Origin of the sequence: Belliella filtrata (assembly GCF_022549775.1) — a bacterium.
GTDB lineage: Bacteria > Bacteroidota > Bacteroidia > Cytophagales > Cyclobacteriaceae > Belliella > Belliella filtrata.
Window position 1 is genome coordinate 1 of the sequence record NZ_JAKZGP010000038.1, and the last position, 49,150, is coordinate 49,150.

The following is a 49,150-nucleotide window of genomic DNA, read 5'->3' on the forward strand; positions in this document are numbered from 1 at the left end:
TCATAAATCTTATTAAGGATGTGTGGTAACACCTAAATAAGTGAAAAAAAACGAGCCAAAAAAGCCTGAATACAATTAATTCAGCCACTTTTTTGGCTTTTTTAATTATTCACTTGCGGATTTAAGGTATTTACTGTTTTCTGCTGGTGTACTTTCTCAGCCAAGAAGTAGAAATCAGGAAATCCGAGAGTTCCAAGATCGTATTGGGTTCATATCTGTTTTCTATCAGCTTTTGGTTGATTTTGATCTTGTTTTTAACCTTAAACTTTACATAAGCCATGTTAAGGAAAATAGTTTTGTTGTTTATAGTCGTTGGGATGCTGGGCATGTTGGGTCTTTTTGCTTGGAAGTATCAGAAGAAATCAGAAAATATAGCACAGATAAAAGAACAGATTCAAATTGTCCCTGATATTTGGCTAAAATCTTTCGATGAAGAGCCATTCTTAACCAGTGATTTTGCAGCTGGAAGTCTATTGCTTATCATTTATTTCAATTCTACCTGTGACATGTGCAAGATAGAACTCAATGCGCTTAACGAAAGGATTGACGAATTTGGGCGAATCAATGTACTTTTGGCAAGTTTTCAAGAAAGGGAAGAGTTGGAAGGGTTTATGGATGAATATCCATTTGTCTCCGAATCAAATATAAAAGTAGCATTGGATGAGGAAATGCATCTTTCCGCTTACCTCGGGGTCAAATCTGTACCAAGTGTTTTTTGCTACGATTCCAAAGGGGAACTAATTGCCAACTATCAAGGACCTGTGAAATTGGATATCCTACTGGATAAGCTTTTGAACAGAAAGGAGGGGGAGAAATGAAAGTAGCGATATCCAAACTAAAGAAGTTTCATGTAAGCCAATTGGGGGAATATGCCTGTGGTTTGGCTTGCCTGAGTACCATCTCCAAATATCATGGTGGAGAAGTCACCCAGGAAAAGCTTCGTGATGTAAGCGGGACAACCATGTCAGGAACTACACTCCTTGGTTTGATCCAAGCCGCCGCTGAGATTGGATTGGAGGCAAAAGGCTTTGAAGCAGAAATTATACACCTGAAAGAACAGGAATCTCCAGTGATTCTACATGTGGTCATGGACAAGGTAAGAGAGCATTATATAGTGTGTTTTGGCTTTGATGGAGAAAGGTTTTGGCTGAGTGATCCCGGAGTGGGGATTGTTTCGATGGATGAAGCAGAGCTGATAGACATTTGGAAATCTAGTATTTTGCTTCAGGTAAATCCTACAGAAAAGTTTCAGACCCAAAAAATCCAATCCAACTCCAAAATGGATTGGTTCAAATCCCTGATTGCAGAAGATATTCCAATTCTATTGGTTGCAACTGTTTTGGGGACTTTGATGGCGATTACGGGACTTTCTACAGCTATTTTTTCCCAAAAACTGATAGATGACTTTCTTCCCAACCAAACTTATGACAAAGCCATTTTGGGCGTAGTGGCTTTGGGGGTTCTTTTGCTGTTCAGGTCACTGTTGGGTTATTTCCAAGGTGTCTTTATGGCAAGACAGGGTAGGGATCTGAATATCCGGATTGTATCATCCTTTATCGGAAAGATTTTGCATCTGCCGATGAAGTACTTCAAGGGTTTTAGTACAGGTGATTTGATTGCAAGGATGAACGACTCGTTGCGCATCAAAAATACCGTTTCCCTGATTACAGGAACAGTAATTATCAATCTATTGGTCGTGGTGGTGTCATTGGCCTTTGTATTTTATCAATCCATCATTATTGGATGGCTTTGTGTGGCGGGTTCTTTGGCTTTTTTATTTGTGGGGTGGAGGTATCACCGTCCTATCATTGCCAAACAAAAGGAAGTCATGGCAGCCCATGCGCTGAATGAGACACAATACATCGATAGTCTGACAGGGGTTCAGGTACTTAGATCCTATGGCAGAGAAGATGTGTTTCGCCAACGAATCGATCAGGTTTATACCCATTACCAAACCAAGGGATATGATTTGGCTATTTTGGGCAATAACTTTTCCTTTTTTACACAGGTCATTGTGGCTGTGTTCATGAGTTTACTTTTTGGATTGGGTGTTTATTTGGTTTTTCAGGAAAACCTGCAATTGGGAGAGCTGATGGCATTGATTCAGGTAGGGAGTTCGATCATTCCAGCTGTAGCGGGATTGGTCGTAGCCAATATACAGTTTCAGGAAGCCAAAGTGGCATTTGACAGGATGCATGAGATTGCAGGATTGAAAGAAGAAGATCAAACGATATCGGAGAGCAATTCTAAAACTATCAATCCAGAATGTCTTTTGGCAGTCGATCAAGTGGTCTTCCGCTATCCTGGGAGAAGTCCAATCCTGAAAGGGGTGAGTTTTGAGTTGCATGCAGGTCAGGCCACAGCTCTGTTTGCCCCGGTAGGTACAGGGAAGAGTACACTGGTGGATTTGATACAGCGCTTTTATATTCCAGAGCAAGGGACTGTCCAAATGCCGTTTATGGAAGTTGGGGAAGTCAGCTTAAAGCTTTGGCGGGATCAGTTGGGGGTAGTAAACCAAAAAGAGAAACTATTCAACAGTTCTGTTTTGGATAATATAGCTTTGAGCAATACCCAGGAGGAGCTGGAAGCTACAGCAAGACTGCTTCAAGAATTGGGTTGGTGGGATATGTTTGCAGGATTGCCACAGGGAGTATTGACACTCTGTGGAGAAGACGGCAGAAATCTCTCTGGCGGGCAGCGACAACTCGTGGGTCTGGCTAGGGCTATGGTCAGAAAACCAAAGATTCTGATCCTAGACGAAGCCACAACGGCGATAGATTACGGGACAGAGCGGAAAGTTCAGGCACTTGTGCGAGATTATGTGAGTAACACGGGAGCATCCCTTTTGCTGATCACGCATCAGCCAACCTTGGCAGCGAGTATGGACAAGGTAATGATCTTGGAGCAAGGTCAAATATCTGCTTATGGCACAGCGGGTGAACTACTGCAATCGGATAATCTACTAAGTAGAGCCTATCAAAATATGTTGGAACCAAACTGGAGATAAGATGGCAGGATTGAAGTATTACGAACGGACGAAACTCCTGATAGAGTTGATCGAGAAAAAGAAGACGGGTGGACCAAAGGAGCTGGCAAAAAGCCTTGGCCTCAAAGAAAGAATGGTGTACAATATATTGGATGATTTACGGTTGGCTATGAATCGTGAAATTTGCTATAGTAAAGAGAAAAAAAGTTATGTTTTTACTGAAAAAAATGATTGACTGCAAGGAAATTGCAGTGGGTTGAGATTAAAATTGTGTTATAGTTAAATAAATTTTCAACCAAATAAATTAAATTTGTTATGAGAGAGTTAAGTATTGAACAGATGGAATCCATTAATGGTCAGGGTGTGTGTTATGGAGGTGGAATGGCACTTGCAGCTGGTGTAGCGGTGCTGAGTATAGGTATTGCTACTGGTGGTGTAGGTTTTTTAGTAGCAGGTGGTCTAGGAACTTATTTTGGTACTACTATTGGTTTAGCATGTGCAATGAATCCATATAAGTCATGAAAGTGTTAAGAAAAAATGAATTAGAGGATGTCCAAGGAGGCTTTAATAAATCTTTTTGGAATGGATTCTGTGATGGTGCAGCTATTGTTGGTTTAGGTTTAGGATTTGTTCCTATTGGAGGTAAAGTGTGGGGTGAGCTAGCAATTGGTGGTTTAGCTGTCGTGGGTTGTTTCAATGGACCAGCGTAGAACTGATTTATACCCAGCATACCACTAAGGTCAAATTAATACCTTAGTGGTATTAAATGAAAAATTATGTACAAAAACAGCTATATTAAATTCATACCTAGATTAATCGTAAGCTCTATTGGTCTAGGTCTTTTCTTCTACGACAGAACTTTAGCCTTATATTTTATTTTTCCAGCACTTATAACCATGAGCTTGGTTGAGTTAATCATGGAAAAAAGACAAAAGAAGCAAGGGTGAATTCCATTGAGAATTTTACTTTTTAGATCACATATCTCATTTCTTTTGTTTTGGCCATTTTATAAATTGCAATTCACAAATTGGGAGATTTCTAATCACTATAGACTGATTTAACCATTCCTATCTAGGCGAAACCCTTTTATCTTAAATTTCTTAGAAATAATATTCTGCTAAAGCCAATAGGCGGAATCAATATTTATATAGATGGGCTGAGGCATCATCTCAATTTAAAGAGGGTACTTTTTAGATCCCCTAAGTCTCGGCCTCAAAGAAAGAATGGTGTACTTGATGATTGATGATTTAAGATTGGCAATTAGTAGGGATATCTGCTATTGTAAAGATGAAAAAAGTTATGTTTTTATCGAAAAAAGTTGATTCGGTGAAAGATTATTTCACCAGTACCAAATTATACTTGTATTGTTAAATAAATTTTCAACCAAATAAATTAAATTTGTTATAAGAGATTTAAGTATTGAAAGGATGGAAATGGTGAGTGGGGGAAATCAATGTAGTAATTATGACAATGCTTTAGCAACTACAGGAATGATAGTCGGTGCGTTAGGTTTAGCCCTTGCAACTGGCGGTCTCGGAATGATAGCACTAGCGAGTATAGGCTTCGGAGCAAGTTATTTGAGTGTCTTATCATGTAATGGAACTAAATTGTTCTAATTTACAAAAAAACATATTGAGAATGGTAGTATTCTGGAGTGATTATACCATTCTCTTTCCAAAATGTTAGGTTTAAACTTTAACTAACTTTCAAATATGAATCTTGTTACAAAAATTAAAATAATACTATTATTTGTGGCATTTGTTTTAATGTTAACGAGTTGGATTTTTTATACAAAAGAAAAGGTGCTGTTATCAACTGCAATTCTGATTTCAATAGGAATGATATTTTCTTCTACATCACTGATTTTAAGTTTTAAGAAAGATAAGACTTGATAAACTTAGGTTTTTACCACAGTGTTAAGTGTTTAACTACTGGACTTTCGTCAGGTGGTAGAGTTTTAGCCAGGACAGGAGGGGCTGGAGACTTGGTCAAGAGGCATCAAGTACACAAGCGAACGGTCTATAGAATTATTGATGATCTTCGTCTTTCATCAAGTACTGAGATTGTGTACTGCAAAGATTCAGAAAGCTATATTTTTTTGAAAAATAATTGATTGGGTGAAAGATTATTTCACTCGTCTTAAATTATACTTGAACTATTAAACACATTATCAACTAAATAGATTTGTTATGAGAGAGTTAAGTATTGAAAGGATGTAGATGGTCAGTGGGGAAAGAACGCAGTTGGCTGTGCAGCTGGAATAATTACAATGGCTGCGATTGCAGGATTTGCGCTTTCAAATCCTGTAGGTTTTGGTGCAGCATTTTTGTATGGTGCAGGTAGTAGCCTTCTTGCATCGACTACAGGTGCAGCTGCACTGGCTATAATGGAAGCTTGTTAAACAATTAATTTAGAGACCTGTAATTTGAATTTACGGGTCTTTAATGATTTGAATATGATTATGAAAAAAAAGTATTTCGCGATATTTCATATACTTTAGTCAATTGGTATAGTTGTCCTTGTTTGTCTTAGCTTGGAAGAGTTTAAATTGTTACTTATCCTAGCTGTAGTTTCTATGGCATTAGCAATTAATTATGCTATATATGCAAACTACAAAAATGATTTATCAGAAAGTAGAAGCGGAATGAAAAAGACAAAGCAATTGGAAAGAAATAAGAAATTGAAAATAATATTTAGTGTGATTGCACTTGTGTTATTTTCCATTCAGTTGTTAATCTCTTATGGTTTGGTTAGTTTTAAATACGAATCCTATTTTGGGGCTATTGTTTTGTTCATTTTAGTTGTCTTAATGTCAATAATCATTTTTAAGCAAAAGAAGTCTGAGTCTTTAGAATAATGAGTTTTTAATATTTGTGATCAGAACTGGCTAAATGTACTAACCCAATTAATGGAATAGCACCATTCTCTAAAGGCTTTTTCTATTCTAGGGTCTTGATTTGGCCTTAGCTGTTTATGAAGGGGTTATAGTTGAAATGAATAATTATCGAAACTTGTTAATAATGCAAGTTTCGATAATTTGTTTAAGCCTTTTCCTTCTGAAAAAAATAATCAAAAGTTATGAATCCATTCAATCAATTCGAGAAAACTGTTAAAATAGCCAAGCCTTTAGGAATGATTGATTTAGTTTTTTTTATGTTTCAGATGATTTTGTGGCTAGACATTATAGAGTTTGAATATGACAGGTACGTTTTTCTCTTGGTAATTATTCCCTTACTTTCCTATATTTTAGCTATTCAATTTCATAATAGCAGACAGAAATCTGAGGATTGAAATTAGTAGCTCATATACCTATACCGTTTAGATAAGACTACTAGTTGAATTTAAACTTTTCCAAAGTTGGATTAAAAGTAAAAACAAATATTGTATACAAATCTTAACTTTGGAAAAGTTACCCTGAACTAAACGACATGGGGTCATATAATCATACATTTAATTTCCTATATTCTAACCATAACTCAAATTCCTCGAAGGAGATTTTATTAGGATATGAACATTTGTGTGTAAAAAATTTTATATTTTTGTGTATAAAAAAGTTTAAGGATGAGAACCAATATAGAGATAGACCAAAAAGTCATTGATGAAATTCTTGAAAAAACAAGTATCAAAACAAAACGTGAGGCAGTCGATTTGGCATTAAAGGAATTTCTCCGAATGATCAAGTTGAAAGAACTGTCCGAATTAGCTGGTAAAGTCAAATGGTCTGGAGATTTAGATGCCATGAGGATTGATTGAAATGGACAATGTATTGATAGATACAAGTGTATGGATTAATTTTTTTGGAGGAAAAGACCAAAAGATTATCAGGGCCGTTCAGGAATTACTCAGTAGAGATCAAGTGGTGATTTGTCCTCCTATTTTCCAGGAGATTTTACAAGGGCTTAAATATCCAAAAGAATTTTTAGAGATAAAGGATAAGTTGAAAGCATTGAAGCAAATTCACGTCGATCCTTTTGAGGCTGCTGAAGGTGCCGCTCACATTTATTCTGTCTTAAGGTCACAAGGTATTACTATAAGAAAGAGCTATGATTGTCTGATCGTTTGGTATGCCATTAATACTAATGCTACACTTTTTCATTTAGACAGGGATTTTATTCCGATTTCAAAGAATTTTAAACTAAGATGCTTTCAGTATGGATAGTAATTGTATTGATGTTTTTCAATAAATACTGGAAATTAAGCTTGCTTTCTAGATTTGTATGAGTTGTGAAAGTGTTTTTGTAAATTAAGAAAAACATAAACTATGAAAACATACCTTATTATTTTCTTAAGTCTATTTTTCAATCACTTTGACCAAGTAGTTGACCGAGATAATGAGTTTTCGGTCAGTATTTAGATCACAGAGTTGATGAATATGAAAGGTAATGCTGATTTGATGGATTCGGCAGGTGAGCTTATTCAGGTTATCGAACTAGGTGATGATGGCATCATCATCGGAGATATCACAATAGGAAAGGAGTGAGGGATTTATAAGACTTTGTGGAATCAAAATCATGCCCTAACGTTTAATGCATCATTGACCAAGTTGGAAAGTAATGCTCCAGAGAAGCTGATTTTTAAAAGGAAACTTATGCCTAAAAATAGCATAGTATGGAAAGGCAAAGGTGCTGAAGATATATTGGTAAAAACTAAAATAGACCGAGGAAAAGTGGTTATTACAATGGATAAGTTGGATGATGAAGCCCTATTTGCAATGATTCTCATGGAAAGAACTCATCATGCAAGATCATTGCTTATAGCGAGTACATCTTTCTGATAGGCTATTATGAAAAAGACTTGGATAGAAAAATTTCATGTAAGTAAGGAACCTACAGTGAAGCGACTGGAAAAGGCTTTTACTGATATGCCAGAGCAATCCCTTATGCTGATTGCTACACCTACATTGATAGCGGATTACTTGAGACAAGTGCCTATTGGTAAAGTTGTAGATATCAAGACACTTCGTAAGGATCTGGCATTGGAGTATGGGGCTGATCATACTTGTCCTGTCACCACTGGGATATTTTTGCGGATAGTAGCTGAAGCTGCTTATGAAGCACTTCAAGCTGGTGATACTGTTGAGTCGATCGCCCCTTTTTGGCGTGCAATAGCACCTGATTCGCCAGCTGCCAAGAAGCTATCTTTCGGTCAAGAATTTTTGCTGCAAATGAGGCAGAGAGAAGAGATCTAAGCTATGTAGTTTGCGTAGGGTAGGTAGAAAACCAGTTGTTGTGAGATTTTCAAATTTTTGATGCTTTTATAGTTGCTTCAGCTTTTGAAAATAATTGTGATGTTTTATATACAGAGGATTTACAGCACTTAATGGTTGTAGAAGATAAATTGAAAATAATTAATCCATATATAACCTAAGTATCATCCCAAATCAGCAAACCAAAATTTCTTCTCGACTTCTTCGCCTTGAGCTGTCTTGAAGTGATAGGACTTACTGACAACCCCTTTCATGGTGATGGTGATGGGTTTTTTGAATATTGGACCATCGTAGCAAAAGGTGTGAAATTCACCATTTTCTCCACAAGGATCAACTTGATCTGTTAAGCTGTCTAAAAAATCGTGATCAAATGTTTTTCCTACCCATTTTTCAGCTATTTTATCCGCATCAGCTGCACAGATCAAAGTTCTGAATCCTTCGGATATGAAATTGTAAGCAGTTTGTTTTGTGTTATTTTTCCACAAAGGAAATAGCGCTTTGAAGCTCCTTTTTGCGAGCTGATCTTCCCTGTAGGTTTTCAAGTCTTCTAGGAAAATGTCTCCATAAGCAATGCTGCTTATGCCTGACTCCTGCAATTCATCCAAGTACTTGTTGATGGCTTTTTCATAAGCGACATTATCACCACTAGCAGGGTAGTAGAGCTTATCAAGGGGTAAGCCTATAGCATCTGCTTGGGCTTCTATCAATGATTCATGGATGCCATGCATGCCTACTCTACGGCTTTCTTCGCCAAAAGTAGTATGCAATCTAGCGATTTCAATATTTGGGTCATTCATCAGTTTCCAGAGGGCAAAAGCACTGTCTTTGCCTCCTGACCAACTCATGGATATTTTTATCTTACTCATTTCGATGATTTCTTGACACCAAAGGTAAGGAATATTTAGGGTAGTAGGTTTCTAGAAGAACCGTTGAATTTGGTGATACTGATAGCGGTGCAGTTTTCTGGTATCGCTATATTTCTGCTGTTTTGTGATAGATAGCCGCTTCCATAAGGTAGCTCAAGAACTTTGTCTACCTCATTATCCATGCGAAAAATCACTTTGAAATCATCACCCTCTAGTTTTAGATGATTTATTCTATCCTTTTTCTCTTTCCTCCTAAAAACCTTTAATTCACCTTGATGCTGTTTGGCAATAAGTAAAGTCTCTCCATTTTTTCTTGTAAGACCTACCAAAGCCCTACCTTCACCAGAAACTTCAAACCCACTGTTATTTTGAGGTGAAAGATTTTTCCCTTCCAAACTTACATCCAATACATTGCCATAGGAGGCATCATGCCTTCCACTTACTGATTCATTGCCATAGAAATTTCCTGTCATGAAGATTTGGTCATGTATGTGGTCAAAATAAGTTCCAAAACTAGGAGCAAGTTGAGTTTCTACAGGAAGAGGGGCAAGTTGGTATTTTCCATTTTCGTCTTTTTTCAAAATACTACTTTCAAATTGATGTGCCTTTAGTACTTGGGCTTTATCCAATTGCTCTTTGTCGAAGAAGTTTTCTAAGTTATACTTTGCAAATTCTGAATACTTCAAAAACCTGTTTTTCCAAGAAGGAACTTGGCTTACAAGCTTATCCCTGCCATCCACTGGATAGTGTCCATCAATTAGATAAGAGAACATGATGGGATCAATACTTCCATTATTATCAAAATCATCAGCAATAAGCACCAATGGCCTTTCAGTATTCACTTCCCAGCGTGTATTTTTCCCTGCATTACCGAGTAGGTATCTCGGATAGCCATTAGAGTCTGTTCCATAGGTCTGAATGCTGTTCCACCAGCCTTCTGAGTGACTCGGGGCATAAGTTGTAGATACATTTTCGAAGATCACTTTATCCTCGTGCTTTGCTTGTTTGAAAAAGGTAATGGGCATCCATTCACCTAGGATAATCAAGTCTATTAATCCATCTTGATCGAAATCGGTCCAAAGCGCCGAACTGATCATTCCTAATTCCGACATATCAGGAATCAGTTGGCTGGTTTTATCGATGAACTTCCCATCTTGAAATGAAAGTAAGACAGCTGGTGGCGCTAGGGGATACTTTCCTGGTATCACCCTTCCTCCAATAAAAATCTCGAAATTCCCATCGCCATCAATGTCGGCTGCCGTAGCGATAGACCCGCTGAAGTTGGTGCTTGGAATGTCTGCTTCATACTTACTGAAATTACCCTTGCCATCATTGAGATAGAGTCTGTCAGCGTAGTTGTCATCATCTTCGGGGAAGCGACTGCCACCACTCACTACATAGAGGTCTAAGTCACCATCTTGGTCGATATCTATGAGCAGGCAACCCATATCATCGGCTGATTCCTCACTAAGAATTTCCTTTTTTGTGAAATTTCCTTTTTGATCTTGGATAAAAACAAACCTGGGTTCACCAGAAGATCCACCTACAAATAGGTCATCCAGACCATCACCATTGATATCACCTACAGCCATACCTGGCCCATTTTCAGAATGCTTGTGTGGTAGCAGTCGCTGCCTATTAAAGTCATTGTAAATGCGATGCGCATGTGTATGAACAATTCCAACCTCACCTGAAATCTCCTCAAAGGTATAAGAATGGTTCAGTCGATCTGGATTTTTAGCATCATTAGCATTCTTGTAATCAAGTTTTATGGTTTGATTTGGTTCTATGTTGCTTAGCTGTTGTATTTTGCCATCAGGCCAAACTACATCAAGCTTGATGTCCTGAGCCGCTTTGTCAATTCCAAAATGTGCTATAGGTTCGACAAAGGACTTGTATCCTCGGGTAGGGTAGTGTTCGTAGTATTGGGTCTTGGTTTTGCCAAGGTGTTGATAGCTCAAGGAAAGCTTGGAACCAAGTCCCATGGTGTTTAATGAGGAGCCAGTAATTTGAAATTTCAGGAAATTACCGGAATCGGATTTTTTTTCCTGATGGAGGTTTTGGTAAATGTAGGCCTCTTCATTGAGGTTGTTGATCACCAAGTCTAAGTCCCCATCATTGTCAAGGTCTACATATACCGCCCCGTTAGAGATAGAAGCATGATTCATTCCCCAATCTTGACTCTTATCGGTAAAGGTTAGGTCTCCTTTGTTTTGATAGAAGTAATTATTCAAACTAACTTCTTTAAGACTTGCCATTCCTTCTAGGAGATAGGCTCTTCTCTCTTCAGGAGTAGAAAATGTACTTAAGGTTTGCTTAAAGTTGATATGATCCATATCTGTCACATCTTTACCATAGCCATTGCTAACAAAGAGGTCTTTTAATCCGTCATTATCAAAGTCAGCAAACAAGGGACTCCAGCTCCAATCAGTCATCGCCACACCTGCCAAAAAACCGATTTCACTAAATTTTCCATTGCCTTGATTGAGCTGTAGGGTGTTGCGCACATATTGTGGCTCGTATCCTCGAGAGAGGTTGCTTATGAACAAGTCATAGTTTGCAGTAGGGGCAAACATGGTTTTTTGCCTATAATTATCTGGTGGAAACATGTCCAGAACCATGATATCAACCAATCCATCATTGTTGAAATCTGCAATATCAACACCCATGGCATTGAAGCTTTGGTGTTTTAGCATTCGGTCTATTTGGTTTGTGAATGTGCCATCTCCGTTGTTGATATACAGGAGGTCATTGGTAATAAAGTCATTGGCTACATAGATGTCTGGGAAGCCATCCTGATTGATGTCACTGATAGCCAGACCAAGTCCATAGCCTTCTATCATAATCCCAGCTTCTTGCGTCACATTCGTAAAGCTTCCGTCTCCATTATTTCTGTACAGCTTATCATTACTCTTGCCTCTTCCTGATTTTTCTCTTGGTCTAGAGGTATTCCTTTGAAAGGATTCCATGGCATTGGAAAGGATGTAGAGGTCAAGGTGACCATCCAGATCATAATCAAAGAATGCAGCTTGGGTATTGTATCCTCTGTCATCTATGCCATATTCAGCCGCTGACTCTTTGAATATTGGGATACCATCATCATCAGTGCCTTGGTTGACAAATAACAAGTTTGGGTTTGGGTTGCTTTCATCTCGGTTGGAAATGCTCAGGTAAATGTCTAATAGCCCATCATTGTTTATATCTACTATTGTGACACCTTCTGCCCAAGTAGAAGTACTGATGTTAGCAATTTCACTGATATCTTTGAATTGGAAGTTTCCTTGATTGAGGTAGAGCTTGCTAGAAACTTGATTGCCTGCGAAAAATAAGTCTGGGAGCCCATCATTGTTGAAATCTCCCACAGCAACACCACCACCATTGTAGATATAGTCAAAATCTAAGATATTGAAATCGTCGTTGATATCTATGATGTTATTGAAATCTACACCAGTTTCACTTGATTTGAGTAGCTTGAACATAGGTGCTTCGTGCTCTGACTCTACTTTACATGAGGTAAAAAAATGAAAGGACAAAAAAAAGATCATACAGTAGTATGTACTAGAAGCTACCGATTGTATTATTTCATTACTGGAGATTTTCACGAGCTTTGGGTCTTAGCGTCTTGGTATTATAATTAATAGCGGGGTAAGATATGGATTTTTATAAAAAGGGAAGGTTTTGAGTGTAAATTCAGCAAGGAAATTACTTTTAACATTCCCTTAGCAAAAGGACTTTTCAAGGTTTAACCTTTTTCTAAATCTATAAATCAACTTGGTCAAAAGATATTAATTCCATTTTTTACCCTTGAAGGGTTTTTATGAAACGATTTCCCTAATAAAATCTGAAATAGCTAAAGTGTATAGAACTGCAAAAACCCGAAATACAAACTTCGGGTTTTTACAATTTCATTTTAGATATTAATATTTTGATGAATTAATACCCTGGATTTTGATCATCATTGGACAATGCAGCATTGTTGTCAATTTCTGCAAATGGCAATGGCATCAAATCATGGTGAGGGCGAAAGTTGGGAACAGGCTCATTCTGAAGGAAACCTTGTCTTCTCCATCTTCTGATATCCCTGTTTCTGATTTGCTCACCAGGGAATTCCACTTGTCTTTCATGCTGTATCGCAATCCTCATTTGCGCTTGTGTACCAGTTGGATACTGAGCAGTAGGGTAGAGTGGCATATCCACATCCGCTCTCTGTCTGGTAGCATTGAGGAATGGCAAAGCAGCCGCGGTATTTCCTGTTTCATTCTCTACCTCAGCCATCATCAAAAGTACATCAGCGTATCTAATTACCCTAAAGTTGATGCCAGAGGCCATATTTTCAGCTGCTTGTTTGTAGATCATGGTATATTTTCTCCAAGCAGGTCTAGAAGAGTCTCCCGAAAAACTTTCTTCATTCAACACATTATTTCCATTGTTATAGGTATCACCTAGCTGATAGAAGTTATAAGAAAACCTTGGATCATCTTTGGTTGCACCATTTGAGATTCTTTCAAATGCATTGATCAGTGAAGTGCCAGGGACTAAGTTTTTCCAAGCTGTAGGACTATATTCCTGGCCTCTAAATGTAGAGAAAGAAATACCGGATCCATCTCCGTCCCATACGTTAGCATCACCAAAATCTCTTGTCATGATTACTTCAAAGACAGATTCTTGATTGTGTTCATTTTCCTCTTCAAAGTTAGAAAGGTATCTGGGCATCAAGCTGTATTCTCCAGAGCTGATTACAGCTTGTAAAGCTGGTCTAGCAGCTGCATAATCTCCTCTGAATAAATGTACTTTTGCAAGCATCGCTAATGCGGCAGCATTGGTCGCCCTACCTAGGTCAGCGCTACCATAAGAGGCTTTGTTTGGAAGAAGGTTTGCTGCTTCTGTCAAGTCACTGATGGCTTGTTGAAAGGTCTCTTCTTCAGTTGATCTTGGTGTGGCGCTATCGATAGAGGTGGCCATAGTAGTCATCAATGGCACTCCGCCCCAGAGTGATCCAAGCTCATAGTATGCCCATCCTCTTAGGAAATATGCTTCTCCTTTGATTCTATTTCTCAAACTTTCAGTGATTTCTTCAGCTACATTGTCAGCATTGTCCAATACAATGTTTGCTCGGTGAATCACCCTGTACCAGCCTCTCCAGTTCGAGATGATCAATGGGTTTGAAGGGTCAATGGCCCCTGCGATGATCTGATTTCTATGTGCTTCTAATTGACCACCTCCAGATGCAACATCATCTGAGAGCATGTCTTGCAAGAAGAAGTATTCTCTTATATAAAGATCTAACCCTTGCAATGCTGCATATGCTGAGTTGATACCAGCTGTAAGCTGTGGACCTGAAACGAAAAACGTTTCTACTGATAGTTGATTTGGGTTGATGGGATTCAGTTTATCCTCATCACATGAAACAACCCCAATCAAAAGCAATAATCCTGTAATTATTAACCTGATTTTCATTATTTTATTCTTTAGTATTTTGGGTTAAAACGTAAGTTGTAGACCACCTATAAAGGTTCTTGCAGCTGGATACTGACCAAAGTCAATACCTTGACCAAGTGTTGTGTTGATACCTGTTCTTGCAGCAATCTCTGGATCATATCCTGTATAGTTGGTGAAGGTTAGTAGGTTTTGTCCAGATACGTAAACTCTCACTCTTGAGATTGACCCCTTGCTGATTTGTTCTACAAAAGTACTTGGAACAGTATAACCAAAGCTTAGGTTTTTCAACCTTAAGAATGATCCGTCCTCAATCCATCGTGAACTAGCTCTTGCATTTCTGTTTGGATCACTATTTATGGCTCTTGGGAAATCAGTATTCCTATTGTTTGGTGTCCATCTGTCATTTACAACTGAACTTGCATTGAATAGTCTTGTCATCCCTTCAGTATGGAACCTAAGTAGGTTGAAGATTTCATTTCCCTGAACCCCTTGCCAGAACATAGAGAAATCGAAGTTTTTGTAATTGGCAGAGAAATTCAAACCATAAGTGAAGTCAGGCATGTAGTGACCTAAATAGGTTCTGTCATTGGCATTGATTTCACCATCATCATTTAAATCTGCAAACCTGATGTCACCAGCAGCTGTATGGATTTGTGGATTATATGGGTCATCACCTTCTGGTAGATTTTGTCTCGGAGCAGAAAGCGCTTCCTCATTGCTTTGGAAAATAGATTCAGTTAACCAACCATAGAAGTAGCCAATTGGCCTACCAGCTTCTGTGAAAGTCAAAGGGTCTCCTTGGAAATCAGGACCAAATATGGTGTTTCCAGAGCCTAAAGAAACCAATTCGTTTCTTACAAAACCGATGTTTCCGTCCACTGCAAACTGGAAGTCTCCAGTGTATTTTCTATATCCCAAAGTAAGCTCTATACCTCTATTTGAAACAGTTCCTACGTTAGCCACTGGAGCTCCATCATATCCTAATGAAGGAGGGATTGGAACACCCAAGATCATGCCCTCAGTGGTATTGTCAAACCACTCAAAAGAGAAGTTCAACCTGTCATCGAACAGGCCTAAATCAAAACCTATGTTTTTCATGATCGTAGTTTCCCATCTTAAATTTGGGTTGGCGAGTGTAGATATTGTACTACCAGCAGCTGTAGTTCCACCAAATGGGTAGAAGAAATTACTGTTGATCGTAGCTTGATACACGTAGTTACCGATCTGGTCATTTCCTGTTTCACCATAACTTGCTCTCAATTTCAAATCACTGAGCTGCGTCAAATTCTGCATGAATCCTTCTTCGCTCAGTCTCCAACCAGCAGAAATTGACGGGAAAGTACCCCATTTGGAGTTTGGCCCAAATCTAGATCCACCATCTCTACGAATAGATGCACTGAATAGATATTTCTGGTCATAATCATAGGTGACCCTTGCCAAATAGGAGATCAAAGCATATTCAAGTTTATCACTTGTTGCTGTCATGTTCTGAACACCTTGCAGCTCGCGGATTTCATTGGTTAGGAAATTTTGACCAGATCCACCGAGTGATGTGCTAAGGAATGTTTGCTGCTCTACAACACCTAATATGTTAAATGAATGCTTGTCTATCGTTTTTGAATAAGAAAGCTGATTGGATATCAACGGCGAGAAAAAGCTGAACCTATTCTGCCCAATTACTGCAAATGGCTGCTCATGGAAATCACCAGCTCTGTATCTTGGGACATAATCATTGTTTGTTCCAAGGGCTAGATCTGTACCTACCAAAAATTTGTATTTCAGACCATCTATGATGTCTACATCCAGGTAAGCCGTTCCAAGAACTTTGTATTCTTGCAGTCTGTTGGTCCTCAGCTCTGCATTCAAAACTGGGTTCTCTGCATCAGATCCATCTACTCTGTCAGGACCTCTAAATCCACCTAGTCTATTCTCATCTCTCACCGGCAGGTAAGGAACGGACTTCACCATGTGTTCAAGCTGCGTTCTACCTCCGACAAAAGGCTCTTCATTTCTACTGGAGTAAGCAATGGTCAATGTTTGACCAACCTTGACTCTATTACTTAATTTGATTTCAGTATTTGCTCTGAAAGAGAATCGTTCGAAATCCGTTCCTCTCATGATACCTTCTTGACCAAAATATCCTGCTGATACATTGTAAGTAACGGATTCATTACCACCCGAAATTCCAACATTGTGATCTTGGATAGTTGCTTGACGGAACATTTCACCTTGCCAATCTGTGTTTACATCGGCTAAATCTCCTAAGTTATCAAATCGGGCAGGAGCTGGCTCTCCAGCATTTCCTAATAATTCTCTACCAAAGGCAATGTATTGATCTCTATCCAGCAGATCGAGTGTTCTCCAAGCTCTTTGAGTACCTACATAGGAGTCTACAGTTACTTTTGCTTTTCCTGGCTTACCTTTTTTGGTAGTCACCAAGATAACACCATTGGCCGCTCTTGAACCATAGATCGCAGCAGCTGATGCATCTTTCAATACTTCGATGGACTCAATATCTGCTGTGTTGATGGAGTTTAATCCACCTGCAGGTACACCATCGATTACGTATAGCGGATCATTATTTCCAACTGTACCGATACCTCTGATTCTTACTACTGGATTGGTGCCTGGTGCTCCAGCATTGGTGACATTGACACCAGCTGCTCTACCTTGGATCGCTGATGCTAAGTTAGGTACAGGGAGTTCGGTAATTTGATCCGAAGAAATAGAGGTAATGGCACTGGTGACCGTGGCTCTTTTTTGTGTACCATAACCCACCACAACTACCTCAGAAAGTGATTCTTGTGTTGGTTCTAGTGAGATGTTGAATGTTGTAGTGTTTCCTACTACTCTCTCGATTTGGGTGTAGCCAATAAAGGAAAACACTAAAACGGAATTGGAGGAAGGTACACTTAGGTTAAATGTACCATCAATGTCTGTAGCTGTACCTGTAGTACTGCCTTTGACAAATACGTTTACACCAGGAAGTGATTCTCCAGTATCACCATCCTTGACAGTCCCTGTAACTTGGATTTGTTGATTTCCCGCTTGAGCAAAGGATTCATTTGGTTGGTAGAAAAACCACAATGAGAGCAAGCCTAATAGAGCAATGCTTTTGCCCAATCCGCTGGGGGTTTTTGGGTAAATTGTTTTTTGCATAGGTTAATTTGGTTTTGAATAATGAAAATTTTTTACATCAATCTTTTGGGTAATTATTTAAGTATTTGATTTGATTTACAACTTTGAATTTATGTAAAAGGATTTGATATCTGATCGTATCCTTGTCTTGAAAACAGGAAAAAATGAGTAAATATTTCGGTTAAGAGAATAAAAAGAAATCGATTGCATTTTGTTGCAACATTGTTCATATGAGCAAATTTGGCCATTTATAAAGAAAATTACTGCCGAAATCCTTTTATAAAATTTGTAATAAAATTGCGCTTAGAAGAAAAAGTGTTAAAATCTTTTTTTATTTACTTAATTTATAAAAATATTACAATAAATGATTTTTTCTATCTTTAAGAAAAGTAAATCTTAATCTTCTTAAAACAGTAAGTCAAAAATGATGAGAGGTCTATATTGAATGCTTTTCTTTGCATAGATCATATAGATGGTGAAATTTCAGAAAAGCTTGAAACTAAATCTTAGAAGCTTTTAATAAATCGTAGACCAAAAATAAATATCTTTGGTCTACGATCAACAGCAAGTCTTCTGTTTTATCTCCTAAAATAGAAACCAGAAGGTCCCACACCTGTTGGAATGGTTTTTACTTGTTCACCATTTTGATCGAGCACTATGGCAGTACCTGATCCTTGAAGCCCATTGTCATCTGATACATAAATGTACTTATCAGTGGCATCATAACCTATTCCGTACATCCTTCTTCCTTCATAGAATTCTGAATCAAGTATTTGACCAGAAGTAATAGATATTTTGCTAATCATATCGAAATAGTCAGGGTAGCCAGAACTTGACACAATGTAGGCTTCTCCAGCTTCAGCCAAAGCAAGTCTTGCTGTAGCATTTTGAATGGCTATCTCGGTGGTATTTGATATGCTATAATTGGTTCTGTTGATTTCGTGGAAATATATGGCAGTGGAAGTTCTTGCAAATAATAGTAGTTTACCATCCAATTCGATAAAACTAGCTGGTGTACCTGCGATTTCTATACTCCTTTCTACTTCATCTCCACCTATAGGCAATACATCAATGGTTCTAGCCGCTCTACACACGATTAAGATGTCATTGTTGATTTTGTATAATTTTTCCGGACTACTGGATGTTGGGATTCTTTTAGAAACCTGACCACCTGAAAGGTTGTCCACTACAGCGATGTAGGAGTCATTGAGTTGCCAGTTGCTGTCATATGGACCATGATCCGAGATATACAATTTGTTGTCTGCTACGATGAGAGATCTTGGCTGGATCAATTCTGGATTTTCCTCACTTCCTTCTACAGACCCAATACTTTGAAAGGTGTTCTTATTCACAATCTCCACCTTTCCAGTATTAGAGACTAAGTAGAAGAAATCATTATGAAGGACAAGATCTTGAAGTACCCCAGCGAATGGTCTGTTGTTTACCTGCTCAAAAATATTTTGCTGCACCTGTCCAGTTGTGAAATTGTAATGGCTCACATCGCCATCTCTGGAACTGAAATTCCCCTCATTAATGATCAAAAGACCTCTTTCAAATTCTCCTAAAGGGGTTTCGTCTCTACTGCTATCACAAGAGTAAATGAATAATGATAAGGCTAAGAGATAGCCAAGTAGTCTAAAGTTTCTCATAAGTTTACATTTATATTAATTTGATAATTTCTTCCAGGCATAGCTCTCAGCCGAAGCACTTGATAATCGCTATTTGTCAGGTTGTTGACTTGAAGACCAAGCGTGGCGTTAATCGTAGAAAAGAGCTTCAATTTGTGATTGATACCCAAATCCAAAAGTCCATAGGGTGCTACTGCTGAGATGTTGTCTGTATTCACATATCGCTCACCTACCCAATGGCCGTTGATCATGGCTTCAGTTGATTGGTAGGCTATTCGAATATTGCCTTGAGCTTTGTGCTTAGGTGTTAGTGGTAATTGATTGCCCTGTGAGCGATCATTGGAGGAGATGTTGTTTAAAATTGTGGCAAGTGTATAGTTGTAGGTCGCACTTAAGCTGACTTTGACATTTCCATAAGTCTTAGATGCAGCCCCAAAGTACTCAATGCCTTGGTTTCTAACTTCACGGATATTTTCAGGACTCCAAAAGCTTCCCCTTGGTAGCCAAATGATCCAATTGTCTACCCACATGCTGTAAATGTTGATTTGATTACTTAGCTGAAATCCATTTTTTTCCAGTTCTTGTTTCAAGCCAATTTCAGAACTGATGCTTTTCTCGGGTTCGATATCTGGGTTGCCACCAGGTACCCAAAACCTATCATTAAGTGTGGGAATCTTGAAACTTCTAGAAACAGCGGTATGGGTACTAATTTTATTGTGTTCCCCTTTTCTAAAAGTCCATTCTGCTCCAGCACTAGGGGTGAAAGGTGCCAAAGTGCCATCGTAGATCATTTGCCTAAGGTTGATTGAAATGGCTAGATCTGAAATTGGGCGAATATTTATAGCTTGGTAAAGCTCTGTCCGATCATCAGTTGCCTGATAGCTGCTTAAGTTTCCTCTTACATGATTGTGGCGAATGCCAGATTTTGATTGGAGCTTTTCTGATACAGTCCAGTCTACATCTGTGGATAACAAATACTGCACTGTTTGACTCAAACTGCCATTGAAATCGATTTCATCCAATACTACACCTGACTTTATATTCCAGATCAAATTGCTAGAGAACTGATTGTAATCGACCACTGCACGAAAATTCCTATCTACCTGTTGATCCCGATCATTGGAACCCATTACCGGTTGGATTTGCCTATCGCTGAAGTTATACCAAATAGAAGTGCTGAGTTGTTGCTTTTTGCTTAGGTTCCAAGCCAAATCTTGCATGGCACCAAATTGCTCAACAGCTGCATGTCTTTGTCTTTCCTCAGGGCTACCAGCTCTCGCTAGGTTATTGAATTTGAAGTTGTTTTTTGTATAGTTCCTATAAGCTCGTGTTCTTGTAGAGAAATTTTTATTAGAAAATTCATACGCTACCAGTTGATTCCATCTTCCGAAGCTACCTAGGGTTGTATTTATTCTTGTTTGATGTCCTTGATTGAATTGATTTCGGCTGTTGAGGTGCACTGCTCCACCTATCGCATCTGTGCCATAAAGTGCTCCAGCACTACCGTAGTGAATGGTAGCTTGATCAAATCCACCTACAGGGATAATCGAAAAATCAGCTTGTCCCAAAGAGGGACTATTTACCGGTAGGCCATTCCAGAAAACAGCATTATGTCCAGCAGAAGTACCTCTCATGGTCAAAGAAGCGAGCATGCCTGGTCCATATTGTCTAAGAAAAAGCCCTGTTCGCTGTTGTAAAACTTCTGCAAAAGCTTGCCCTTGAAAATCAGCTAAATCTCTTGAATCTATTGTATGTAGTGTCTGGCCATGGCTGAATTTCTCAAGAGGAGAGGCATAGACATCTATAGCATGAAGTTCTACAGTATCTTGTAGGCTATGCTGGTAAGTAGCTGTATCCAAATTCAAGGATACAAAGCATAATAAACTGATGAGCAACAATTGTTTTGAAGTTAAATAATGGCAACTGATTATTTAAACTCATTGCAAGTGCGAAATTTGTTGTGAGAGAAATGAGGGTGATACAAGCAAATGGCTTTCTAGAATACTAAAAGGATGTGGTCCTTAATCTGCTTACTCCAAGAGCTGTACCAAGTTCTTTTCATCTCCGCCTTTCACCCGAAAGCTTTGAATTTGAGTAGAAAAGGCAGGTCTCCTGGCTTCCTTGGATTTACCGGCCTTCTCATCCTCTCCCGATTGTGATCGGGATGAACAATGGCATTGTGGAGGCAAATCACTTTCTCAGCATTTTCTGAGAAAAGGTTACAGTTGCGGGGACAGCTTCGGTATTACACCGAATTCCCTTTTAATCTCGAGGGCCTGATTTAGGATCGAGAACCAATTCAGGCTGCAAACATAAGGATTCAAATTGAAAGTTTTCAAACAAACTTTGGAAAAATGATTTGAAATCCTTCTGGATTGAAATTATCTTTTGAAAAATAAATTGGAGTAGCTTTATATCTGCTTTTGAGTGAAAACTCAATCCCATTTGTATCTTTGAGGTGATTTTGGCTTTATTTAACCCATTATGAAATCCTTTCAAAAAACACTAAAAACAATCCCTTTATTATTTTTAATCATCTTTTTGCTTCCCTCATGTGAGCAAAAGACAAATTCATTCCAGCCTGATGTAGAAGAAATAGAAAACCTCTATGCTAAAGGTTTTCAGGTGTTTAAAGGAAAAGGTTATTGGGTCTTGGAAGTGACAAAAGCTTTTTCAGGATCACATGACCCCTTCAAATATTTGATTTTGGAAAACAAAGATATTACCCGACCAGATGGGGATTTTGATGCCGTAGTTACGTTACCTGTTGAGCAGGTGATTTTGACATCGACTACTCAAATTCCGCACTTGGATTTACTTTCATGTACCGAAAGACTTATTGGTTTTCCCAACTTAGATTTAATATCAAGCACTGATACGAGAAAACGCATCGAGCGTGGTCAGGTGCGAGATTTGGGATCAGGTGCTCAAGCAAACGTGGAAATGATGGTAGACTTAGAACCTGATTGGGTGATGATCTCTACGATGGGTGAAGATTTGAAGCATTTGGATTTATTAAAAACTGCAGGCATTCCAGCGGTGATCAATGGTGAATATGTAGAGCAGCATCCACTTGGAAGGGCAGAGTGGATAAAGTTTACAGGAGTATTGTTGGGGAAATTTGAAGCATCTTGCAATGTCTTCGATGAAATAGCCAAAAATTATCAAGAGGCAAATAAGCTCGTGGAGCATAAATCTTCAGGAAGGAAACCTAGCGTAATGGCAGGAGTAATGTATAAAGATATCTGGTATGTGCCCGGGAATGATTCTTGGGGTGCACAACTACTGAAAGCCGCAGGTGGTAAATATGTCTTTGAAAATCAATCTGGTACTGGAAGTGCTCAGCTCAGTTATGAGCATGTCTTAGATCAAGCTCAAGATGCTGATTATTGGCTTGGTGCTTCTGATTATACTTCTTTAGAAGCATTGAGATTATCAGACAATAGGTATGGAAATTTTGAGGCATTTAGACAAGGGAAAGTTTATTCTTACACATCGAAAAAAGGGGCGACAGGAGGTATAGAATACTTTGAGCTTGGCTATATGCGCCCTGATCTTATACTTAAGGACCTTATTAAAATCTTGCATCCGGAGTTATTGCCAGATTATACAATGTATTTTTATGCCAAGTTGAATGAGAATTAAGGGAAAGCATAATATCCTTTTTGCAATGATGCTACTGATGCTCATATTGACTTTTTTTATCAATATGAGCATAGGATCAGTATCTATTCCTTTCAATGAGATTGTTAGCAGGCTTTTAGGGAATGAATTCCCTAGAAAATCATGGGAAATCATCATCTTTGAATACAGGTTGCCAAAGGCATTTACGGCTGTTTTAGCAGGTATAGCGCTTTCAGTTAGTGGCTTACAGATGCAGACATTTTTCAGAAACCCACTGGCAGGGCCTTATGTATTAGGTATTAGCTCAGGAGCAGGTTTAGGAGTTGCCTTGTTGGTGATGGCGGGTTCTGCTTTTGGAATAAGTTTTTTTTCAGGCGGAGTAGGCATATGGGTTGTAGTAATTGCAGCAGCTTTGGGAGCTATTTTAGTTTTGTTATTGATGAGTTTTACTGCATGGAGGGTTAAGGATAGCATGACGCTTTTGATCGTAGGACTGATGTTTGGTAGTTTGGCAGGAGCGATAGTGTCAGTATTGTCTTATTTCAGCGATGCAAATCAGCTCAAAGTATATACAGTTTGGTCTATGGGCAGCTTAGGGAGTACTTTTGCTGGTCAATTAGAGTTGTTTTTTGCTGCATGTTTGGTTGGCTTGTTGCCAGTTTTGGTATTTATCAAGTCATATAATGCAATGCTTTTGGGAGAGTCTTATGCTAAAAGTATGGGGGTAAATATCCAAAGGTTGAGATGGGGAATGATTATCAGTACGGGGATTTTGGCAGGCTCAGCAACCGCATTTTGTGGCCCTATTGCATTTATTGGCATTGCTGTCCCACACATGGCACGTTTGATTTTCAAGACTGGAGATCACAGGGTGTTGTTTCCTGCATCAGCTTTGCTGGGAGCGATCGTTTTGTTAGTATGTGATGGTATCAGTCAGCTTCCAGGTTCGGCTCAAACCCTTCCCATCAATGCTGTCACATCTCTGGTAGGGGCTCCGATGGTGATATGGCTGATTTTGAAAAGGAATTTTAGCAAAGAGTTTTAATCAAAATGGCAAATGGAAAATAGAAAAGTTGTTTTGAGATCAAAAAACCTCAAGCTTGGCTATAGGAAGAATGGGGCGAAAATTGTTGTGGCTGAGGATCTTGACTTAGAGCTGTATGCGGGGAAGCTTACCTGTTTGTTAGGTCCCAATGGAGTGGGGAAGTCTACGTTAGTGAAGACAATCATGGGGCAATTGCCCAAGCTGTCAGGTGATATTTTGCTTCATGAAAAATCAATTGAAAAAATATCAAATGTTGAACTGTCAAAGAAGGTTGCTGTAGTATTGACAGATAAGGTGAGCTTGGGAAATGTGACAGTATACCAGATGATTGCTTTGGGTAGAATTCCACACACTTCTTGGCATGGAAGTATGTCAAAGCTAGATCATCAAAAGGTTGAAAACGCAATTCAAATCACCAAAATCAACTATTTACGAAATTCCGTGTTGAGTGAATTGAGTGATGGCCAGCTTCAAAAAGTGATGATAGCTAGGGCTTTGGCTCAAGATGGAGAGTTATTGATCTTGGATGAGCCTACAGCCCATTTAGACATGATCAATAGGTTTGAAGTTATGCATCTTTTGAGAAGGATTGCCAAAGAAGAGCATAAAGCAATTTTGGTAGTCACTCATGATCTGGATATTGCAATTGATACGGCAGATGAGTTTTGGATCATGCAGTGTGGTCAGCCTATGGTATGTGGTACACCAGAAGACCTGATCATCAGTGGTCGAATCAATCTGCTACTTCCTGATGAAAAACTTCAATTTGATCTTTTCTCGGGCAAAGTTCAGGATGCTAGTCCATTTAAGTACCCAGCTATCTTTGGAAATGAAACATTGGCACGTTGGCTGAAATCGATTATTAGAAAAAATGCCCAATCATTTTCTGAACTTGATATTGAAATAAGCATTGAGAATGCACCATTTCTATTGACAGTGAAAGATGGAGACAAATTAGAGCATTTTTATTCGTTTCAGCAGTTTATAGCTGATTTTACTATTCGTTGAATTGCGTCATTGTTATATTGATTCCTATGGTACAGAAAGATAAAGTCATCTCAATGGCTTTGTCCATATACATAGGCAGTTCATCAATTTCTTGCTGTGTCCACCTTCCCAAGACATATTCCACTTGTCTACCTTTTGGGTAGTCATCACCGATACCAAATTTCAGTCGAGGATAGTCTTGACCTCCAGTAAGTTCTTCAATATTCTTAAGTCCATTGTGTCCAGCTGCTGATCCTTTGCCACGCATTCTCAATTTGCCAAATGGGAGTGCTACATCATCTACGATTACCAATACATTTTCTTTGGAAATATTAAGCTCTTTCATCCAATAGTTGACCGCTTTTCCACTTAGGTTCATGTAAGTAGTGGGCTTGATCATGTGAACCTGCCGACCTTTATACTTAAACTCAGCTGTAAAAGCTAACCTTCCACTTTTCCATGAGGCTTCATGCTTGTCAGCAAGTCTATCTAATGTTAAAAATCCTACATTATGCCTGGTCAATTCATATTCAGGTCCTATGTTGCCCAAGCCAACGATTAAGTATTTCATATGTCAATTTTCTTTCTAAGCTTATATCTAGTTTTTTTCACCTCAATCGAAAAAAAAATGATTGAACATGTTTTAAATGTAAAAATAAAAAATCCTGCTCGCGAACAAGCAGGATTTTTAAATATTGCATAAAGCTGTGATTATTCAGCTTTTTTACCTCTAAGTGCTCTTGGTATACCGATCGTAGCGATAGATACGTTAGGGCTTGTAAGGATTTCAAAACCTTCTACTGACAACTCACTTACTTTTACAGATTTACCTAAGTCTAGGTGAGAGATGTTTACTGGAATTCTATCAGGAAGATTAGCAGCAAGACCTTTTACTTGAAGCGTTCTAGCTTTCATTTCCAACTTACCACCTTTTTGGATACCTGGGGAAGTTCCTTGGATATCTACTGGGATGTCCATTTTGATAGGTCTGTCTTCCGTATATGCCAAGAAGTCAGCATGAAGCAATACCTCAGATACTGGGTGGAATTGAGCTTCTCTCAAGATAGCTTTCACCTTTGTACCTTCGATGTTCAACTCTACCATGTGAACATCTGGCGTGTAGATCAAGTCTCTGAAAAGGATAGCAGGAGAGTGGAAGTGAATCTGCTCTTTGATACCTGGGCCGTAAACTACACAAGGAACGCTTCCTTCTTCTCTGATTTCTTTCAGTGCAGCTCCGTCGAGATTTGCTCTTTTAAACCCTATAATCTCTAAAGATTTCATAAATTTTAAAATTGATTTGTTATAAATAATTAAATGTAATTCTTAAATAAATAATGCAGAGATTGATGTATTTCCTGTCACTGCATGTATTGCTTTTGCGAATAGGTCTGAAACTGATATTACCCTAATTTTTTCAGACTTTTGTCTTACGGGGATAGTGTCAGTGACTACCAATTCAAGTAGCACAGAGTTTTCAATGTTTTCATAAGCTTTTCCAGAAAGTACACCATGAGTAGCTATTGCTCTTACAGATTTAGCACCTTTGTCCATGATAATCTGTGCAGCTTTGCATAGCGTACCCGCTGTATCTACCAAGTCATCTACGAGGACTACGTCTTTTCCCTCTACATCACCGATTACCTGCATAGAAGCTACTTCATTGGCTCTTTTTCTGTGCTTATCACAGACTACCATTTCTACTTCAAAATGCTTAGCATAAGACCTTGCTCTTGCAACTCCACCCACATCAGGTGCAGCAAAAATCAAGTTACTTGTATCCAAGCGCTCCAAATAGGGCACAAAGATAGCTGAACCATTTAAATGATCCAAAGGTAAATCAAAAAAACCTTGAATTTGCCCTGCATGAAGATCACAAGTCATGATTCTGTCAGCTCCAGCAGAGGTTAAGATGTTTGCTACAAGTTTTGCAGCTATAGAAACCCTTGGCCTGTCTTTTCTATCTTGCCTAGCATAGCCATAATAAGGAATTACTGCACAGACTTTATAGGCAGATGCCCTTTTTGCAGCATCTATCATCAGACATAGCTCTAGTAAATTGTCAGCGGATGGGTTGGTAGACTGTATCAAAAAAACAGTACAACCACGTACTGATTCATTGAAGCTTGGAGACATTTCTCCATCGCTAAACTTGGATAGGGTAAGGTCTCCTAGTTTTTTGCCATAGTGCTTGGCGATTTTTTCTGCTAATTGGATACTGTTGGTTCCGGCGAAGAGTTTGACCTCAGTCATTTTTGTGAAGGGTTTTGGATAAGAATCTATTTGATTTCGAATGCTTACAAATGTATGGATTTTTCATAAGCATACAGCATGTAAATTTTTAGCTTTGAATTATTATTCGATTTTAATCGGTTGTGCCACAAGTTCTTGGCCTTTTAGTTTGCCAATAATCATATATTGATCAAGCTGTAAGCAAAAGTCAATATCTGCTTCTATGTTGTGGTTTTGTAGTCTCTTGGCGTGTGAAGCTTGAGAAAGAAAGCCTTGCAAGTCACTTTCATTTGTTTCGTAGAGTGATTTCATCGCTATGGCTCCATCACAAGCAATTGAAAAATCTTCTGCTAAGGCACTTACCAACGCTCCTGCGTATAAGGAATCTTCTAAGTTGAATTTTCCTTTCCAGCCGGCACAGTGGATTAGAATGTCAGCATTTTGTGTTTTGAGGTATTGAGCAGTTGCCGAAAGGTTGATGAACGCACCTATCAAGATTTCTCTAGCTCCTGATTTTGATTTCTCTATAGCAAGTGTCCCATTGGTGGTAGTCATGGCGATTTTTTGACCTGCAAATGCATTATCTAAATAAGTCAAAGGAGAATTGCCAAGCAAAAAGCCATCTGCAGGTTGACCATTTCTTTCACCGGCTATCAGGTAGCCTTCAGCTTTCATAGACCTGCATGTTTCCAAGTCTGCTACTGGTGTGATACTGCTCACACCATTGCTCAGGGCTGTTATCATTGTGGAGGTAGCACGAAATATATCTACCACTACAACGATTTTGTCATTGATGTCATGTAAGTGAATCAGCGCTGGACTAAAGCAAACTTCTATGTTTTTTTTCATGATAGGTAAAAGAAAAACCCGCAGTGCTCAAGGAAGGCAATGCGGGTTCTATTTAATGTTTTTTGTAAAGTGGCAGTTTTTCCACCTTAGCTGGGATGTTTTTATTTCTAATTTGTATATAAATGTCTGTGCCCACGGATGCATATGCTGTTTGTACATAGCCAAGTCCTATCCCTACGGACATAGATGGTGATTGGGTGCCAGAAGTCACTTCCCCAATCGTTTCACCATCCATATTCAGGATAGGGTAGTGAGCTCTTGGAATGCCTCTCTCATGCAGCACAAAGCCAACAAGCTTTTTATCTACTCCAGCTTCCTTTTGTTTTTTGAGCTTGTCACTATTGATGAAATCTTTTGTGAATTTTGTAATCCATCCAAGTCCAGCTTCTATAGGTGAAGTCTCATCATTGATGTCATTTCCATAAAGACAGTATCCCATTTCCATTCTTAGGGTATCTCTAGCTCCAAGGCCAATAGGCTTGATGTCAAAATCTTTTCCAGCTTCAAAAATTGCCTTCCAGACCTTTTCTGCATCTTGATTTTCAACATAAATCTCAAAGCCTCCAGCACCTGTGTAACCTGTTCCAGAAATGATCACGTCTTGCACTCCTGCAAACTCACCAACAGTAAAATGATAAAATTTTACTTCCGAAAGATTTACTGGTGTCAGGGACTGTACGGCTTCTATCGCTTTAGGACCTTGGATTGCAAATAGGGAGATTTTCTCCGAAATATTTTCCAATGTAGCTCCTTCAATATTATGCTTATTGATCCAAGCCCAATCTTTTTCTATATTAGAAGCATTGACCACAAGCATGTATTTTTCATCCTCAAACTTGTATACAATTAAATCGTCCACAATTCCTCCCTGCTCATTTGGAAAGCAAGAGTATTGCGCTTGACCATTGATGAGCTTAGAAGCATCATTGGATGTTACTTTTTGAATCAGGTCCAATGCCTTCGGTCCAGTCACCATGAATTCTCCCATGTGTGAAACATCAAATACACCTACTCCTTCGCGCACAGTCTTGTGTTCCTCTATATCAGAGGTGTACCTTACAGGCATATTGTAGCCAGCAAATGGTACCATTTTTCCTCCTAATACCACGTGGAGGTCGTTGAGTTGTATCTTTTTGATGTTTTCTTCCATGATCGGGTTTATTTCTTGAGGAGGCAAAGGTAAATAAACATGTTTAAGAAAGCGAAACTGAATTTTAAATATTATACTAATGGCTTGCGGTCAGCCTATTTTTTAGGTTACTTTAGCAAAAATTCTAAAATTGAATATGTTCAAAAAAGTATCGTTTGTTGTCATTGGAATGCTGATATTGGGGATCTCTCCAGATACCCAAGCTCAAAAGGATCGCTATCAGCAGAAGGTTAAGTATGAAATGGATGTGACCATGGATGTTGAAAAAAATCAATATACAGGTACTCAGAAGCTTCATTACACAAATAATTCTTCAGATACGCTCAATAGAGCATTTTACCATTTGTATTACAATGCCTTTCAGCCCAATAGCATGATGGATGTGAGGTCAAGAACTATAGCAGATCCAGATCGTAGGGTGATGGATCGTATTCAAAACTTGAGTCCTGAAGAGTATGGGATATTAGAAGTGAAAAAGCTTTCCATGAATGGAAAACCTGTGAAGTTTGAACATGAAGAGACTATTCTAGAGGTAGATCTAGGCGAACCTATTCTTCCTGGTCAGACAGTAGTATTTGATATGGAGTTCTTTGGTCAAGTACCACTTCAAGTTCGTAGAGCTGGAAGAGACAATGCTGAAGGTATTCGGTATTCAATGTCTCAGTGGTATCCTAAGATGGCTGCATATGATACGAGAGGTTGGCATGCTAATCCATATATAGGAAGAGAGTTCTATGGCAACTTTGGAGATTTTGATGTGAAAATCACCATTGACAAGGGTTATACTTTGGGGGGTACTGGCTATCTACAGAATGCCAATGAAATCGGTAAAGGATATGAAGATGAAGGAGTAAAAGTGCCTAGTGCGAGAGGAAAAAACCTTACATGGCATTTTAAGGCTCCAAATGTGCATGATTTCATGTGGGCAGCTGATCCAAAGTATACCCACGAAAAAGTTCAAATGGAAAATGGCCCGATGGTTCATTTGCTTTATGTGAAAAATGAGAAGACGGAGGAAAATTGGGGTAAGTTGATGCAATACACTATTGATGCAATTGAATATTGTAGCGAGAATTTTGGCAAATATCCTTACGATCAGTACTCGGTAATCCAAGGTGGTGATGGCGGAATGGAGTACCCAATGGCCACTTTGATCACAGGTCACAGAAACTTACGCAGTCTTGTTGGAGTCACTGTACACGAGCTGATACATAGTTGGTATTATGGGGTTTTAGGATTCAATGAGTCTTCAGAACCATGGCTGGATGAAGGTTTCACCACTTGGGGGACTTCAGTAGTGATGGATGCAGTATTTGAAAAAGATTCAAATTTTATACATGAAGGAAGTTACCGTTCTTATTTTAGACTAGAAAATGCTGGGTATGAAGAGCCGCTCACTACTCATGGAGATCATTATAATTTGAATTCAGCTTATGGTCCAGGAACTTATAACAAAGGGGCAGTTTTTGTGGAGCAAATGGCTTATGTAGTAGGTAAGCAGAATTTTGATAAAGCTTTGCTCAAGTTATGGAATGAATGGCAGTTCAAGCATCCAAATGGGCATGATGTGATTAGGGTTTTTGAGCAAGTCAGCGGCTTAGAGCTAGATTGGTACTATGATTACTTTATAGCTTCTACAAAGTCCATTGACTATGGTGTGAAATCGGTGGAAGCCGCAGGGAATGATACTAAAATTTCCCTAGAGCGAGTAGGCATGATGCCAATGCCGGTAGACTTGGTTGTGACATATCAAGATGGTTCACAAGAAATGATCTATCTTCCACTTGTCATCCAAAGGGGAAACAAGCCAGAGGAGGAAGGAATGCCTAAGCGTGTCAAAACTCAAAAATGGCCTTGGACTAACTACAATACTGAAGTGATTCTTGAAAGACCATTAGCAGATATTAAGTCTGTCGAAATAGACCCTAGCAAAAGAATGGCTGACGTCAACAGAGAGAATAATAAGCTAGATGTGACTACAAATCTTGAAAAAAAGTGATTTTGGTAAATCCTCATGTAGGAAACCAAATGATGCGAGAGAGATTGGCGGCTTTTTGATTGAATCCTTTCGGATACAATTTGAAGTTTGTTGAATTTGATCAAATGTAAATTGCAATACTAAACTTGAGTTATTTATAAAGGAGGTTATAAGTGTAAAATAGTCTACCAACAGGTAGCTTCTCTTATTCCCTTAAATCCGCAAGACAATGTTGTATTTGATTAATTTATCATGACAATAGATCTTTCAGGTTTCATTCGATCATTTCTAACAACTGATTGGAAGTCAATGAAAACCTGAAAGGTCTGCGGATTTCAGGTATTTTTATTGTTAAAAAAAGAAAAGGTCAAAAACTGCGTAAAGTTGTTGACCTTTTTTGTAAAAAAAGGAGATCAATTGATCTCCTTTTATAAACTATGGTATCGTTTTAATTAACCAGCGTTTTTCTTGTCTTGAACTTCCTTACGGATGTCCTGCGCTAGATTCTTAAGATCTTGCATTCCTTTTCTAACCCTAGTTCCGGCTGCTTGATTGCCTTTGTCATAGAATTTTTCGAAGTCACCTTCTAGACCTAGTACAAGATCTTTAATTTCGCTAAATCTGCTCATAGTAAAAGTTAATTTTAAGGTTGATGATAAGTTTAATTTGACGTTCAATATATGCAAAATGTTTCTAAAACAACAATTAGAAGGCTTTTTTGTCTGTTTTTTTTTATTCTCCGAAGGAAATTGCTAGCTCTGAGGTTTTATAGTAACCACTAGCAAGCTTGTCTTTTACTGCTTCAAAGGCAGCAATGGTCTCTTCTACATCATCTAATGTATGTACAGCTGTAGGTATTAACCTCAAGATAATCATGCCTTTAGGTACTACAGGGTAGATTACAACAGAGCAGAAAATGTTATGATTCTCTCTTAAATCTTTGCTTAAAGTTGCTGCCTCGCCTACAGTTCCATTAAGTACTACTGGGGTAACAGGAGAATTGGAGTTGCCAATGCTGAAACCTTTTTCAGTAAGTCCATTTTTCAATGCGTTAACAATTTTCCACAAGTTATCCTTTAGTTCAGGTTGTGTTCTTAGCAATTCTAATCTTTTCAGCGCTCCTTCTACGAGTAGCATTGGGAGAGATTTTGCAAAGATTTGAGAACGCATGTTGTACTTGAGGTAATGGATCACTTTGGCGTCACCTGCGATAAATGCACCGATGGAAGCCATAGATTTTGCAAAAGTGGAGAAATAAAGGTCTACTTGATCCTGTACTCCTTGTTCTTCACCAGTTCCCGCGCCAGTTTTGCCCATGGTACCAAATCCATGCGCATCATCTACCAAAAGTCTGAAGTTAAATTTCTCTTTCAACTTGACGATCTCGGCAAGTTTGCCTTGATCCCCAGTCATACCAAATACACCTTCAGTAATCAGTAGAATACCACCACCTTGCTCATTTGCGAGTTTGGTAGCTCTTTCTAATTGCTTTTCACAATTTTCTATGTCGTTGTGAGGAAATACATAACGCTTGCCTAGGTGCATCCTTAAGGCATCTATGATACATGCGTGACATTCACTGTCATATACCACTACATCTTTTCGATCCAAAACTGAATCGATCACAGAAAGGATGCCTTGATAGCCGAAGTTCAGTAAGTATGCACTTTCTTTTCCAACAAATTCTGCAAGTTCTCTTTCCAGCTGCTCATGTAAGTCTGTCTGACCAGACATCATTCTAGCACCCATAGGGTAAGCTGCTCCCCATTTTTGAGCGGCTTCTGCGTCAGCTTTTCTTACTTCAGGATGGTTGCCCAGTCCGAGGTAATTGTTGAGGCTCCAAGTAAGGACATCTTTGCCTTTGAATTTCATTCTTGGAGCGATCTCGCCTTCCAGTTTTGGGAACGTAAAATATCCTTCTGATAACTCAGAATGCTTGCCCAAAGGGCCCAAGTTCGTATTTAATTTATCAAATAAATCCAATGCTTTGAAAGGTTTTGTTGTACAATTTTTCAACAACGGTAGAAACCGCTAAACTCGCCAAAAGTAATACATTTTACTATTCCTACAAAATTTGAGGGGTCATTTCAAATATTCTTTCAAATCCTCACATAAATTTATTTACTTCGTGGGTTAAGCTTTTTTGAATAAATGAAAAAACCCAAATATGAAAAAAATACATAAACTTCTGGTAGCCAATAGAGGAGAAATAAGTCTTAGAATCATGAGGACTGCCAGAGAAATGGGCATAAAAACTGTTGCAGTATACAGTGAAGCTGATCGCCATGCTCCGCATGTCAAGTATGCTGATGAAGCGGTGTGTCTTGGACCTGCTCCTTCTAATCAATCCTATTTGGTGATAGACAAGATTATACAAGCGTGCAAAGACCTCAAGGTGGATGCGATACATCCAGGCTATGGGTTTTTGTCTGAAAACGCAAAATTTGCTCAAAGGGTTATTGAGGCTGGGATCATCTTTGTAGGCCCTTCACCCCAGGCGATAGAGGTAATGGGGTCAAAATTGGCAGCAAAGCAAGCTGTATCTAAATATGGAATTCCTATGGTGCCAGGTACGGAAGAGGCTATAGCTGACATAGACGAAGCCAAGTCTACAGCTGCATCGATTGGCTATCCAATCTTGATCAAAGCCAGTGCTGGTGGTGGAGGTAAAGGAATGCGTATCGTGGAAAAGGAGGAGGAGTTTGAAGAACAAATGCAGCGCGCTATATCAGAGGCGCAGTCAGCCTTTGGTGATGGTGCAGTTTTTATAGAGAAATACATTACCTCACCTAGACATATTGAAATTCAGGTTTTGGGAGATCATCATGGAAATGTGGTTCACCTTTTCGAAAGGGAGTGCTCTGTCCAGAGGAGGCATCAAAAAGTGGTGGAAGAAGCTCCCTCTGCTGTAGTGTCAGATGACATGAGGCATAGCATGGGTGAGGCAGCCATAAAAGTAGCCAAAGCCTGTGATTATTATGGCGCAGGAACAGTCGAGTTTATTGTAGACGAAGCCTTGAACTTCTACTTTTTGGAAATGAACACCAGGCTTCAAGTAGAACATCCTGTCACCGAGATGATCACTGGAGTAGATTTGGTAAAAGAACAAATCTTAGTAGCTGAGGGGCTCCCGCTATCTTTTGATCAAAAAGACCTTAAAATTCATGGGCATGCCGTAGAAATCCGAGTGTATGCAGAAGATCCTAAAAACAATTTCCTTCCTGATATTGGAAAGCTACAAACCTACATCAGGCCACAAGGCTCGGGAGTCAGGGTAGATGATGGCTTTGAGCAAGGCATGGATATTCCTATCTATTATGATCCGATGATTGCAAAGTTGATCACTCATGCAGATACTAGGGAAAAGGCAATGGACAGGATGATCCGGGCGATAGAAGAATATCAAATCACTGGTATAGAGACAACTTTAGGTTTTTGCAAATTTGTTATGAAGCATGAGGCCTTTAGGAGTGGTGATTTTGATACCAAGTTTGTAGAGCGATATTTTACCCCAGAAAGCCTTGATGAGCAGTGGACAGATGATGAACTCTCCCTACTTGCTGCTTCTGCAGTTGAGATTTTTGAATCTTCAAAGAAGGATTTGCGAAAAGTAAAATCTTTGCATGGAGATCAATTCCCAAGGACAAAATGGAAAAATAGGCTTCTGTAATGGCTGAAATACTACCAATCAAAGCCTTCCGATATCACGAAAAGTATAAAAATCAAATGGAGGAGTTGACATCTCCTTTGTTTGATGTAGTGTCTACTAAGCAGAGAGAGGCACTGTATGCTAATCCTATCAATAGCATTCACTTATCTGTACCTCAAGGTTCACAACCAGCTCAGAGGGCCAAGCAATTGATGGATAAGTGGAAGCGAGAAAAGGTCTTGGTACAAGATCTTGAGCCAGGGATCTATGTGTATTATCAATATTTTCGCATGCCTGGTCAAGAAGGAGAAACATGCAGGAAAGGCTTCATCGCTCAGATCAAAGCATATGATTGGGAAGAAAATGTGGTCTTGAGACATGAAAATACCATAGCCAAATCAGTGAATGATCGTGTCGAGCTCCTAAAACATACCAAGTTCCAGTCAAGTGCAACTCATGGACTGTATGAAGATGATGCTCATACACTCGAATCTTATATGGATCAAGCAATCACAAATCCATTGTATGATATCGAAGATTATCAAGGAGTAAGAGAAGTCCTAGCTGTAATCCGAGACAAAGAGACGATCTGTGAATTTGTAAAGCTTCTTAGCGAAAAGCAAGTGATCTTGGCAGATGGTCACCATAGGTATGAAGGTGCCATAGCATTCAGAAAGGAAATGATGGCGTCAAACCCGAGTCATACAGGAGATGAGGCGTATAATTTCCACATGATGTATCTGACCAATGCTTCAGACAAAAACCTAAAGATTTTGCCTACGCACAGGGTTTTTACTGGAATAGATTTGTCTTCTAAAGAATTGCTGGAGAAAATAGAAGCGTACTTCATCATCCGTCAACTCAATGATGTGGATGAGATAGAAGAGCTGATTTTACACAAAAAATGGGCTTTTGGTCTGATGATGGGTGAAGAAGCTTATAAGATCAGGCTCAAGCCTGAATGCATACAAGAGTTACCAACTAGTATTCCAGCGGTATTGCATGATGTAGACCTCATTGTACTTCACTATTATTTGATAGAGAAAGTGCTGGGTATACCTATGGCCAAGCAACGTTTCTCTGATGAGATCAATTATGAACGTAATTTGAGAAAGTGTCTTGCCAAAGTGGTCTCTAAAGAAGCGTCTTTTGCGGTCATTACCAAAGATATAGCCATGAGACAAGTTCTTGAAGTTTGTAAATCAGGTCATACAATGCCACAAAAATCAACCTATTTTTACCCAAAAACACTTTCAGGTTTATTGTTTGCCTCGATAGAGGAAGATGAGTTTAAGTTTTCATATGATATGTTCAAAAAATGATCGATCTAAAAAATAAGCAGCTGATATTGGGCTCCAAGTCACCTCGTAGGAAAGAACTGCTCGATGGCTTGGGAGTCGATTTTATAATAAAGACCAAAGATACGGATGAGAGTTTTCCAGAAGATATGGATCCTTTTGAAGTTGCAGGCTATCTTTCCAAAAAGAAAGGAGATGCCTTCGCTCAAGAATTGAGTCAGGATGAGGTCTTTTTGACAGCTGATACGGTGGTGATTCTGAATGGAAAAATCCTTAACAAACCTAAAGATAAGGAAGAAGCTGTAGCCATGATAACTGCACTTTCAGGCAAAACTCATCATGTTGTCACAGGTATTTCTTTGACACATGCCACAGGTCAAATTACACTGCAGGATAAGGTTAAAGTTGATTTTGCGGATCTATCAGCGGAAGAAATATCTTATTATGTAAATAAATTTTCTCCGCTAGACAAAGCTGGTGCTTATGGTATCCAAGAGTGGATAGGATATGTAGCTGTAGGTAGGATAGAAGGGTCTTTCTACACTGTTATGGGACTTCCTGTTCATTTGGTTTACCAAGCTTTGAAAGCACTGATCGAAGGAGGTAAATAGTCTATTTGTATAGGGGTAATTATTACAATCAGGTAAAAGTATTTAGGGAAAATCCTTCAAGGGCTCAAGATGGGATGAATATCATTTTGCCAAATTTGACCTATGGACTTTGAAAAAGATTTACCCTAGAGGGGTTCTTATGCTAGGGATTGTTAAAAGCGATTTTCCCCTTATCCCTATGAACTAAAATACTTTCAGGCTACAAATAAAAAATGCCTTTGAATCTAGTTGATACAAGTCTTCTATTTTCAAAGGCATTTTAGTTTTATGATGAATAATAGCTATTATTCTGTCTTTTTGGTTACTTTCAGGAGGTCACCTTCTTTGATTTGTTTACTCACAGTGAAATATGGGCCAGAGATAATTTCATCCCCTTCTTCAATGCCTTCTATCACTTCAATATGATCAAAGTCCGAAATTCCTGACTTGATCTCTCGTTTTGAAGCTTTTCCGTCTTTTACTACAAAGACCAATTCTTTTGATTTTTTGCTACCGTCAGCTGTGGTAGTTACGTCATCTTCTCTGGTAGTGACAGCTGCCAATGGTACTGCTAGGATGTTTTCTTTCTTTTGCGTGATGATGTCCACACTAGCGGTCATTCCAGGTCTGAAAGGGAACCTGTTTTTCTCAGTCACCAGTTCTGCATAAGAATCATTCAAAATCCTGATCTTCACTTCAAATTCAGTGACTGCATCTATACTAGCTTTGGTATTTGCTGAATTTGCAATGGAAGTTACTACGCCCTTGAATTTTTTGGAAATAGAAGCATAAGAATCTACATCTATCAAAGTGGTGTCGCCTAAGCTGATTCTAATAATGTCATTTTCATTGACATTGACCCTTACTTCCATTTTGCTCAAATCCGCTAATCTTAGCATTTCTGTACCAGCCATTTGCTGAGTTCCTACCACTCTTTCCCCTTTTTCGACGAGTAGTTGTGATACTGTACCATTTACAGGAGAGTAGACATTGGTAAGTCTTAGGTTTTCATTGGCTTCATCTACTGTGGCTTGTGAACTTTTGATGATGTATTCTGCTCCTAGTACAGTTTGCTTAGCTGCTTCTAAATCATTTTTTGCAGTTAAAAAATTCGATTGAGCAAGTTCCCAGTCAGAATCAGAAATAACTTTGTCTTTATGAAGCTTTTCATTTCTATTATAATCAAGCTCAGCTCTTGTATATTGAGCTTCTGCTCTTTTTAGGTTAGCTTGAGCTTGTGCCAAATTTGCCATTTGTTGGTTAAGGTTTGCCTTGGCACGGTCTAGGGCTGAGATAAAATTGTCAGGGCGAATTTTTACCAGTAAATCACCTACTTTTACTGAATCACCTTCCATCACATTGAGCTCAATGATTTCACCCGCCACATCTGGGCTAAGTTTTACTTCAATCTCTGGCTCGATTACTCCTGAGGCAGATACTTTTTCAGTGATTGTTACTTTCTTAGCAAGTGTTGTCTCTACGGGAATTTCTTTTTCTCCGCCAATCCACCCAGCAGACCTACCAATAAATGCGAATACTACCAATACACCTACAGCTATAAGTAAGATGTATAATACTTTGTTTGATTGTTTTTTTGCCATGATTCTAATTATAAATTAAGCGGATTGCCTAGGTAAAAATCTAATACTTTGACTCTAAAGATGTAAGTGTACTTTGCAGTGACAAGATCAGCTTGCGCATTGAAAAGGTTGTTTTGGGCCAGTTGGTAATCTGCAAAGTTGATTGCTCCTGCATCGAATCGCTGCTTGGCGATACGGAAGGATTCATCCAAAGCTGACACCCTTACCAAAGATGATCTATAGGCTTGATCAGCTGCGATCGCATTGGTGAAGGCAACTTCGATATCTTGCCTCAACTCATTTTTAACTTCAAATGCTGTAATCTCACTTAAGTTTCTTTGTAGTCTAGCCCGTTGCACACCAGCGGTGTTTCTGAAGTTTGAGAAAATAGGGATGCTCAATCTTACATTAGCTGCTTGAGAGAGGTTGTTTTCTAATTGCATTACGAAGGGATCACGATCTCTAAGTAGTGGAATTACGTCTACATAGTTGGTAAATACATCCGCACCTATACCAAGTGTAGGATAGAATGCGCCTTTGGCTGCTCTAATGCCATACTCTGCACTTTCTACTCCCAATTGAGCTGCTTTGATCTGAGGCAAGATTTCTTTAGAAAGTTCATAAATCTCCTCAACGCTTTCCCCAGACATAGTTACGTTTTCCACTGAAAGATCAGGTGCTAGCACTTTTAAGTTAGGATCAAAAGGAAGTTGCATCGCCTGCAATAAGTTAAGTTTAGCACCTCTGAGGGAGTTTTCAGCATTTAATACTTCCAGTTCGTTTGTTGCATTTTGTGCTTGAAGATCAAGCTTATTGGCAAGAGGAAGAGAACCCGCATCCACTAATTTGGTGGTGTTCTCCAGTTGCTCTTTCGTTGAAGCCATTTGATTTCTAGCGATCTTCAACTGTTCTTCTGAGAAAATTACATTGATAAACAAATTGATCACGTTCAAGGTGATGTTGTTCTCTGTAGTTTTTACATTCAGTCGACTAACTTCAATGTCTGTTTTGGCTTGTTTGATGGAGTTAGTGATTTGCTGTCCAGCAAATAAAGTCACATTGGTACTTGCTGAAAAATTCACGTTACCAATTCGGTTGTTCTCAAAGAGGTTGGTTACAGGGTTGATCGAACGACCCCATCTGTAGCCTGTACTACCACCAGCTGAGAGAGAGGGAAGTCTTTGCCCTTGATTTTGAAGCAAGGTGGCTTCATTTAAAGCGAGATTAACCTCGCTTCTTTTGAGCGTAAGGTTGTTTTCTAATGCTATTTCGATGCAAGTCTGAAGGTCTAGTGCATCATAGTTACTTTCTTGAGCCTGTATGCTTTGGCTAAGTAAAAAGAAAGAAAGCAGCAATTTTAAAGTGTACTTGTTTCTCATGCTATATTTATAAATCTATGTCTGGTATATATATTAGTTCTTGAATCCAAGGAATGCTTTTTAAATATTCTATAGTAATCGGCTGCATTCCAGAGTCCATCTCTATCACATGGCAAGCTAGATCATTTTTCCCTTTTCTGGATACTGACATGGTAGCAATATTGGCTTTTTCTTGTGCTATAACACTAGAAATAAAAGCTATAGCCCCAGAAATATCTTGAGCTTTGATGATCAGTGTGTGGGATTGTGCTGTGAAGTCAGCATTGAAACCATCCACATAAGCAATATTGATAAGTCCTCCACCTAGGCTTTCACCAATTACTTCTACACTTTTATCGCCCTTAAAAAGGTTTAGTTTTATGGTGTTGGGATGGTAGATAGAAGCATTTCCTATTGACTTAAATTTGTAAACGAGTCCTTTTTTTTCTGCTTCCTCAAATGCACTTCGAATTTTAGGGTCATCAGTTTTGAAATCCATTAACCCACCTATGATGGCTTTATCACTTCCATGTCCTTCGTAGGTTCTCGCAAATGAATTGTAGAAAGTAATTTCTGCTCGGTCGGGAGTACCCCCAAGAACTCTTATTGCTGCTCTGGCGATTCGCACTACTCCGGCAGTATGCGAAGAAGATGGTCCTATCATTACTGGTCCTATCATATCAAATACACTGCTTTTTCCACTCATCTTGTTCTTGGTTTTCCAATTTTTATGCTAAAATAGGATTAAATTTTAAGTCATTGTCAAAACATTACTTTAATACGGGTGAATGGCTGTTTTTTAACAATATTTATTTTCTTTGTACTTACTTATAACTATACGAAATAATATTTTGTACGATAATGAACGGTTTTATGAACGTTAGTGATACAGTTGTGCTGACTAAGCTTAAGGCAGGCAATTGGGAATCCACAGCTGGTCAGGTTGCCAACAGGGGGCTTTTGTATGCGGACGGTATATTTGAAACCATGATTTTTTTGAGGGGGAAAATTAGATTCAGTGAATTTCACGAGCAGCGTGTATTAGAAGGTTGTGAAGTTTTGAGTTTGAATCAAGCTTCTCTGAGTACCTTTGATCAGATTGCATCTATAATGGCGCAAAAGTGGCCTTGGCTTGAGGCTTGCAGAGTAAGATGGACCATTTATCGAAAAAGTGGAGGCAAGTATGCTCCACAAAATGATGAGGTAGAGGAACTCCTTCAACTAGAGCCATTTCACCCTACAAGTAAAACAAAAGAAAAAGCATATGTGCACCCAAAGATCACATTGTCCAAATCAATCTATAGTAGCTGCAAAACCCTCAATGCACTTTCTTATGTGATAGCTAATAGGGATAGGGTGCATCAAGGGTATGATGAAGTTTTACTCCTTGATCATAGAGGATTTCTTTCAGAAGCGGGTGCTGCAAACTTGTTTTGGCAAAAAGACGGCAAATTCTACACTCCTTCACTTTCCAATGGATGTATCAATGGCATAGGGAGAAGGGTTATTTTAACTTATTTGGATTCAAAACATATACCCTATGAAGAGGTAGAAGAGCGTGTAGCTTCTCTTACCAATGCAGATACTGTTTTTGTAAGCAACGTGACAGGAATCAGCTACCTCCTTCAGTTAGGAGACAAAAAGCTAAAGCAATCTAGAATTGATTACTTAGAAGAGTTGTTTGCATTCTGAAAATGTAATACATTTTCGATTAGCAGCTAAATTCGTTAGCTTCACTAGTTGACTTCTATACTGCGACTGGAGCTTTGATATGAGGGTGTGGATCATACCCAATCAGCTCAAAATCCTCAAACTTGAACTCGAAAATATCTTTGACTTCTGGGTTGATTTTCATAATAGGTAGAGGTCTACAATCTCTGCTCAATTGCAGATGTGCTTGCTCCATGTGATTGCTGTATAAATGTGCATCACCAAAGGTATGAATAAATTCACCAGCCTGAAGCCCACATACTTGAGCAATCATCATCGTAAAAAGTGCATAGGATGCGATATTGAATGGTACTCCCAAAAAAACATCGGCACTTCTTTGATATAGCTGACAGGAAAGTTTCCCGTTAGCCACATAGAACTGGAACATCGTGTGGCATGGAGGAAGCGCCATATGATCTACGTCAGCTACATTCCATGCTGAAACGATAAGCCTTCTACTGTCTGGCTTATTTTTGATCTGATCGATGAGGTTTTTGATTTGATCGATTTCTCCTCCTTTTCCATCAGGCCAATGTCTCCACTGATACCCATACACTGGGCCTAAGTCACCATTTTCATCAGCCCATTCATCCCAAATACTCACTTTATTGTCTTTGAGGTATGTGATGTTAGCGTCACCTTTAAGAAACCAAAGTAGTTCAATGATGATTGACCTGAGATGACATTTTTTTGTAGTGACCAATGGGAATCCATCCTCTAAATTGAATCTCATTTGGTAACCGAATACACTTTTGGTACCTGTTCCGGTACGGTCTCCTTTTTCGACACCGTTGTCCAAAATATGTCTCATCAAGTCGTGGTATTGCTTCATTGCTTACGCTGTTTTTTAGGATGCGGCAATTTATGAAGATTAATATCAATCAAAAAATGGAATCATGTTTATCTATTATTCAGAAAGAAAAATCTTACACTTTGTTTTTCATATTATCTGATGCTTGGAACCCTAGTTGTTCCTCTGTTGCTTTAGTGATTTTCCTGATTTTTTGATCTAGTTTTTCTGCTTCATTTAGAATATTGTTAAAAAAGGATTGGATTTCGGCCTCATCCATACTTTGCCTATCTGTTTTAAGCATTTCTACAAGCCCCATGATGTTAGCAAGAGGGCTTCTTACTTCGTGAGATTGGATCCAAGCTATTTCTTTGAATTTCTCATACTGAGCTCGGATTTTGGCGATTTGTTCTTTTGATTTTGTGATATCTTTCATGAGTTGGGTGACTCCAATCATCTGTTCGTTCGAATCATAGACTGGATAAAACATAAACTCAATCCACTGAAGTTTATTGTCATTTCCAGGGAGTTCTTTTTCGAATATTTTAATTTCTCCTTGTAGTGCTGCAATGAAATTTGGGTAAAATTCCTGCTCTATCTCTTTGAGGATAAAATCTCTATAATCAGCACCAATTGTTAATTTTTTGTTAGACATGCTATGGCAATGTTTAATAGCCACTTTGTTGAAAGCCATTACTTTGAACTCCTGATTGATAAGGATAATGCAGTCTGTGGTGCTATTTAAAATAGCCTTTAGCTTATTTTCAGATTCTAATAATAAAAATTTTGCTTGTATCTCTCTGGTATTATCTCTGATGATAACCAGCGTTTCATTTTCTTGTGGAATTGCAATACCATAAAAGTACAAGTCTAATTCTTCATGATAGTCTTGGAAGTCTGTGATCTTGTTTTTTAACTTACATTCTTCAATAGCATGTGAGAAAGGTGATTTTTTGTGACTTCTTGAGAATTCAAAACTATTTATATGTTCACTATCTGCCCCAAGCCCAAAAATCTTTGCCGCTGAAAGATTGTATTTTAATGTTTTATAGTCTTCATTTAGAGATATTTGTGAATCAGAAAGGAAATCGAATATGGTGTCAAGCTTAAGGTTTTTGATTGGGGATTTTTCACTATGCCTTTCCTTGAAGCTTATATCATAACCTATCATCAATATACCGACTGGTGTATTGTTTTTACCTGAAATAAGGGTAAAGGCCCAACGCGTGTGGACGTTTTGGCCTGCATTACCTAATCTGTTTCTAAGGTCTACTTGGAAGCTTTTTCCTGGGTTTTTAGTGCATTCTGAAGCAGTATGAATGGCTAGCTCTATATCTTCATTTGCAATAGATTCGAAAAAGGACTTTTTTTCAAAATTTACCTTTATGTTATAGAATCTTTTGCTAAAATAATCATTGATGTACAAAAATCTTCCCTCCATGTCCAAAATCAGGGCATAAAAAAGACCCGACCTATAAATCCAGTCGGGTAGGTGATAGCCGTACTCATTATGAGTTTGATTTTCCTTTGGAGACAATGAAATAATTGGTTTAGGTGATTAACTTCTTGAATTGGAGTACAAAAGTTACGATAAAAATTTTTCATCTAAGGATTATTCTCTAAATCTTTCTTCTAAAAACATTAAATTACATTTAAGTATTTTTGAAATACAAAATATTTATTTTGAAAAATGGCATTAACTTAAAATAGAATTTTGTATTGAAAAATTAGTTCAAAACCAAAACTTCTAGTGTCTTTTGCTTATTTTATTATTTGAAATACTTCTTTGTCTCGAACTTTTGAATCTTGTCAATACTTTTGTGTTTTTGGAGGCATGTTTTGTCTTACGACCTTGGACTCTCTCACGCCACATCTTGAAGGAGGATTGTTTCATGGTTTTTCTCATGATTGCTATCACTTCTTTTTCAGAAATTCCAAACTGAACCCTAATAGCATCAAAGCTTGTACGGTCTTCCCATGCCATTTCTACAACCCTGTCAATGTCTTCTGCTGATAATGTTTTTCTATTTTTCATTCTAAATACCATTTCTAGGTCAAACTTTGTCGAGTTCTAAATGTTTATTCATTATGCAAAGATTGAATGTGGTATGGTTCAAGAGAGATCTTAGATTGAGTGATCATGAACCTTTGAAATTGGCCATAGCATCAGGAGAACCGCTGATTTTGGTGTATTTTTTTGAGCCTGACTTGTTGAATTCGTCAGTCAGTGATGAGAGACACTGGAGATTTGTATATCAGAGCTTGCTAGATATGAATTCTCTACTATTAGAGTTTGGAACTCAGGTATATTGTTTGTACGCTGATCCAGAAGTTTTTTTTGAAGCTTTGCATAAAAAATATGCAATAGGCAAGGTGTTTTCTCATTTGGAAACGGGCATTCGGATTACTTTTGATCGAGACTTGAGAGTTGGAGATTTTTTTGAGAAAAATGATATCAAATGGTTCGAATACACCCAGCAAGGTGTACAGCGAGGAAGGAAGCACCGGAAAAACTGGTCTTCAGCATGGTATGAGCAGATGAACAAGCCCTTACAAGTTCCTGATTTGAGAAAAGGAGTGTTTGAGAAGCTTGATGAAGTAATGTGTTCTAAATATTGCGTGAAAGATATTCCCGAATCTTGGCGAATATCACATCCTAAAATGCAGGCAGGTGGGGAACGCATGGCTTCCAAATATCTGCATTCCTTTTTGCATGATAGGGTGAGAAATTACAGTCTATGTATTTCAAAACCCGAAGCGAGTAGGCGAGGTTGTAGCAGGTTATCACCTTATTTGGCATGGGGAAATCTATCTGTTAGACAAGTTTATCAAGCTTCGGAAGTAATGAGGAAAAGTGGAAAGCAGAAGAGAAATATCCTGAATTTTCAATCTAGGTTACGTTGGCATTGCCATTTTATTCAGAAGTTTGAAATGGAATGCCGCATGGAAGATGAGCATGTCAATAGGGGATTTGAACTTATACAAAAGCCTTACGAAGCTGACAAAGTTAAAGCTTGGGAATTAGGGAATACGGGCTATCCTTTAGTCGATGCCTGTATTCGATGTCTGAAAGAGACGGGTTACTTAAATTTTAGAATGAGAGCAATGATTGTATCATTCCTTACGCATCACTTATATCAAGATTGGAGAGTAGGAAAGGATTTTTTGGCACGTCAGTTTTTGGATTATGAGCCTGGAATACATTATCCTCAGCTTCAGATGCAAGCGGGAGTAACTGGTATCAATACAGTCCGGATATACAATCCCATCAAGCAATCCTATGACCATGATCCTGATGGTGAATTTATTAAAAAATGGTTGCCTGAACTTGAGAAAGTTCCTGTATCATTGATTCACGAACCTTGGAAAATCACCCAGATCGAGCAAGAGATGTTAGGTTTCAGGCTTGGGATAGATTATCCATTCCCAATAGTAGATTTCGAAACAGCCTCCAAGCATGCTAGAGAAAAGTTATGGGCTGCACAGCGACTTCCTGCAGTGGTGGAGGAAGCTAAGCGTGTATTAAGTTTTCATACCATGGCTGGAAGGAAGGTGTAAAGGGAGATAGCAAGCTGTTTTTATAACTCACTTTCTCCCGGTCTATACCTTTTTCTTGCATGATTTAATACATCTTCTCTATAGTAATTGACTTCTTTGAATTCTCCTTGACTATACATTTCTGCCTGATCCACAAAGTGTGGTGAAAATGGATTACCACTTTGTCCGCCTGCAAGGAGTGATTTTGCCCTGACTTTCTCGCCAAACTCTACTGCCGCTACAAAGCTATTTCCCACATTACCGTACCACTTTTTAGTATTTGGATAAGCACGACTTCCATAAGCAGCAAGAGATCCCCACACAGAGGCATTGTAGCCTATGGGTAGGCTAGGAAGCTCATCATAAAACTTGCCCTGAATGTCGTTTGTCACACGCTGAAACCTATTGATCTCACCCCAAGGTGTGTTCCAAGTGCCAAAATCATCCACCAACTTATCTATGGCTTGTTCGAATGCCTCAAGCTTCTCTTCATTACTTAGCGCTTCTGTGATAAAGTCAAAAATATAAATGTCCCATGCTCTCTCTTTATTTCTGATAGAAGCCATCAATTGATTTCCCCAAAACACAGCCAAGGATGTTCCTACAGACGATACTCCTGTTTTCAAATCCCATTCTGAAAGGATATTGATAGGGTCTTTAAGTTTACTTTTCTTGGTGTCATGCGTAGGGAGTTCATCGTGAGCTTTTATCAAAGAAGGAACTAGCCTCTCGAAGGCCATCAAAGTAGGCTCATAGGCCACATTTGTGATCAATTGTTCCAAAGTCAGCTCTTTTACTTCAGAAAGTATCCTTACAGCATTGATTCCTCGGGCATTTTCTACGTCCCATGCAACATAAGCGGGATAATCAGTCCTTTTTGGACTATCTTTTCCCAGTGCATTGAAAGGATCTGAGTTACAATGCTGTATCCAGCCATTGTTAGGGTTTTCTATGTAGATGATTTCTTCAATGTCATGTAGCCCTTGCCAATCTGTAGAAGGGTTGCTGCCATCAACTACGTTTCTCCAATCAAACTGTGGATCTCTCTTTGGGATGAAATTCCCATGATAATAGGCTATAGTCCCATCTTTGTCAGCGTATACGGTGCTATTTGAGGAGTTGGTTTTGAGGTTCATATTGGCTTTGAACTCCTCATGATTTTTGGTTTTGGTACGTTGATAAGATTGCGTGAGTGCTTTTTCTCTTTCCACCATCAAGGCTATAGCTATCCACTTGTCACCTTCTGACCTGATTACAGGGCCGTGATGTGAATAGAAGGTTGTGAACTCTTGTTCAAGCAATTCATTTCCTTCCTTATACTTTACAGTGATTTTTTTCTCAGTAAAAGGTCTCCAGTTTTTCCCGAACTTGTAATGATACTTTCCTTTTCGTTTTTCAACTGTGAGCGCGTAGTGATCTATGGCGTCGGCTTTGGCAGAGGTATGCATCCAGCCATTGTATTCGCTAAATCCTTGGTAGATAAAAAACTGCCCCCAGGTAACCGCTCCATATGCATTCAACCCTTCTTCGCTAACCATATGAACTTCTGGCCTGAAATAGAAGGAGGTATGTGGATTGATCATCAGCATGGCATTTCCAGATTTGGTTAGCTTAGGAGCAATCGCAAATCCATTGGATCCTCGAGGGTCTTCTTCCCAATCTCTTTCTGTATAAGATAGAAGCTGATGAGAATTTTCACCATAAAACGATTTGAGTCCATTTGCTGAAATGGTTTCAATGTCTCCACCAATACTTCCCTCGCTGAAAGTCAGCGCCATCCAAGGTTCAAATTGACTGATAAGCTTCGGCTGGACTTCGGGGTGGGTGTGGAGGTAGTAGTTGATTCCAGCTGCCCAAGCATCCATGAGGGATTTTAGCCATTGGGGGCTGTTTTGATACTCTTCTTTGACTACTTCTGGATCAATGTAAAGTTTCATCCGCAGGTCAATGTAAAGCTGGGAAATTCCTTCTACTTCAGCCATTCTGCCCATGGCGTTGATATAATTCGTTTCTACCCTGTTGAAATCATCTTCGCACTGGGCGTAGATCATCCCAAAGACAGCGTCAGCATCAGTTTTGCCATAAATGTGTGGTACTCCCCATTGATCTCTGATGATCTCTGTACGGCTGGCATAGCTTTCCCATATCACTAGGTCTGTTTGAGCAAATAAGGAATGTGAAAAGACAAGTACAAATAGCTGTAGGAAGTAGAAAATTGGACGCATGAGTGAGAAGTTTTGTGTATATATGCTGGTGTTGGATTCAAAATGAACTAGCTTAGTGATTTAGGTCAGTCTAGGTTATGAAATGAAAATGAGTCCAAATCAACGTTTACCTGAGGATTTGAACTCAATTTTTTATTCGCTTTTCTGTTTCTCGAAAACTTGATTGACAAAGAGTATGTGAAATGGTAATGCATCTGTCCAATAATCCCAGGTGTGAGCTCCAGGTCGCTCTATATACTGATGTGGTGTGCCATTGTCAAGTAAGAGTTGGTGAAGCTGTCTATTAGTTTCTATCAGAAAATCATCTATGCCGCAATCTATCAGCAGTTCTATGCCATTTTCCTTCATCTGATCGACAAGTCCTACGGCGGTATATTCACTGAAAGGATAGTCGTAATTGATTTCTCCTAGCATTTCCTGTTGACTCTTTTTTCTTTCAGCTTGGGTCGCCTCATTGCCTACCCATGTTCTCACGTCTATATTCATCACACCACTCATGGAGCCAGCGGCAATGAAGAGCTCAGGGTTCTTTGCTGAAATCATCATCGCTCCGTGTCCTCCCATAGAGAGTCCTACTATCCCTCTTGATTTCCTGTCGTTGATCGTTGGGAAGTTTGCATCTACATAGGGTATGAGTTCCTTGCTAATGTATGTCTCATACTTGACCGAGTCCATGAGTGGGCTGTCATAGTAGTAAGAAAAAGGTGCTACACCAGGAGTTACAAGAATGATCTGGTACAAGTCAGCCAAGTCTTGAAGCAAATTGGGTTTTCTGACATTTCTATGCCAGTCCAGGTAGCCACCCCATGCCCCATGAAGCACATATACAGAGGGGAACTCTTGATCTTTTTCCTCGCTACCTGATGGCTTGACCACGGTGGCTTTGAGGGATTTCTTCATCGCTTGGCTATATACTTCTATGGTATCAGTTTTTGCTTGGCTGACACCTACGCTTAGCAACAGTATCAAAAATGTAAGTTTAAGTAGTTTCATAGGGTTTATAATGATTAGACGAGGGTAATTTAAGGATACCTTGCTATAGACACAAGTAGTTTTTGTTTTTGGGGGAATTGTTAATTTGAACTAATGGTTTTACTTTGAGAAGTGATTTGAGCTATTTGGAGCTTTTTAATATTTATAGCTATGGAGTTAAGATTTCGTAACTACTCAGGTACATTATTTACTGACCAATATTCAAGTATTTGGAGTCTTGTGCTCCTTTGTAGCGTATTGACGCGTATTTGTATGTTAATGTACGAAAATCAGCTTTAAAGTTGGTTTATCC

The 49,150-nt window shown here is 38.8% G+C and carries 43 protein-coding genes and 1 riboswitch; of the genes, 21 read left to right on the forward strand and 22 right to left on the reverse strand.

Going from position 1 to position 49,150, the window contains the following annotated elements; translation table 11 throughout:
- Positions 1-130: 130 nt before the first annotated feature.
- Positions 131-280: a hypothetical protein gene (locus MM239_RS13705; RefSeq protein ID WP_241348816.1), complete on the reverse strand. Its 150-nt coding sequence runs from the start codon at positions 278-280 to the stop codon at positions 131-133.
- Between MM239_RS13705 and MM239_RS13710 the strand changes: the two genes are divergently transcribed.
- From MM239_RS13710 to MM239_RS13760, 12 genes are all read left to right on the forward strand, one after another.
- Entirely contained in the window at positions 279-818 is a 540-nt protein-coding gene (locus tag MM239_RS13710) for a peroxiredoxin family protein (RefSeq protein ID WP_241348817.1), read from the forward strand. The two genes, MM239_RS13705 and MM239_RS13710, sit on opposite strands and share 2 nt — an antisense overlap.
- Positions 815-3,007: a peptidase domain-containing ABC transporter gene (locus MM239_RS13715; protein WP_241348818.1), complete on the forward strand. Its 2,193-nt coding sequence runs from the start codon at positions 815-817 to the stop codon at positions 3,005-3,007. Before MM239_RS13710 ends, MM239_RS13715 begins: the two co-directional genes overlap by 4 nt.
- A 1-nt stretch (position 3,008) precedes the next feature.
- A complete protein-coding gene (locus MM239_RS13720) occupies positions 3,009-3,221 on the forward strand; it encodes a hypothetical protein (protein WP_241348819.1) in 213 nt (70 codons plus the stop codon).
- 80 nt (positions 3,222-3,301) lie between these two features.
- On the forward strand, positions 3,302-3,508 hold the full coding sequence (locus MM239_RS13725) for a hypothetical protein (RefSeq protein ID WP_241348820.1): 207 nt from the start codon (positions 3,302-3,304) through the stop codon (positions 3,506-3,508).
- Entirely contained in the window at positions 3,505-3,696 is a 192-nt protein-coding gene (locus tag MM239_RS13730) for an SLC19 family protein (protein ID WP_241348821.1), read from the forward strand. Before MM239_RS13725 ends, MM239_RS13730 begins: the two co-directional genes overlap by 4 nt.
- A gap of 717 nt (positions 3,697-4,413) precedes the next feature.
- Positions 4,414-4,602 carry a hypothetical protein gene (locus MM239_RS13735; protein WP_241348822.1) on the forward strand — a complete coding sequence of 63 codons (189 nt, stop codon included), beginning with the start codon at positions 4,414-4,416 and terminating at the stop codon, positions 4,600-4,602.
- A gap of 653 nt (positions 4,603-5,255) precedes the next feature.
- Positions 5,256-5,387, forward strand: a complete 132-nt coding sequence (locus tag MM239_RS21005; RefSeq protein ID WP_262918666.1) for a hypothetical protein — start codon at positions 5,256-5,258, stop codon at positions 5,385-5,387.
- Between the two features lie 174 nt (positions 5,388-5,561).
- Positions 5,562-5,843 (forward strand): hypothetical protein, encoded by a 282-nt coding sequence (locus tag MM239_RS13740; protein ID WP_241348823.1) that lies wholly within the window; start codon positions 5,562-5,564, stop codon positions 5,841-5,843.
- A 704-nt stretch (positions 5,844-6,547) separates the two neighbouring features.
- Entirely contained in the window at positions 6,548-6,739 is a 192-nt protein-coding gene (locus MM239_RS13745) for a type II toxin-antitoxin system VapB family antitoxin (RefSeq protein WP_241348824.1), read from the forward strand.
- Between the two features lies 1 nt (position 6,740).
- Positions 6,741-7,145 (forward strand): type II toxin-antitoxin system VapC family toxin, encoded by a 405-nt coding sequence (gene vapC / locus MM239_RS13750; protein ID WP_241348825.1) that lies wholly within the window; start codon positions 6,741-6,743, stop codon positions 7,143-7,145.
- A 429-nt stretch (positions 7,146-7,574) separates the two neighbouring features.
- Positions 7,575-7,760 (forward strand): hypothetical protein, encoded by a 186-nt coding sequence (locus MM239_RS13755; protein ID WP_241348826.1) that lies wholly within the window; start codon positions 7,575-7,577, stop codon positions 7,758-7,760.
- Between the two features lie 9 nt (positions 7,761-7,769).
- Complete coding sequence (locus MM239_RS13760) at positions 7,770-8,174, forward strand: type 1 glutamine amidotransferase family protein (RefSeq protein ID WP_241348827.1); 405 nt, start codon at positions 7,770-7,772, stop codon at positions 8,172-8,174.
- 182 nt (positions 8,175-8,356) lie between these two features.
- Here the strand turns inward: MM239_RS13760 and MM239_RS13765 are convergent, their stop codons facing one another.
- From MM239_RS13765 to MM239_RS13790, 6 genes are all read right to left on the reverse strand, one after another.
- A complete protein-coding gene (locus tag MM239_RS13765) occupies positions 8,357-9,058 on the reverse strand; it encodes a Dph6-related ATP pyrophosphatase (RefSeq protein ID WP_241348828.1) in 702 nt (233 codons plus the stop codon).
- A gap of 35 nt (positions 9,059-9,093) precedes the next feature.
- Positions 9,094-12,537, reverse strand: a complete 3,444-nt coding sequence (locus MM239_RS13770) for a VCBS repeat-containing protein (protein WP_241348829.1) — start codon at positions 12,535-12,537, stop codon at positions 9,094-9,096.
- A 454-nt stretch (positions 12,538-12,991) separates the two neighbouring features.
- Complete coding sequence (locus MM239_RS13775) at positions 12,992-14,515, reverse strand: RagB/SusD family nutrient uptake outer membrane protein (RefSeq protein ID WP_241348830.1); 1,524 nt, start codon at positions 14,513-14,515, stop codon at positions 12,992-12,994.
- A gap of 24 nt (positions 14,516-14,539) precedes the next feature.
- The gene (locus tag MM239_RS13780) at positions 14,540-17,656 is read right to left on the reverse strand and encodes a SusC/RagA family TonB-linked outer membrane protein (RefSeq protein ID WP_241348831.1); all 3,117 of its coding nucleotides are present in this window, start codon (positions 17,654-17,656) and stop codon (positions 14,540-14,542) included.
- A gap of 557 nt (positions 17,657-18,213) precedes the next feature.
- On the reverse strand, positions 18,214-19,284 hold the full coding sequence (locus tag MM239_RS13785) for a YncE family protein (RefSeq protein WP_241348832.1): 1,071 nt from the start codon (positions 19,282-19,284) through the stop codon (positions 18,214-18,216).
- Positions 19,281-21,158, reverse strand: a complete 1,878-nt coding sequence (locus tag MM239_RS13790) for a TonB-dependent receptor (RefSeq protein WP_241348833.1) — start codon at positions 21,156-21,158, stop codon at positions 19,281-19,283. Before MM239_RS13790 ends, MM239_RS13785 begins: the two co-directional genes overlap by 4 nt.
- A gap of 190 nt (positions 21,159-21,348) precedes the next feature.
- A riboswitch (cobalamin riboswitch) is annotated at positions 21,349-21,577 on the reverse strand.
- Positions 21,578-21,747: 170 nt separating this feature from the next.
- Here MM239_RS13790 and MM239_RS13795 point away from each other — a divergent pair.
- The 3 genes from MM239_RS13795 to MM239_RS13805 are packed head-to-tail and all read left to right on the forward strand — an operon-like array spanning position 21,748 to position 24,940.
- Entirely contained in the window at positions 21,748-22,908 is a 1,161-nt protein-coding gene (locus tag MM239_RS13795) for an ABC transporter substrate-binding protein (RefSeq protein WP_241348834.1), read from the forward strand.
- Positions 22,898-23,932: a FecCD family ABC transporter permease gene (locus MM239_RS13800; RefSeq protein ID WP_241348835.1), complete on the forward strand. Its 1,035-nt coding sequence runs from the start codon at positions 22,898-22,900 to the stop codon at positions 23,930-23,932. Before MM239_RS13795 ends, MM239_RS13800 begins: the two co-directional genes overlap by 11 nt.
- A 12-nt stretch (positions 23,933-23,944) precedes the next feature.
- Complete coding sequence (locus MM239_RS13805) at positions 23,945-24,940, forward strand: ABC transporter ATP-binding protein (RefSeq protein ID WP_241348836.1); 996 nt, start codon at positions 23,945-23,947, stop codon at positions 24,938-24,940.
- Here MM239_RS13805 and pth read toward each other — a convergent pair.
- The 5 genes from pth to gcvT form a co-directional block, all read right to left on the reverse strand.
- Positions 24,930-25,490, reverse strand: a complete 561-nt coding sequence (gene pth / locus MM239_RS13810) for an aminoacyl-tRNA hydrolase (protein WP_241348837.1) — start codon at positions 25,488-25,490, stop codon at positions 24,930-24,932. The genes MM239_RS13805 and pth overlap by 11 nt on opposite strands.
- A gap of 140 nt (positions 25,491-25,630) precedes the next feature.
- Positions 25,631-26,203 (reverse strand): 50S ribosomal protein L25/general stress protein Ctc, encoded by a 573-nt coding sequence (locus MM239_RS13815; protein WP_241348838.1) that lies wholly within the window; start codon positions 26,201-26,203, stop codon positions 25,631-25,633.
- Between the two features lie 42 nt (positions 26,204-26,245).
- On the reverse strand, positions 26,246-27,172 hold the full coding sequence (locus MM239_RS13820; RefSeq protein WP_241292175.1) for a ribose-phosphate pyrophosphokinase: 927 nt from the start codon (positions 27,170-27,172) through the stop codon (positions 26,246-26,248).
- A 102-nt stretch (positions 27,173-27,274) separates the two neighbouring features.
- A complete protein-coding gene (locus tag MM239_RS13825) occupies positions 27,275-28,000 on the reverse strand; it encodes a 2-phosphosulfolactate phosphatase (RefSeq protein ID WP_241348839.1) in 726 nt (241 codons plus the stop codon).
- Between the two features lie 52 nt (positions 28,001-28,052).
- A complete protein-coding gene (gene gcvT / locus MM239_RS13830) occupies positions 28,053-29,150 on the reverse strand; it encodes a glycine cleavage system aminomethyltransferase GcvT (RefSeq protein ID WP_241348840.1) in 1,098 nt (365 codons plus the stop codon).
- Between the two features lie 169 nt (positions 29,151-29,319).
- Between gcvT and MM239_RS13835 the strand changes: the two genes are divergently transcribed.
- On the forward strand, positions 29,320-31,149 hold the full coding sequence (locus MM239_RS13835; RefSeq protein WP_394801508.1) for a M1 family metallopeptidase: 1,830 nt from the start codon (positions 29,320-29,322) through the stop codon (positions 31,147-31,149).
- Positions 31,150-31,580: 431 nt separating this feature from the next.
- Here the strand turns inward: MM239_RS13835 and MM239_RS13840 are convergent, their stop codons facing one another.
- Both MM239_RS13840 and MM239_RS13845 read right to left on the reverse strand, forming a co-directional pair.
- Complete coding sequence (locus MM239_RS13840) at positions 31,581-31,757, reverse strand: histone H1 (RefSeq protein WP_241292184.1); 177 nt, start codon at positions 31,755-31,757, stop codon at positions 31,581-31,583.
- Between the two features lie 103 nt (positions 31,758-31,860).
- Positions 31,861-33,111 (reverse strand): aminotransferase class I/II-fold pyridoxal phosphate-dependent enzyme, encoded by a 1,251-nt coding sequence (locus MM239_RS13845; protein WP_241348855.1) that lies wholly within the window; start codon positions 33,109-33,111, stop codon positions 31,861-31,863.
- 184 nt (positions 33,112-33,295) lie between these two features.
- Between MM239_RS13845 and accC the strand changes: the two genes are divergently transcribed.
- Genes accC through MM239_RS13860 form a run of 3 tightly spaced genes read left to right on the forward strand, consistent with a single transcriptional unit; the run spans position 33,296 to position 36,686 of the window.
- Positions 33,296-34,798 (forward strand): acetyl-CoA carboxylase biotin carboxylase subunit, encoded by a 1,503-nt coding sequence (gene accC / locus MM239_RS13850; protein ID WP_241348842.1) that lies wholly within the window; start codon positions 33,296-33,298, stop codon positions 34,796-34,798.
- Positions 34,798-36,099, forward strand: a complete 1,302-nt coding sequence (locus tag MM239_RS13855; RefSeq protein WP_241348843.1) for a DUF1015 domain-containing protein — start codon at positions 34,798-34,800, stop codon at positions 36,097-36,099. Before accC ends, MM239_RS13855 begins: the two co-directional genes overlap by 1 nt.
- The gene (locus tag MM239_RS13860) at positions 36,096-36,686 is read left to right on the forward strand and encodes a Maf family nucleotide pyrophosphatase (protein WP_241348844.1); all 591 of its coding nucleotides are present in this window, start codon (positions 36,096-36,098) and stop codon (positions 36,684-36,686) included. The genes MM239_RS13855 and MM239_RS13860 overlap by 4 nt, the downstream gene beginning before the upstream one ends.
- Before the next feature lie 284 nt (positions 36,687-36,970).
- Here the strand turns inward: MM239_RS13860 and MM239_RS13865 are convergent, their stop codons facing one another.
- From MM239_RS13865 to sdaAB, 3 genes are read right to left on the reverse strand one after another with little or no spacing between them, the layout of a single operon-like run.
- A complete protein-coding gene (locus tag MM239_RS13865) occupies positions 36,971-38,266 on the reverse strand; it encodes an efflux RND transporter periplasmic adaptor subunit (RefSeq protein ID WP_241348845.1) in 1,296 nt (431 codons plus the stop codon).
- Positions 38,267-38,274: 8 nt separating this feature from the next.
- Positions 38,275-39,624: a TolC family protein gene (locus MM239_RS13870; RefSeq protein ID WP_241348846.1), complete on the reverse strand. Its 1,350-nt coding sequence runs from the start codon at positions 39,622-39,624 to the stop codon at positions 38,275-38,277.
- 7 nt (positions 39,625-39,631) lie between these two features.
- Complete coding sequence (gene sdaAB, locus MM239_RS13875; protein ID WP_241348847.1) at positions 39,632-40,309, reverse strand: L-serine ammonia-lyase, iron-sulfur-dependent subunit beta; 678 nt, start codon at positions 40,307-40,309, stop codon at positions 39,632-39,634.
- A gap of 167 nt (positions 40,310-40,476) precedes the next feature.
- On the opposite strand from sdaAB, the gene MM239_RS13880 reads away from it, so the two are divergent.
- Positions 40,477-41,295 carry an aminotransferase class IV gene (locus MM239_RS13880; protein ID WP_241348848.1) on the forward strand — a complete coding sequence of 273 codons (819 nt, stop codon included), beginning with the start codon at positions 40,477-40,479 and terminating at the stop codon, positions 41,293-41,295.
- Between the two features lie 55 nt (positions 41,296-41,350).
- Here MM239_RS13880 and MM239_RS13885 read toward each other — a convergent pair whose 3' ends face one another.
- The 3 genes from MM239_RS13885 to MM239_RS13895 all read right to left on the reverse strand — a co-directional run bounded on the left by MM239_RS13885 (position 41,351) and on the right by MM239_RS13895 (position 44,138).
- On the reverse strand, positions 41,351-42,145 hold the full coding sequence (locus tag MM239_RS13885; protein ID WP_241348849.1) for a thymidylate synthase: 795 nt from the start codon (positions 42,143-42,145) through the stop codon (positions 41,351-41,353).
- Between the two features lie 94 nt (positions 42,146-42,239).
- Positions 42,240-43,640, reverse strand: a complete 1,401-nt coding sequence (locus MM239_RS13890) for a PAS domain S-box protein (RefSeq protein WP_241348850.1) — start codon at positions 43,638-43,640, stop codon at positions 42,240-42,242.
- A gap of 210 nt (positions 43,641-43,850) precedes the next feature.
- Positions 43,851-44,138, reverse strand: a complete 288-nt coding sequence (locus tag MM239_RS13895) for a TIGR03643 family protein (RefSeq protein WP_241348851.1) — start codon at positions 44,136-44,138, stop codon at positions 43,851-43,853.
- A gap of 53 nt (positions 44,139-44,191) precedes the next feature.
- Between MM239_RS13895 and MM239_RS13900 the strand changes: the two genes are divergently transcribed.
- Entirely contained in the window at positions 44,192-45,661 is a 1,470-nt protein-coding gene (locus MM239_RS13900) for a cryptochrome/deoxyribodipyrimidine photo-lyase family protein (protein ID WP_241348852.1), read from the forward strand.
- A 20-nt stretch (positions 45,662-45,681) separates the two neighbouring features.
- Here the strand turns inward: MM239_RS13900 and MM239_RS13905 are convergent, their stop codons facing one another.
- On the reverse strand, positions 45,682-47,865 hold the full coding sequence (locus MM239_RS13905; protein ID WP_241348853.1) for a penicillin acylase family protein: 2,184 nt from the start codon (positions 47,863-47,865) through the stop codon (positions 45,682-45,684).
- A gap of 132 nt (positions 47,866-47,997) precedes the next feature.
- A complete protein-coding gene (locus MM239_RS13910) occupies positions 47,998-48,858 on the reverse strand; it encodes an alpha/beta hydrolase (RefSeq protein ID WP_241348854.1) in 861 nt (286 codons plus the stop codon).
- Between the last annotated feature and the right edge of the window lie 292 nt (positions 48,859-49,150).

Coding starts and splice junctions, on each gene's coding strand:
- MM239_RS13715 (WP_241348818.1), top strand. CDS start 815: ATGAAAGTAGCGATATCCAAACTAAAGAAGTTTCATGTAAGCCAATTG.
- MM239_RS13755 (WP_241348826.1), top strand. CDS start 7,575: ATGCCTAAAAATAGCATAGTATGGAAAGGCAAAGGTGCTGAAGATATA.
- MM239_RS13770 (WP_241348829.1), bottom strand. CDS start 12,537: ATGTTCAAGCTACTCAAATCAAGTGAAACTGGTGTAGATTTCAATAAC.
- sdaAB (WP_241348847.1), bottom strand. CDS start 40,309: ATGAGTGGAAAAAGCAGTGTATTTGATATGATAGGACCAGTAATGATA.
- MM239_RS13900 (WP_241348852.1), top strand. CDS start 44,192: ATGCAAAGATTGAATGTGGTATGGTTCAAGAGAGATCTTAGATTGAGT.
- MM239_RS13795 (WP_241348834.1), top strand. CDS start 21,748: ATGAAATCCTTTCAAAAAACACTAAAAACAATCCCTTTATTATTTTTA.
- MM239_RS13870 (WP_241348846.1), bottom strand. CDS start 39,624: ATGAGAAACAAGTACACTTTAAAATTGCTGCTTTCTTTCTTTTTACTT.
- MM239_RS13905 (WP_241348853.1), bottom strand. CDS start 47,865: ATGCGTCCAATTTTCTACTTCCTACAGCTATTTGTACTTGTCTTTTCA.
- MM239_RS13745 (WP_241348824.1), top strand. CDS start 6,548: ATGAGAACCAATATAGAGATAGACCAAAAAGTCATTGATGAAATTCTT.
- MM239_RS13765 (WP_241348828.1), bottom strand. CDS start 9,058: ATGAGTAAGATAAAAATATCCATGAGTTGGTCAGGAGGCAAAGACAGT.
- MM239_RS13835 (WP_394801508.1), top strand. CDS start 29,320: ATGCTGATATTGGGGATCTCTCCAGATACCCAAGCTCAAAAGGATCGC.
- MM239_RS13840 (WP_241292184.1), bottom strand. CDS start 31,757: ATGAGCAGATTTAGCGAAATTAAAGATCTTGTACTAGGTCTAGAAGGT.
- MM239_RS13885 (WP_241348849.1), bottom strand. CDS start 42,145: ATGAAGCAATACCACGACTTGATGAGACATATTTTGGACAACGGTGTC.
- MM239_RS13910 (WP_241348854.1), bottom strand. CDS start 48,858: ATGAAACTACTTAAACTTACATTTTTGATACTGTTGCTAAGCGTAGGT.
- MM239_RS13760 (WP_241348827.1), top strand. CDS start 7,770: ATGAAAAAGACTTGGATAGAAAAATTTCATGTAAGTAAGGAACCTACA.
- MM239_RS13880 (WP_241348848.1), top strand. CDS start 40,477: ATGAACGTTAGTGATACAGTTGTGCTGACTAAGCTTAAGGCAGGCAAT.
- MM239_RS13860 (WP_241348844.1), top strand. CDS start 36,096: ATGATCGATCTAAAAAATAAGCAGCTGATATTGGGCTCCAAGTCACCT.
- MM239_RS21005 (WP_262918666.1), top strand. CDS start 5,256: ATGGCTGCGATTGCAGGATTTGCGCTTTCAAATCCTGTAGGTTTTGGT.
- pth (WP_241348837.1), bottom strand. CDS start 25,490: ATGAAATACTTAATCGTTGGCTTGGGCAACATAGGACCTGAATATGAA.
- MM239_RS13740 (WP_241348823.1), top strand. CDS start 5,562: ATGGCATTAGCAATTAATTATGCTATATATGCAAACTACAAAAATGAT.
- MM239_RS13825 (WP_241348839.1), bottom strand. CDS start 28,000: ATGAAAAAAAACATAGAAGTTTGCTTTAGTCCAGCGCTGATTCACTTA.
- accC (WP_241348842.1), top strand. CDS start 33,296: ATGAAAAAAATACATAAACTTCTGGTAGCCAATAGAGGAGAAATAAGT.
- MM239_RS13820 (WP_241292175.1), bottom strand. CDS start 27,172: ATGACTGAGGTCAAACTCTTCGCCGGAACCAACAGTATCCAATTAGCA.
- MM239_RS13720 (WP_241348819.1), top strand. CDS start 3,009: ATGGCAGGATTGAAGTATTACGAACGGACGAAACTCCTGATAGAGTTG.
- MM239_RS13730 (WP_241348821.1), top strand. CDS start 3,505: ATGAAAGTGTTAAGAAAAAATGAATTAGAGGATGTCCAAGGAGGCTTT.
- MM239_RS13815 (WP_241348838.1), bottom strand. CDS start 26,203: ATGAAATCTTTAGAGATTATAGGGTTTAAAAGAGCAAATCTCGACGGA.
- MM239_RS13710 (WP_241348817.1), top strand. CDS start 279: ATGTTAAGGAAAATAGTTTTGTTGTTTATAGTCGTTGGGATGCTGGGC.
- MM239_RS13895 (WP_241348851.1), bottom strand. CDS start 44,138: ATGAAAAATAGAAAAACATTATCAGCAGAAGACATTGACAGGGTTGTA.
- MM239_RS13780 (WP_241348831.1), bottom strand. CDS start 17,656: ATGCAAAAAACAATTTACCCAAAAACCCCCAGCGGATTGGGCAAAAGC.
- MM239_RS13785 (WP_241348832.1), bottom strand. CDS start 19,284: ATGAGAAACTTTAGACTACTTGGCTATCTCTTAGCCTTATCATTATTC.
- MM239_RS13705 (WP_241348816.1), bottom strand. CDS start 280: ATGGCTTATGTAAAGTTTAAGGTTAAAAACAAGATCAAAATCAACCAA.
- MM239_RS13735 (WP_241348822.1), top strand. CDS start 4,414: ATGGAAATGGTGAGTGGGGGAAATCAATGTAGTAATTATGACAATGCT.
- MM239_RS13800 (WP_241348835.1), top strand. CDS start 22,898: ATGAGAATTAAGGGAAAGCATAATATCCTTTTTGCAATGATGCTACTG.
- MM239_RS13855 (WP_241348843.1), top strand. CDS start 34,798: ATGGCTGAAATACTACCAATCAAAGCCTTCCGATATCACGAAAAGTAT.
- MM239_RS13775 (WP_241348830.1), bottom strand. CDS start 14,515: ATGAAAATCAGGTTAATAATTACAGGATTATTGCTTTTGATTGGGGTT.
- MM239_RS13865 (WP_241348845.1), bottom strand. CDS start 38,266: ATGGCAAAAAAACAATCAAACAAAGTATTATACATCTTACTTATAGCT.
- gcvT (WP_241348840.1), bottom strand. CDS start 29,150: ATGGAAGAAAACATCAAAAAGATACAACTCAACGACCTCCACGTGGTA.
- MM239_RS13805 (WP_241348836.1), top strand. CDS start 23,945: ATGGAAAATAGAAAAGTTGTTTTGAGATCAAAAAACCTCAAGCTTGGC.
- MM239_RS13725 (WP_241348820.1), top strand. CDS start 3,302: ATGAGAGAGTTAAGTATTGAACAGATGGAATCCATTAATGGTCAGGGT.
- vapC (WP_241348825.1), top strand. CDS start 6,741: ATGGACAATGTATTGATAGATACAAGTGTATGGATTAATTTTTTTGGA.